Origin of the sequence: Leucobacter sp. cx-328 (assembly GCF_014530035.1) — a bacterium.
Taxonomy (GTDB): Bacteria; Actinomycetota; Actinomycetes; order Actinomycetales; family Microbacteriaceae; genus Leucobacter.
Map to the genome: position 1 here is coordinate 172,523 of NZ_JACVMX010000002.1, position 57,671 is coordinate 230,193.

The 57,671-nt window shown below is 61.8% G+C and carries 48 protein-coding genes and 2 tRNA genes (2 of these 50 running past the window's edge); 35 read left to right on the top strand and 15 right to left on the bottom strand.

Annotated features, from left to right (window positions below; genetic code table 11):
* The 5 genes from ICL81_RS03425 to ICL81_RS03445 all read right to left on the bottom strand — a co-directional run.
* Window positions 1-1,125 carry the 5' portion of a hypothetical protein gene (locus ICL81_RS03425; protein WP_188033576.1) on the bottom strand. Its footprint begins 1,017 nt before the window's first position, so 1,125 of the gene's 2,142 nt are visible here — the first part of the coding sequence; its start codon is at window positions 1,123-1,125; the stop codon falls past the left edge of the window.
* Between the two features lie 271 nt (window positions 1,126-1,396).
* Window positions 1,397-2,914, bottom strand: a complete 1,518-nt coding sequence (locus tag ICL81_RS03430) for a peptide MFS transporter (protein ID WP_188023592.1) — start codon at window positions 2,912-2,914, stop codon at window positions 1,397-1,399.
* A 252-nt stretch (window positions 2,915-3,166) separates the two neighbouring features.
* Window positions 3,167-3,970: an amino acid ABC transporter ATP-binding protein gene (locus ICL81_RS03435; protein WP_223160559.1), complete on the bottom strand. Its 804-nt coding sequence runs from the start codon at window positions 3,968-3,970 to the stop codon at window positions 3,167-3,169.
* On the bottom strand, window positions 3,967-4,776 hold the full coding sequence (locus tag ICL81_RS03440) for an amino acid ABC transporter permease (RefSeq protein ID WP_188033577.1): 810 nt from the start codon (window positions 4,774-4,776) through the stop codon (window positions 3,967-3,969). The genes ICL81_RS03435 and ICL81_RS03440 overlap by 4 nt, the downstream gene beginning before the upstream one ends.
* A 63-nt stretch (window positions 4,777-4,839) precedes the next feature.
* Window positions 4,840-5,709 (bottom strand): ABC transporter substrate-binding protein, encoded by an 870-nt coding sequence (locus tag ICL81_RS03445; protein WP_188033578.1) that lies wholly within the window; start codon window positions 5,707-5,709, stop codon window positions 4,840-4,842.
* A 200-nt stretch (window positions 5,710-5,909) separates the two neighbouring features.
* On the opposite strand from ICL81_RS03445, the gene ICL81_RS03450 reads away from it, so the two are divergent.
* From ICL81_RS03450 to ICL81_RS03485, 8 genes are all read left to right on the top strand, one after another.
* On the top strand, window positions 5,910-6,620 hold the full coding sequence (locus ICL81_RS03450; RefSeq protein WP_188033579.1) for a FadR/GntR family transcriptional regulator: 711 nt from the start codon (window positions 5,910-5,912) through the stop codon (window positions 6,618-6,620).
* Between the two features lie 16 nt (window positions 6,621-6,636).
* A complete protein-coding gene (locus tag ICL81_RS03455) occupies window positions 6,637-8,178 on the top strand; it encodes a gamma-glutamyltransferase family protein (RefSeq protein WP_188033580.1) in 1,542 nt (513 codons plus the stop codon).
* A gap of 25 nt (window positions 8,179-8,203) precedes the next feature.
* Entirely contained in the window at window positions 8,204-8,998 is a 795-nt protein-coding gene (locus ICL81_RS03460; protein WP_188033581.1) for a sulfite exporter TauE/SafE family protein, read from the top strand.
* Between the two features lie 233 nt (window positions 8,999-9,231).
* Window positions 9,232-11,862, top strand: coding sequence for a LuxR C-terminal-related transcriptional regulator (locus ICL81_RS03465; protein ID WP_188033582.1), 2,631 nt, complete (start codon window positions 9,232-9,234; stop codon window positions 11,860-11,862).
* A 186-nt stretch (window positions 11,863-12,048) separates the two neighbouring features.
* A complete protein-coding gene (locus tag ICL81_RS03470) occupies window positions 12,049-14,397 on the top strand; it encodes a hypothetical protein (RefSeq protein WP_188033583.1) in 2,349 nt (782 codons plus the stop codon).
* Window positions 14,398-14,730: 333 nt separating this feature from the next.
* On the top strand, window positions 14,731-17,364 hold the full coding sequence (locus tag ICL81_RS03475) for a helix-turn-helix transcriptional regulator (protein ID WP_188033584.1): 2,634 nt from the start codon (window positions 14,731-14,733) through the stop codon (window positions 17,362-17,364).
* A gap of 150 nt (window positions 17,365-17,514) precedes the next feature.
* Window positions 17,515-19,758, top strand: a complete 2,244-nt coding sequence (locus tag ICL81_RS03480; protein ID WP_188033585.1) for an LPXTG cell wall anchor domain-containing protein — start codon at window positions 17,515-17,517, stop codon at window positions 19,756-19,758.
* 114 nt (window positions 19,759-19,872) lie between these two features.
* A complete protein-coding gene (locus tag ICL81_RS03485) occupies window positions 19,873-20,493 on the top strand; it encodes a hypothetical protein (RefSeq protein ID WP_188033586.1) in 621 nt (206 codons plus the stop codon).
* Here ICL81_RS03485 and ICL81_RS03490 read toward each other — a convergent pair.
* Complete coding sequence (locus ICL81_RS03490; protein WP_188033587.1) at window positions 20,482-21,270, bottom strand: HAD-IIA family hydrolase; 789 nt, start codon at window positions 21,268-21,270, stop codon at window positions 20,482-20,484. The genes ICL81_RS03485 and ICL81_RS03490 overlap by 12 nt on opposite strands.
* Before the next feature lie 119 nt (window positions 21,271-21,389).
* On the opposite strand from ICL81_RS03490, the gene pgm reads away from it, so the two are divergent.
* Both pgm and pheA read left to right on the top strand, forming a co-directional pair.
* Window positions 21,390-23,024, top strand: a complete 1,635-nt coding sequence (pgm, locus tag ICL81_RS03495; RefSeq protein ID WP_188033588.1) for a phosphoglucomutase (alpha-D-glucose-1,6-bisphosphate-dependent) — start codon at window positions 21,390-21,392, stop codon at window positions 23,022-23,024.
* 10 nt (window positions 23,025-23,034) lie between these two features.
* Entirely contained in the window at window positions 23,035-23,988 is a 954-nt protein-coding gene (gene pheA / locus ICL81_RS03500; protein WP_188033589.1) for a prephenate dehydratase, read from the top strand.
* 24 nt (window positions 23,989-24,012) lie between these two features.
* Here the strand turns inward: pheA and ICL81_RS03505 are convergent, their stop codons facing one another.
* Complete coding sequence (locus tag ICL81_RS03505) at window positions 24,013-25,011, bottom strand: diacylglycerol kinase family protein (RefSeq protein WP_188033590.1); 999 nt, start codon at window positions 25,009-25,011, stop codon at window positions 24,013-24,015.
* A gap of 67 nt (window positions 25,012-25,078) precedes the next feature.
* On the opposite strand from ICL81_RS03505, the gene serS reads away from it, so the two are divergent.
* The 3 genes from serS to ICL81_RS03520 all read left to right on the top strand — a co-directional run bounded on the left by serS (window position 25,079) and on the right by ICL81_RS03520 (window position 27,361).
* On the top strand, window positions 25,079-26,371 hold the full coding sequence (gene serS / locus ICL81_RS03510; protein ID WP_188033591.1) for a serine--tRNA ligase: 1,293 nt from the start codon (window positions 25,079-25,081) through the stop codon (window positions 26,369-26,371).
* Between the two features lie 9 nt (window positions 26,372-26,380).
* A complete protein-coding gene (locus ICL81_RS03515; RefSeq protein WP_188033592.1) occupies window positions 26,381-27,247 on the top strand; it encodes an HAD family hydrolase in 867 nt (288 codons plus the stop codon).
* Between the two features lie 23 nt (window positions 27,248-27,270).
* Window positions 27,271-27,361: transfer RNA gene (locus ICL81_RS03520), tRNA-Ser, on the top strand.
* Window positions 27,362-27,688: 327 nt separating this feature from the next.
* Here the strand turns inward: ICL81_RS03520 and ICL81_RS03525 are convergent.
* The gene (locus tag ICL81_RS03525) at window positions 27,689-27,937 is read right to left on the bottom strand and encodes a hypothetical protein (RefSeq protein ID WP_251381771.1); all 249 of its coding nucleotides are present in this window, start codon (window positions 27,935-27,937) and stop codon (window positions 27,689-27,691) included.
* Here ICL81_RS03525 and ICL81_RS03530 point away from each other — a divergent pair.
* The 12 genes from ICL81_RS03530 (at window position 27,928) to ICL81_RS03585 (ending at window position 43,277) form a co-directional block, all read left to right on the top strand.
* Window positions 27,928-28,341: a hypothetical protein gene (locus ICL81_RS03530; protein ID WP_188033594.1), complete on the top strand. Its 414-nt coding sequence runs from the start codon at window positions 27,928-27,930 to the stop codon at window positions 28,339-28,341. The genes ICL81_RS03525 and ICL81_RS03530 overlap by 10 nt on opposite strands.
* Window positions 28,342-28,560: 219 nt before the next feature.
* Complete coding sequence (locus ICL81_RS03535) at window positions 28,561-29,841, top strand: LCP family protein (RefSeq protein WP_188033595.1); 1,281 nt, start codon at window positions 28,561-28,563, stop codon at window positions 29,839-29,841.
* Window positions 29,842-29,900: 59 nt separating this feature from the next.
* Window positions 29,901-29,992: transfer RNA gene (locus ICL81_RS03540), tRNA-Ser, on the top strand.
* A gap of 156 nt (window positions 29,993-30,148) precedes the next feature.
* A complete protein-coding gene (gene arsB, locus ICL81_RS03545; RefSeq protein WP_188033596.1) occupies window positions 30,149-31,282 on the top strand; it encodes an ACR3 family arsenite efflux transporter in 1,134 nt (377 codons plus the stop codon).
* Between the two features lie 50 nt (window positions 31,283-31,332).
* Entirely contained in the window at window positions 31,333-31,668 is a 336-nt protein-coding gene (locus ICL81_RS03550) for a helix-turn-helix transcriptional regulator (protein ID WP_188033597.1), read from the top strand.
* Between the two features lie 3 nt (window positions 31,669-31,671).
* A complete protein-coding gene (locus ICL81_RS03555) occupies window positions 31,672-32,085 on the top strand; it encodes an arsenate reductase ArsC (protein WP_188033598.1) in 414 nt (137 codons plus the stop codon).
* A gap of 121 nt (window positions 32,086-32,206) precedes the next feature.
* Window positions 32,207-33,346, top strand: coding sequence for an ABC transporter permease (locus tag ICL81_RS03560; RefSeq protein WP_188033599.1), 1,140 nt, complete (start codon window positions 32,207-32,209; stop codon window positions 33,344-33,346).
* Window positions 33,343-34,044: an ABC transporter ATP-binding protein gene (locus tag ICL81_RS03565; protein ID WP_188033600.1), complete on the top strand. Its 702-nt coding sequence runs from the start codon at window positions 33,343-33,345 to the stop codon at window positions 34,042-34,044. The genes ICL81_RS03560 and ICL81_RS03565 overlap by 4 nt, the downstream gene beginning before the upstream one ends.
* 76 nt (window positions 34,045-34,120) lie before the next feature.
* Window positions 34,121-34,744 carry a TetR/AcrR family transcriptional regulator gene (locus ICL81_RS03570; RefSeq protein ID WP_188033601.1) on the top strand — a complete coding sequence of 208 codons (624 nt, stop codon included), beginning with the start codon at window positions 34,121-34,123 and terminating at the stop codon, window positions 34,742-34,744.
* A gap of 5 nt (window positions 34,745-34,749) precedes the next feature.
* Window positions 34,750-34,944, top strand: coding sequence for a hypothetical protein (locus ICL81_RS03575; RefSeq protein ID WP_188033602.1), 195 nt, complete (start codon window positions 34,750-34,752; stop codon window positions 34,942-34,944).
* 307 nt (window positions 34,945-35,251) lie between these two features.
* Window positions 35,252-42,721, top strand: coding sequence for a DUF5979 domain-containing protein (locus tag ICL81_RS03580; protein WP_215394739.1), 7,470 nt, complete (start codon window positions 35,252-35,254; stop codon window positions 42,719-42,721).
* Between the two features lie 181 nt (window positions 42,722-42,902).
* Window positions 42,903-43,277 carry a TIGR02611 family protein gene (locus ICL81_RS03585; RefSeq protein WP_188033604.1) on the top strand — a complete coding sequence of 125 codons (375 nt, stop codon included), beginning with the start codon at window positions 42,903-42,905 and terminating at the stop codon, window positions 43,275-43,277.
* Between the two features lie 36 nt (window positions 43,278-43,313).
* Here ICL81_RS03585 and ICL81_RS03590 read toward each other — a convergent pair whose 3' ends face one another.
* Window positions 43,314-44,015 carry a winged helix-turn-helix domain-containing protein gene (locus ICL81_RS03590; RefSeq protein ID WP_188033605.1) on the bottom strand — a complete coding sequence of 234 codons (702 nt, stop codon included), beginning with the start codon at window positions 44,013-44,015 and terminating at the stop codon, window positions 43,314-43,316.
* Window positions 44,016-44,363: 348 nt separating this feature from the next.
* The gene (upp, locus tag ICL81_RS03595; RefSeq protein ID WP_188023518.1) at window positions 44,364-44,996 is read right to left on the bottom strand and encodes a uracil phosphoribosyltransferase; all 633 of its coding nucleotides are present in this window, start codon (window positions 44,994-44,996) and stop codon (window positions 44,364-44,366) included.
* Between the two features lie 71 nt (window positions 44,997-45,067).
* Here upp and ICL81_RS03600 point away from each other — a divergent pair, with 71 nt between their 5' ends.
* A complete protein-coding gene (locus ICL81_RS03600; protein ID WP_188033816.1) occupies window positions 45,068-45,502 on the top strand; it encodes a nucleoside deaminase in 435 nt (144 codons plus the stop codon).
* A 30-nt stretch (window positions 45,503-45,532) separates the two neighbouring features.
* Here the strand turns inward: ICL81_RS03600 and ICL81_RS03605 are convergent, their stop codons facing one another.
* Window positions 45,533-45,742 (bottom strand): hypothetical protein, encoded by a 210-nt coding sequence (locus tag ICL81_RS03605; protein ID WP_188033606.1) that lies wholly within the window; start codon window positions 45,740-45,742, stop codon window positions 45,533-45,535.
* Window positions 45,743-45,983: 241 nt separating this feature from the next.
* Entirely contained in the window at window positions 45,984-46,946 is a 963-nt protein-coding gene (locus ICL81_RS03610) for a cation diffusion facilitator family transporter (RefSeq protein ID WP_188033607.1), read from the bottom strand.
* A gap of 270 nt (window positions 46,947-47,216) precedes the next feature.
* Here ICL81_RS03610 and ICL81_RS03615 point away from each other — a divergent pair, with 270 nt between their 5' ends.
* The 4 genes from ICL81_RS03615 (at window position 47,217) to proC (ending at window position 50,194) form a co-directional block, all read left to right on the top strand.
* Complete coding sequence (locus ICL81_RS03615) at window positions 47,217-47,501, top strand: hypothetical protein (RefSeq protein ID WP_188033608.1); 285 nt, start codon at window positions 47,217-47,219, stop codon at window positions 47,499-47,501.
* Between the two features lie 131 nt (window positions 47,502-47,632).
* The gene (locus ICL81_RS03620) at window positions 47,633-48,073 is read left to right on the top strand and encodes a hypothetical protein (protein ID WP_188033609.1); all 441 of its coding nucleotides are present in this window, start codon (window positions 47,633-47,635) and stop codon (window positions 48,071-48,073) included.
* A 45-nt stretch (window positions 48,074-48,118) separates the two neighbouring features.
* Window positions 48,119-49,303, top strand: a complete 1,185-nt coding sequence (locus ICL81_RS03625; protein WP_188033610.1) for a winged helix-turn-helix domain-containing protein — start codon at window positions 48,119-48,121, stop codon at window positions 49,301-49,303.
* Between the two features lie 39 nt (window positions 49,304-49,342).
* Entirely contained in the window at window positions 49,343-50,194 is an 852-nt protein-coding gene (gene proC / locus ICL81_RS03630; protein ID WP_251381736.1) for a pyrroline-5-carboxylate reductase, read from the top strand.
* A 106-nt stretch (window positions 50,195-50,300) separates the two neighbouring features.
* Here proC and ICL81_RS03635 read toward each other — a convergent pair whose 3' ends face one another.
* Together ICL81_RS03635 and ICL81_RS03640 are read right to left on the bottom strand one after the other, a co-directional pair.
* On the bottom strand, window positions 50,301-50,966 hold the full coding sequence (locus ICL81_RS03635; protein WP_188033611.1) for a TrkA family potassium uptake protein: 666 nt from the start codon (window positions 50,964-50,966) through the stop codon (window positions 50,301-50,303).
* A complete protein-coding gene (locus ICL81_RS03640) occupies window positions 50,959-52,332 on the bottom strand; it encodes a potassium transporter TrkG (RefSeq protein WP_188033818.1) in 1,374 nt (457 codons plus the stop codon). Before ICL81_RS03640 ends, ICL81_RS03635 begins: the two co-directional genes overlap by 8 nt.
* Window positions 52,333-52,492: 160 nt before the next feature.
* On the opposite strand from ICL81_RS03640, the gene ICL81_RS03645 reads away from it, so the two are divergent.
* The 4 genes from ICL81_RS03645 to ICL81_RS03660 all read left to right on the top strand — a co-directional run bounded on the left by ICL81_RS03645 (window position 52,493) and on the right by ICL81_RS03660 (window position 55,469).
* A complete protein-coding gene (locus tag ICL81_RS03645) occupies window positions 52,493-52,951 on the top strand; it encodes a helix-turn-helix transcriptional regulator (RefSeq protein ID WP_188033612.1) in 459 nt (152 codons plus the stop codon).
* Window positions 52,952-53,050: 99 nt separating this feature from the next.
* The gene (locus ICL81_RS03650; protein ID WP_005504750.1) at window positions 53,051-53,149 is read left to right on the top strand and encodes a 30S ribosomal protein bS22; all 99 of its coding nucleotides are present in this window, start codon (window positions 53,051-53,053) and stop codon (window positions 53,147-53,149) included.
* Between the two features lie 320 nt (window positions 53,150-53,469).
* Window positions 53,470-54,213 carry an SOS response-associated peptidase family protein gene (locus tag ICL81_RS03655; RefSeq protein ID WP_188033613.1) on the top strand — a complete coding sequence of 248 codons (744 nt, stop codon included), beginning with the start codon at window positions 53,470-53,472 and terminating at the stop codon, window positions 54,211-54,213.
* Between the two features lie 44 nt (window positions 54,214-54,257).
* Window positions 54,258-55,469 (top strand): amidase, encoded by a 1,212-nt coding sequence (locus ICL81_RS03660; protein WP_188033614.1) that lies wholly within the window; start codon window positions 54,258-54,260, stop codon window positions 55,467-55,469.
* A gap of 27 nt (window positions 55,470-55,496) precedes the next feature.
* Here the strand turns inward: ICL81_RS03660 and ICL81_RS03665 are convergent, their stop codons facing one another.
* Window positions 55,497-56,408, bottom strand: a complete 912-nt coding sequence (locus ICL81_RS03665; protein WP_188033615.1) for a LysR family transcriptional regulator — start codon at window positions 56,406-56,408, stop codon at window positions 55,497-55,499.
* 149 nt (window positions 56,409-56,557) lie between these two features.
* On the opposite strand from ICL81_RS03665, the gene ICL81_RS03670 reads away from it, so the two are divergent.
* Window positions 56,558-57,671 carry the 5' portion of an amidohydrolase gene (locus ICL81_RS03670; protein WP_188033616.1) on the top strand. It continues 473 nt past the right edge of the window, so the window shows 1,114 of its 1,587 coding nt (coding positions 1-1,114); it begins with the start codon at window positions 56,558-56,560; the stop codon falls past the right edge of the window.

The window sequence follows — 57,671 nt, forward strand, 5'->3', positions numbered from 1 at the left end:
TTCCGGAGTGAGTGTGTAGTGTGCCGTGGTTGAGCCGGAACCTCCTGGAAGAAGGTCATAGAACTGCGTGATGGCGGGACCTGTAAATGCTCCGTCACCTGAGAAAGCATCGGGGCCTCCGGTGAGGTCGAGACCCTGATAGGTCGTGTTGCCGGTGTGCGTGACAGTGAACCTGAAGGTAATGTCGGCGCCGACTCGGAACATATCTGGAGTGATCGGATCTGTCGTGAGGGTGACGGTTGCAGCCCGGAATTTGAGCACAGGCAGCGCGCTTTGCTTGCCACTCGGCGTAGGGATAGCTCCTGCGCTGGTGTTTGCCCGCAGCGTCAGAACGCAGTCATTCGGTGTGAAATCAATCTGATCCTGGGTGATGGTGTGGGCGAGGTTGAATGTCTTTGTTGCTCCCGGAGGGATGGGGAGGTTCTCGGTCGCGAACGGACCGACCGCATCTGGGAACGTGCACCTTCCGGTGCTGAACTGGTAGTCCAAGCCGGTGATTGTGAGGTTGCCGGTGTTCGTGACCGTAAACACGTGATTTGCCTTGTCGCCCGGGAACGGCATGGTCGACTCGGTATACGTACGGTCAAAGGCGACGCTGTAGTCGAACTTGGCGTCGGCCACGGTTTTGAGCGTCACTGGAGTTGATCTCGCGGAGATGGGTCGGCTTGTGCCGCTTTGCGTGGAGTACCCCGTAGCGATAGTAGAGAGTTCGACGCTGAGCGCGTCGATTGCCGGCTGGGTGACGTGATACGTCGCAATGATCGATACCGATTCGCCCGGCTCGAGTTCATTCCTCTCGGGCGGGTAATACGAAAAGGTGCCAAAGGTGGTCGAATCGAATAACGACATTTCCACGTTTGTGACCTTTGTGTCGGTGGCATTCTTCACGGTCGAGACGTAAGTGATAGCCCGGCCGGCGGCGGTCATGTTGAGCGTGCTCGTCGAGGTGGTGATCTCGAGTCCTGGAGCAGCGGCTGCTGCGCCGGGAGCGCTTGCCGGAGCTGCAACACCAACGAGCGAGAGCATGAGACCAAGCGCAAGTGCGAGAAGACCTGGGCGCCTGCGCATCGTGCGCTGTGGCGAGACTTCGGTATCGCGCGCCGAGCGCTGTGAATGACCCGTCATTGGTGTTCTTCCGTTCTATCTCGCGACTGCGACGTCGTGAAACATGCCTGAGTGATGCGACATATAGTCGCGGGAGAGGCAAAGAGCTCTCCGTGAGAAAACTAAGTCTAATGAGTGCCTAACAAAAGCCGAAGGCAGGCAAACGCAAACTGCTCCCCGAGTGTTGGGATGCGAGCAGCACATCCAACGCTCGGGGAGCAGCGGTGCGGGTGTTCACGTGCCAGGGCGGCGTGCCTAGGCGGCGCACCCGGTCAGTGAACCGGTGAAGTCGTTAGCGCTTTGCCACCGACTTGCTGATCGCACGGTACGCGACCGCGAGCGCCACAACAGCGATGATCGAGATGATCGCGACAGTGCCGAAGTACTGCGCCTCAGCGCCCTCGCGGTACGCCTGCGAGATCCAACCCGAGAGGGTCGATCCGCCAGCCATCGTGAGGAAGTAGAGCGCGGTCATCTGTGAGCTTGCTGCCTTGGGTGCCAACTCTGCGGTGAATGACAGGGCCGAGGGCGCGAAAAGCGCTTCGCCGAATGCGAAGAAGACCATCACGAGGAGTGCCATGACGAGCGGCATCGACTGACCGGCGCCGAAGCTGAAGGGCACGATTGCTGCAGCGCCAGCTGCCATTGCAATGATGCCGACAACGAGCTTGGTGATGGGCTCCATGCGGGTCGAGCGTGCGCGGGTCCACATGAATGCGAGGAGCGCGGTGACCGCCGCAACTGCGAGACTCTCGAGCGTCACAATGAGGCTCGGGGGCATCGTGTATGAGCCAATGGTGAGGTTGATCTTCGTGTCGGCGAAGACCGCGAATGCGGTGAAGAGCTGGAAGAGCAAGGTCCAGAATACGAGGCTCATGAGGAATACCGGCACGTACTTCACGATTGCGCCGCGCTCGCTGCGGGTGACCTGCTTGTTCGTGAGGAGCATCGAGAAGAGACCAATCGCTGCCACGAGCACGATGAGTGCAACGACACTGCTGATGTTGTCGGGGCGGATCAGACCGGTCATGACCGCAATCGCGATGAGGCCGATGGCAACGACGGTGATGATGATCCACTTTGCGCGCTGTGCTGCGGGGAGCGGGTTCGGAACGACCGCGGTGCTCGCGGGGAGGCGGCGCATCCCGAAGATGTACTGGCCGAGGCCGAACGCCATGCCGACTGCCGCAGCGCCGAACGCCAGGTGGAAGCCCCACGACTGGTGCAGTGCGCCGGTGATGAGCGGGCCGGCGAACGCGCCGATGGTGATGCCCATGTAGTAGATCGCGTAGCCCGCGTCGCGGCGTGCGCCGCCGTCGGGGTAGAGCGCACCGACCATCATGGTGGTGTTTACCTTCAGGCCACCGGTGCCGATGACAATGAGGGCGAGGCCGATGATGAGGCCGATGAGACCGGGAACGACCGCGAGCATGATGTGGCCCGCGAGAATCGCGGTGCCGCCAACGAGCACGACGTATTTCGGAGCGAGCACGCGGTCAGCAACCCATGCGCCGATGATCTGCGAGATGTAGACGAGGCCACCGTAGGAGCCCGCGATGCCGAGCGCGACGGGCTGGGGGAGGCCGAGGCCGCCATCGCTGAGCGAGTAGTAGAGGTAGTACGCGAGCAGTACCTGCAGGCCGTAGAAGCTGAAGCGCTCCCACATTTCCACGCCCGAGAGCGTGAGCAGGCCGCTCGGCTTGGCGTCGCGGGAGACGACATTGAGGGCACGGGTGACGCCAACGGTGGCGGTGTCGGGTGCCTTCGTGTGGGGCGCGGTCTTTGCGCCGCCTGACTGGGGGTTCGTCATTGATACTCCGAGATGAACTTGGCGGATCGGTTGGTTGCGGTCCGCTGTCTGGCCGATCGCAATGGAAGTTGCGACCGGTGTGAGCAAGTTGATTAGTTGGTCTGACCAACTGCTTAATCAATAAGTGAACTTACAGGGTTGAATGGCAGAGGTCAATTTGGGCGCCAAAGACGCGCGAGCGGATCCGCCCCACACGCAAAAAAGTGCGGGGGCGAGGTCGAAATGACCCCGCCCCCGCACCGTGAGAGTTGGTTACAGCACCTTCGAGAGGAACTGCTTCGTGCGCTCGTGCTTCGGGTTTGTGAAAACGAGATCGGGCTCGCCCTGCTCGATGATGCGACCCGCATCCATGACGATCACGCGGTCTGCGACCTCGCGTGTGAAGCCCATCTCGTGGCTCACGATGATCATGGTCATGCCGGCAGCTGCGAGATCCTTCATGACTTGCAGCACTTCGCCAACCATCTCGGGATCGAGCGCTGAAGTCGGCTCATCGAAGAGCATGAGCGAGGGGCGCATCGCGAGCGCACGCGCGATGGCCACGCGCTGCTGCTGGCCACCCGAGAGCGATCGGGGGCGCACATCGGCCTTGTCTGCGAGGCCAACGCGGTCGAGGAGCTCCCTGGCGTACGCAATCGCCTGCGCCTTGTTCTCGCCCTTCACGCGCACGGGGGAGTGCCAGATGTTCTCCAGCACGGTCATGTGCGGGAAGAGGTTGAAGTGCTGGAAGACGAAGCCGATATCCGAGCGCTGGCGAGCGAGCGCCTTCGCTGAGATCTCGACGGTCTTGCCTGAGTTGGCGATCCGCTCACCGATGAGTTCGCCATCTACGTAGATGTGGCCGTCTTCAATGGGCTCGAGGCGGTTGAGGGTGCGCAGGAAGGTGGTCTTGCCTGCGCCTGACGGGCCGACGAGTACGACGACCTCGCCGCGTGCAATTTCCACCGAAACGTCAGTGAGAATCTGGCGGTCGCCAAACCACTTGTTTACGCCAACGGTGCGCACGATTGGCCCATCAGACACTGAGACTGGAGTGGTGTATTCGGAGAGTGTCATGCTGCTGCTCCTTCCTGGACAGAGAGCGGAGACTTGGGGGCGGTGCTGTCGCGCTTCACGCGGAAGTCGAACAGACGCTTCCAAACTGACGGCGCTTTCGGGAGGCCAGCTCGTGCGTTGAGGCTGTTCTCGATCCAGGTCTGGATGAACGTCCAAATCGTTGTGAGGAGCAAGTAGTACAGCGCAACGACGATGTAGATTTCGAACGCCTTGAAAGTCGAGGAGGCCATCGTGCCACCGACCTGGAACATCTCGGCGACGCCGATGATTGAGAGCACCGACGTGCTCTTCATGAGGCCGTTGAAGGAGTTGCCGAGCGGCGGAACCATGACGCGGATCGCCTGCGGCACAATGATCCACCGCATGGCGCCCATCGGGGTCATGCCGAGCGACAGTGCCGCCTCGGTCTGACCCTTCTCGATCGACTCGAGGCCGCCGCGGACGATCTCCGAAATGTACGCGCTCTCGTTGAGCATGAGGCCGATGATCGCGGCCTGGACGGCACCCTTGATGAGGAATCCGACTGATACATCTTCAAACCTAAAGATGTTCGCTGCAGCGAGGCCGGTGTAGAGGATCACGAGCTGTACGAGGAGCGGGGTGCCGCGAATGATCCAGACATACAGGCTGGAGATGAGGCGCAGCACGACAAACCGGCTGCGGCCCATGAGAGCGATAACGAGGCCCAAGATGAGCGCGAGCGCCATCGCGACGACCGAGATGAGAATGGTGAGTGAGAGGCCGTTGAGGAAGCTCTGGCTTGGCGAGAACAAGCTCTGCCAGAAGTATGCCCAGTCAAATTTCATGGTGTTCCGTCTTCTTCGTTGAAGGTGGTGCGGGTGGGTGAAGCCCCACCCGCACCGAATTACTTATTCGCCGAGCGTGATGTCGTTGGCCTCGACGCCCCAGGTGGCGAGGATTTCCTTGTACTTTCCGCTGTCAACCATTGCGGTGAACGCGGTGTCAAGCGCCTCGTTGAGCTCGGTGTTGCTCTTGAGTGTTGCTGCACCGATGCGGATCTTGCCGAAGGGTTCGCCGATCATGACGAAGTCACCTTCTGACTGGGTCTCGTAGAAGCTCATGATCTCCGAGGTGTCAACGAACGCGTCTACCTGGTTGGCAAGCACCTGCTGCACGGCAGCGGCTGCATCGTCGACGAGCGTGAGGTCAATTGCGGGCTTGCCGTTTGCGATGCACTCTTCCGAGAGCTTCGTTGCTGAGTCGCCACCGGTCGCGCCGCTGATGCCAATGACGCGAATGCCACAGAGTGATTGGTCGAAGCCGGTGACCTTCTTGGGGTTTTCCTTGGTGACGCCGGCACCGGTGCCCGAGAAGAGGTACGGTACGAAGTTCGCGATTTCCTCGCGCTCAGGCTTGATGTACAGCGAGCCCATGATGACGTCACACTGCTTTGCCTGCAGCGCGGGGATGAGGCCTGAGAAGTTGTACTCCTCAAGCTTGGTCTTCACGCCGAGCTCAGTAGCGAGGCCGTTGGCAATGTCGATCTCGACACCCTGTAGCTCATTGTTCTCGTCGTAGAAGATGTTCGGTGGGGTGTCACCGGTGCACACGGTCAGTGCGTCAGCGGTGAGGATCGCGGGCGGTTGGACGACTGCGTTGCCAGTCGACTCTTCCGCTGCCGGTGCTCCGCCACACGCCGTGAGGGTGAGGGTAAGTGCCGAGGCGATGGTGAGGGCGCCGATTGCAGCGCCACGCTTAAGGATTGAGGGGAAAGCCACTTTGATTTCTCCGATTCAGTTGTGTTGTAGCTTGCGGAGCACGAGCTACGAACCTAGGATCATTGACAGTTGGTCTGACCAACTAATCAATTAATATGTGAAGATACCCGCTCACTCTTACGTAAGTCAATGCCGCATCTGCCAGAGTTACGGTGCAGCGGTTTCGCAGCACATTCCACACACGAACAGAAGGAGGGGCGATGGACTGGACAAGCATTTCGCGAGCAACGACGCTCTCACTGCCAGATCGCCTTTCGGTTGATCTTGAACGGCTCATCCTCGACGGCGAACTTGCCCCGGGAGATCGGCTGCCGCCTGAGCGCGAACTCGCAGAGCATCTGGGAGTCTCGCGTGTCTCGATTCGCGAAGCGCTTCGCGAACTCGAGAACCGCGGGCTGATCGACCGAAAGCCCGGTCGCGGCACGATTGTGTTGAGTCCTGGTGAGCAGTCACCCATGGCAGAAAGCATCGGCGCGGCAGTAGCCGCAGCTGATCCCGAGATCCGCGACATCATGGAATTGCGTGCAATTCTCGAGCCGCCGATCGCGCGCCTGACCGCCGGTCGCGCGAAGCCGCGTGACATCGCGCAGTTGCGTGAACTTGTGGAGGCCATGGAAAAGGAAACTTCGAACGAGCGTTACGCAGAGCTCGACCGGGCGTTCCACCAGACCATTGCGCAGTACGCGCATAACCCGCTGCTTGCCCTCATTAATGAGCAGCTAGCGCAGCAGATCGCGCCGAGCCGTGCAAAGCGGTACCAAACGAGCGATCGACGCAGCGCCTCAAGCCGTGCGCACCGCCTCATCTTTGAGGCAATCGAAGCTGGAAACGGCGACGCTGCTGAACAGGCGGCACGCGACCACGTACTCGATATTGCGCACCAGATCGCCCTCGCCGGGCGCGACGAATAGATAGGAATCACGGACCATGACGATGCCTAAGGGAGCCATCTCAACGTCACACCACCTCGCAACCGAGGCCGGCGCCGCCGTACTCGAGGCGGGCGGCAACGCAATCGATGCGGCAATTGCCGCGGCGGCTACGCTCTGCGTGGTCTACCCGAACAACGTTGCCCTCGGTGGTGACCTGGTCGCGATCGTGCGCAGCCCAGACGGTCAGGTCCGATTCCTTAACGCGACGGGCACCGCGCCGAGCGGCCAGACGCTCGAAGCGCTGCGCGAGAAGCACGGCGAGACGCTCCCGCTGCGCGGTGTCGACACCATCACGGTGCCAGGTGGCATTCGTGGCTGGCAGGCGCTGCATGATCTCGGCGCGACTCGTGAGTGGGCGGATCATCTCGCTCCCGCGATCCGCCATGCTGAGCAGGGGTTCCCCAACTCGCGTTCGGTCGCACGTGCGCTGAGCGATGCGCAGGGCACGCTTGATCAGGATCCCGGCGCGCGCGCAATTTTCTACCCGAACGGCGACCCGCTCACCGAGGGTGAAACGCTCACGCAGCCCGCACTCGCGGCATCGCTCACGCAGCTCGCCGCGAATGGCGCGGACGAGTTTTACGAAGGTGAACTCGCGCAGCGCTGGATCGCAGGCCTCGCAGCGCGCGGCTCGAAGATTACCGCCGAGGATGCCGCGGGATACCGTCCTTTCTGGGGCGAGCCGATTGAGACTGAGTTCAGCGGTCTCCGCGTGCTCACCGGCCCGCCGAACACTTCGGGCTTCATGCTCCTGCGTGCGCTGAACGAGATCACCGCTGGTATCGCGGATCCCCTTGGCGCAGGTGCAGGCGAGCTGTCGCGTGCGTTCTACGAAGCGAATCTCGTGCGCACCGCTTCGCTCTCGGACCCGACCTTCGGTGGCGCAACCGGCGCCGAGCTCGTTGCTGCTGAGGCTCCTACAGGTCCGCTCCGCGGCGAGGCCAAGGCGAGCGGCGATACGGTCGGCTTCTCGGCGATCAGCGCCGACGGCTGGGCAGTCTCGTTCATCAACTCCGTGTTCTGGGACTTCGGCTCATACATCTTGGAGCCCGACACCGGCATCATCTTCCAGAACCGCGGCACCTCGTTCTCCCTCGACCCCGCATCGCCCAACGCGTTCGAACCGGGCAAGCGCCCGCGCCACACGCTCATGCCGGTGCTCGTGCTCGACGGTGACGAGATCGCCTATGTTCCCGCCACCATGGGTGGCGCGGCACAGCCGCAGATTCATACCCAGTTGCTGCAGCGCATGTTTGAGGGCGCGGATCCCAGCACCGCAACCCATGCGCCGCGTTGGATGGTAGATGAGGTAGTTGGCGATGCGCCCGTGCGCGTCACCATTGAAGAAGACGTCCCGCTGGTTGCCCGTGAGGCGATCGAAGCCGCTGGCTTCGCGCTCAACGTGGTGCGACCCTACGACGAGGACCTTGGGCACTCGAACGTGATCCGCGTTGATCGCAGTGCGGGCATCGCAACCGGCTATACGGCCGCGAGCGATCCGCGCTCTGATGGATCCGCAATCGTCGTTCCTGCCTAACCGATAGAGAAGAAGATCGAAATCAATGACTAACTTTGACGTCGCTCATAAGCGTCAGCCCGTATTTATCCTGCTCCTTCTTGGTGCACTGACCGGCATGCTCTCGGGGCTGTTCGGTATTGGTGGCGGCATCGTGCTCGTGCCGTTGCTCGTGCTTGTGCTCGGGTATCAGCAGAAGCTCGCGGCGGGTACGTCGGTTGCTACGATCCTGCCGGCGGCAATCGTTGGCGGCATTACCTATGCGGTGCAGGGTCACGTTGACTGGATCGCGGCGCTGCTGCTTGCGATCGGCATCATCGGTGGCGCGCAGCTCGGCAGTTACCTGCTGCAGCGGATCCCGACCGGTGTGCTGCGCTGGATCTTCATGGGGTTCCTCGTGCTCGTTGTGGTGAGCCTGTGGTTCATTGTTCCGTCGCGTGACTCTGAGGTCACCATCACGCTCATCAGCGGCGCTGCGCTCATCGTGGTGGGCTTCGTCACCGGCATTCTGTCGGGTTTGCTCGGTGTTGGCGGCGGCGTGGTCGTTGTTCCCGTACTGATGTTCTTCTTCGGCGCGAATGACCTGGTTGCCAAGGGCACCTCGCTCATCATGCTGATCCCCGGTTCGATCTCGGGCACGATTGGCAACTTCCGTCGCAAGAATGTTGACCTGCGCGCTGCGGTTCCGCTCGGTATCGCCGCGAGTGTGTGCTCACCGCTTGGCTCGATCGTTGCCACGTACATCACTCCGATGTGGTCCAACATTGCGTTCTCTGCACTGCTCGTCATCGTCATCATTCAGATGGCAACGAAGGCGCTGAAGGGGCGGAAGCAGAAGTAATCGGTTGAGCCGAACTTGCGGGCAGCCAAGCTGCCAAGAACGAGGGCGGACAAGGCGTTGCGTGTCGTGCAGCGGCTTGTCCGCCCTGTTGTTTTCTGTCGATTTCACGCAACTTATTCGAACATTCTGCGGCTTTCCCGTCCTGTATCTACAGGTGTTGAACTACAGCTGTGTGTTTAGGGTGCTCTATGACACTCTTGTGAACCACCAAGCGCGCTTCGGAGGGGGACCAAATGCGTGATCAGCACTTCCAAGCTGGCGGTGCGGCAGAGAGCCGCTTCCCGCCAATGATTTCCGCGGCGATCATCGCGCCTGACCGTGTGCAGCGATTGCACGATGAGATTGCGCGGCCCAACGCGAGCGTGCTCCTGCTGGGGTCACAGGGGAGCGGTCGACTCCGCCTTGCCCAGGACGTTGCACAGATGTTTGCCACGCAGGTTGAACACCCGTGGCGAGTGGTCGAGCTCCCGCCGCCCGCTCGTGCGGGTTACGTGTCGGTGTTCAGCATCGCGTTTCCCGAGGTTGATCTCGGCGATGACGACCCAGAGGTGCGAGCAGCTCGCATCGATGAAGCGCTGCAGCAACTGGGCTCTGTCGCGGGGGATGAACCACTTCTGATCGTTGCCCCGAACATCGACTTCGCGCTGCCGATCGATATTGCGACGCTTATGTTGCTGCAACGGTTGCCGTACGTACGACTCATCGCCACTGCCTCGCGAATGACCGGCCCGCTGAATCGATGGACCGCGGGGACGAACCTCGTGCGACTTCCGGTTCCGCCGCTCACGGTTGAGGAAACAGACCGGATGCTGGCGCAGCTCCTCGCCGTGCCTCACATTGTGCCGTCGACGTTGCGCCGCTGGCACGCGGTGTCGCGCGGCAATGCCTATCTGCTTTCGATGCTCGCGATCGAAGCGGAGTATCAGGGACGCATTCACTACTCCCGTGACGGCGCATGGGTGAACGAGAACACTCAGGCGCCGTTGCGTGGCCTGGGAGAGTCCATTGCCGGGGTGTGCGATCCCGACGAATGGGCGCTGCTTGAGCAGATTTCACTGCTCGAACCGCTCTCCGAGACGGTGCTATTGCGGCGGATGCCTGCAGCGCCACTCAAGGCGCTCATTGAGTATGGGTTTGTTGCTTCCAGCTCGCACCACCAGGCGGGCAACGCGATTGAGATCGCGCACCCGATGCTCGCTGATTCGATCCGCGCAATGATCTTGCCCCAGCGTAGGTACGAGGTCTTCGACGAGACGCTCGACATCCTGGAGCAGGAATACGGCAAGTACGACCTGCTGCAATCGCCAATGCGCATGCTGCGATTGGTGATGTTGGCACTCGCGGTGGAGCGGGAAGCGCCGATCGCGTGGCTGTGGTCAGCGTTCCAATCGACGAAGTACAGTGGCGAACTCATGCTGAAGATGCGGATCGCGCAAGAAGTCATGGCGTGCTCGCAGTCAACGGCAGAACAGCGCATTGAATGTGCGTTCGTGGTGATTAGCGTCGCACGGCTTGCGGGAGACCTGGAAGCCTATGCCTCTGCGGTGCGCATAGCCGAAGCGTCGCTGGCGGGAAGTGGCGATACCTCTGCGCTTTCCCTCACCGTCGCGACCCATGTCGGCACGGAGCTTGCGCTCTGGCACCACATGCACGACGCAGAGCCAAATCAGGCCTTCGAAGTGCTCGCTGAAGTCGCAGACCGATCCAGGCAGGGCGGCGGCGAAGGGGCGAAATACGTGCGCGGTATGCGGGCGCTCATGCTTGCGTGCACTGGCCGGCTTCGAGAGGCGTTTGCGGCAACCGAACCATCAGACGGAGTACTCGGGGCAGACACTGATGGCGCCGGAGCGCTCGGAAGCACGATCCGCGCCCTTATTCTGACTCAACGCGGCGAGTCAGCGGCCGCGGTCGAGGAGGTCACGGCGATCCGTGTGCTGCACGGCGTCGGGCTGACCAGCCACACCGAACTTACGCAGTTGGTGTCCTTTGCGTGGGTGCTCGCCTTAGTCGCGAACAGCGATATCGAGCTTGCCCACGAGGACCTCGCAGACATGGAAGAACGAGCACTTCGCTCGGGTGAATTTCTCGTGTTGCTCGGAGGCTGCGCGGCGGTCATCGCGCTCGAGGAAGGACGGTGGAATGTCGCTCTCGGTGAGGCCGAACGCCTGATTGATGGAATCAACGAGCGTGATGTGTACGGGGTTCTTCCCGTCGTGTACGCGATGCGCGCGTTTGCTGCCGCTGCGCTTGGCGATCACACCCTTGCCGAGCGCTCGATCATCCTTGCCGAGAAGCCATCGAACGGCCTTGGCCGAGCTGTCGAGGGCATCTCGCGGATCCTCCTGCTCCGCGCTCGCCAGTGGGTGCGGGACCCGCTCGTTGCGGTGCGAGCAAGCCAAGCGGCAGAGTGGGCGCGCGAGCAGCAGCTCCCCGACACCGAGCTGCAGGCCTTGCACGTTGCGGTGTGTGAGCGTCGTACGGCGACCAGCGAAGAACTTGAACGTGCCGGCTTGCTCGCTGAAGTCGTTGGAACAGCCAAGGGCGATGCGATGCTTGCGCACATGCGTTGCTTTGCGCAGAACGATCATGAACCTGTGCGTGTTGATGCGGCAGAGGAGCGGCGCCTTGCAAGTCTCGGCGTGCACCTGCCTCCGCCGCCCACCTCAGAGCTCACCGCGCGTGAACGCGAGATCATGATGCTCGCATCATTGGGCTATTCCAATAGGTTCATCGCGGATCGCCTCTACATTGCCCTTCGAACCGTCGAGACGCATCTTGCTCGAGTGTTCCAAAAGCTGGGTGTTACTAGCCGCGACGAGCTGGGCGCTTGGGCATCGCGCGAACGGTGGCGGCGCGACAGCTGAGTAAAATACGTGGTTTCCCACGATGCCTACGAACCGTCCTGAAACGTAATCTCCTTCCACGGATGACCGAAATCATGCGCAAGTTCCCGACCAGACTGAGACCTTGTGCTCGGTCCTGTGGAGGGAAAGATCATGAGTGCTCGACGTCACGCACGGGACGCACGAAGAAGGGTTACTTGGCGAACGGTGCGACGCAGCATCATCGCCTTGATCGGCGCGAGCGCGCTGGCTTTGGGGCCAGGCGCGCTCGCCGCATACGCGGTTGATGAGGGGGCGGATCAGGCGGTTGCGGCGCAGGCCACAGCACCTGACGCTGGAGCTGTCGCACCAGACGCTGCCGCGCCCGCTACCGATGTACCTGTGGCTGCTGCGCCCGAGTCAGCACCCGCACCAGAGCCAGCTCCTGAGCCCGAAGTAACTGAGCCGGCAGCGCCTGCCGCAGAGGCCCCGACTGAGGAGGACGCTGCCCCAGTTGTCGAGCCTGCATCACAGCCGACGGATGACACCGACGCCGATGCCGCTGATGCGCCACCGGCGGGCTCTAGTGCGGATCGAGCCGCTGAACCTGCGGAAGTTCAGGCAGAGGTGCCCTCCGCGGCAAAAACTGGCGGTGGCGGCAATGACGCCAACATCACCTTCTGCCACTGGCGGGGACAGTCGAAGGGCTGGGCGAAGCCGCAGACCTCGAATGCGAATAGCATCATTTCCCAAGGACACACCGGACACCAGGGCAACCGAGACATCATTCCGCCGTTCACCGTGAAGCAGGGGCACCAGACCCTGACCTATCCAGGTCTGAACTGGGACGCTGCGGGCCAAGCGATTCTGGCAAATGGCTGCAAAGAGGTTCCCCCGGAGGTAGAGCCGCCAACGATGGTGCTGTCGGCAACCCCTGAGTGCATCGACGCTGATGTGACGACGCAGGAGATTCTTGCAGTGCTTGTGAGCAAGGTGCAGGGTCGTGCCGGCGTCAGCATTGAGGTGAAAGGCCCCAACGGCTTCACGAAGACAGTGAACAACGTCTCCGATGGCACAACGTCAATCTCGCTTGGTTCGCCAGGGGAATACACGCTGAAATTGATGCTCAAAGGGGCGATCGTCAGCACGTTGAACCTCTCGATCGAATCATGTGAAGTGCCCCCGCCGGTGTATGTCGGGGAGGCCCAGGTGTGTCACTTCATCTCTGATGAAGCTGGCTGGGAGAAGCGCACCGTAACCGGCGAAGCGTTCGCGAATGGCTACGCGGCAGAGAACCCACAGTCAATCTTCAACGACTTCACGTTCACTGTTGATGGTCAGGAAGCGACGGTTGTCGGGCAGCATTGGGATGCTGAGGGACAAGCGTTCTTCGAGAACAACTGTCAGGAAGTCCCGCCGGTAGTCGAACCGCCAGCGATGGCGCTGTCGGCAACACCGGAGTGCATCGATGCCGAAGTGTCCACCCAGGAAGTGCTTGCAGTGCTTGTCAGCAAGGTGAATAGCCGGGCTGGTGTGAGTATTGAAGTGACCGGCCCGAACGGTTTTACCAAGAGCCTGACAGGCTTGGGTGATGGCACGACCACATTCTCGCTGGGTGAATCTGGCGAGTACCACCTGACGCTCATGCTCGGCGATGAAGTCGTGAGCTCGCTCGACGTCACGATCGAGCTCTGTGACGAAGAGCCGCCGGTTACTGCAGACCCGACCACCGTCACACTGCAGTGCGTGGTGGGAACGGTACGAAGCGGATCGTCCGGCGCCTTCCAACTCACCGGGCTCGCCGAAGGCGAGAACTACATCGCCCTCGTGCGGGACTCGAACGGTACGCCGATCCCAGCAGTGGTGGGCCCGGTCGTAGGTGGCCAGGCAACGGCAACGCTAGCAATTCTTGGGAACGCGACGGGTGACTTCACGCTCGAACTCATTGCCGAGGGCGACGAAGTAGCGACGATGTCGACGGCCTTCACGTTCACCGGCTGCGAGATTAAGGAAGTCGACCCCGAAGAGGAAGAATACGTAGACCCCACAATCAGTATCGGCACCGTGTGCTTCTCAGAAGATGCGGCATCGGTCCTCGAGGTCTCCCTCGCCAAGCTCATCAACGCGAATGGGTACAACCTCACAGTGACTCGTGCGGGAGGCGAACCAGTGTTGACGACGTTTGTGGCAGAAGGCAAGACCGCGACGAGAAACGTGCCGCTTACTGCGGCAGGATCTTACACGGTCGTGCTGCAGAATCAGGAGCTCCCTGACATTGTGATCAGCGCAGATGCAACGGTCGCGGCCTGTGACACGGAGCCGCCGGTTGATCCTCCCGTCGATCCGCCTGTGACCCCGCCAACGAAGCCAGGACCGGTGACACCCGTGGTCAAGGTGAACCATCCCGCACCGAAGACGCAGGTAACCGCAACGCCAGCCACCCTCGCGGTGACTGGTGGTGAAGCTGGGACCATGTGGGCCGCGGTTGCTGGAGCAGTCGTTCTGGTCGGTGGTATCACCATCCTCGCCGGGTACCGGTCGAAGGGCAATGACTACCGGCCGCACGGTCGGCGGTAGGTGAGGCTGACTCGAACTAGGTAGACACAGGTGAACCCGAGCGGGCGCTCGGGTTCACCTGTGTCTGTGTCTGGCGCGAGACCGAGGCTGACGCACGGAGCCTTCAGTTAGGCGACATACGTAGTTTTTACGCAGATGCCATCGAGTGGGCAACGTGCTTCCAATAGGTGGCGCACGTTAACACTTTTTGTTGACTGTTTGAAAGCTATGGCGACTACTCGCCAAATGCCAAGTTATAGGTGGTTTAGCAACAAATGTGAATTATCTTCTTTTCGGGGAAGAATATGCGTGTAACGCTTATTCTCAGAAAGTATTGCGTTTGGAGGGTGCGGAATGCGCTCGGATTATCCTTACGGCACACACGAGGCCGTACTGGGTTCAAGCCGTCTGGTGGGTGCGGCAGAGGTAGCGCCGGAGCGTCTGAATCGGCTGCTTGATGAGCTGAGAGACCCCAATACCTTTGTGGTGCTGGTGGGAGAGGCCGGAAGTGGCAGGACCGTACTCGCGGAAGAGGCGGCCGACACTGTGGCGTCCCGAAATGTCGACCCAACGCTCGTCGTTAAGCTGCCGACTCCGCCTCGCGGGGGACTTATGTCAGTGTTTGGTACGGCATTCCCTGACCATGCGATCGAAGGCGAAGACCCGTCATATCGCGCCGAAACGGTCGGGGCCGCACTCAAACAACAGGCTGCAGCGGAGCACCGTGACCGAATTCTATTCATCGCTCCCAACGTTGATATGTACCGTCCGCGCGACCTTGCGACGCTCATGTTCCTGCATAGCATTCCGAACGTCTCAGTCGTCGGTACTGCAGCTCGCGTGACTGGCGCGTTGAGTCAGTGGACAACGAACACCAAGCTCGTGCGGATCGCGATCAAACCACTGACACTTACGGAGGCTGATCGACTTCTTTCGGGCCTTCTTGGCGTGCGCAATATTGTGCCTTCTACCTTGCGTCAGTGGCACACAGCGGCTCGGGGTAATACCTACCTACTATCGATGCTCGCCCTTGAGGCCGAAGAGAAGGGGCGCATTCGTCGCTCGCGGGACGGCGCTTGGACAACATCGTTTGGCGGATCCGCGCCCCGTGAACTCGCCGAGGCAATTGAAGGAATCTGCGACGCTGCGGAATGGGAAGTGCTCCAAGAGATTGCATTGCTGGAGCCGGTATCGGAGCCGGCGATTCTGCGTGCGCTCGATGCAAACGCACTTCGCACGCTCATGGAACGAGACTTCATCATCTCGCGCCGGCAGTCGCGTATCGATACCGAGCTACTCATCGCGCACCCGATGATGGGGGAGTCGATTCGGCACGCGATTCTGCCGAATCACCGGCATGAGATCTTTGACCGAGCATTCGCTGCGGTGCGAAATGATCTGGCTCACCTTGATCCGTTGTATCAACCGGATCGGCTGTTACGTTTGGTCCTGCTCGGGATTTCAGCCGGCAAAGAACTCCCGTTTGAATGGGTCTGGGCAGCGTTCGAATACCTCAAACGCAGCGACGATACGCACATGCGATTCAGGCTCGCGCAGCACGTCATAGCAAGCCCAGAGGCAACGCCTGCCCAGGTTGTCACGAGCGCCGATGTTGCCGTGAGTATTGCGCGATACGAGGGCGATGAGGTCGGCCTCGAACGCGCCGTTTCTGGCGCAGCCGGGGTCCTGGCGAGGGCAGAGAACCTCGACGATATCCCGGTCGCCTTACTCGCGCATATTCGCGTGGAACTCTTGCTCTGGCACGTGACTGAGGGGCGCCCGGCGGAGGAAATCCTCACCGAGCTCGATGCACTTGAAGCAAGCCACGGCGGCCACAGTCCGGAGCTTGACGGCTACCTGCGGAGCGTGCGCACACTGGTGCTGGCTTGGCTCGGACGGCTGAGTGAGGCGGTCGACATTGTCTTACCAACTGACTACTTTGCGAGCCATGATGGCATGTGGTCTGGCGCGCTCGGAAGCGCGATCCGCGCGATGATTCTCACGCAGATGGGAAAACCTGGCCAAGCCCTTGCCGAGATCTCCGTCGTGCGAAACTTGCACTCTTTCGGCCCCGCAAGCGAGCCAGAGACGTCCCTACTGATTTCGTGTGCCTGGATGCTCGGCCTGATCTACAGCGGTGACCTCGTCGCGGCGAATGGAGCCATCGTGGAGTTCGACAGTCGAGCGCCTGGCGAAACACCAGTCGTGCTTGAAGTGGGCAATGCGCTGATCGCCATCGAAGAGGGAAACTGGAATGTCGCAACCGGCGCGGCAGAACGGCTACTCAACGGCCTCAGCAGCTACGACAGCTACGGTCTGCTGCCGCTGGCGTATGCAATTCGTGCCCTCGCGGCAGCTGCACTTGGTGACCGTGCGCTCGCACTGCAGTCGCTCCAGGGCGCCTCGGTGCAGTCGCGCGGAATCAGCCGCGCGCTGGACGGCTTTGTGCAGCTGTTAACGCTGCGCGCCAAGCAGTGGCTGCACGTACCAGACCTTGAACAACAGGCGAGGGAAACGCTCGAGTGGGCGCGCGGTGAAAACCTGCACGAGATCGAGCTGCACTCACTGCACGTTGCGGTGTGTGCGCGCGGCCAGGTGAGCATCGCGGATCTCGACCGCGCAACCTGGCTTGCCGTGCACATTCAATCGCCAAAAGCACACGCAGTCATTGCGCATATGAAGAGCTTTGCTGATCCGCACCCAAATGCTCGGGGGCAAATGGGCGAAACCGAGGAACGGATGCTCGCCGGCCTCGGCGTGCACCTCCCGCCACCTGCACCTGCAACCGTCGAACTCACCGTGCGTGAGCGCGAAGTGATGTCGCTTGCAGCACTCGGTTACTCCAGCAAATTCATCGCGGATCGCCTGCACATCTCCGCGCGCACCGTCGAAACGCACCTTGCGCGAGTGTTCACGAAGCTCGGTGTCACGAATCGCGATGAGCTCGGGGCGTGGGCCGCGCGCGAACGGCGCGGATTCGCAGACTAAACAGGCGTTTTGCTGAAAGATACGTAAATTTTCCCGATGTGAAGGCCTGCGTGCCCGACCTAATCTCAATCCTACGATTGGCCAATTTCACGTGCTGATGCCCGAAATTGACCGCGGCATCTGGCGTGGCCGTGTTCAAGGGGAAAGTGTATGGGTAAGGCCGTATCCGAGGGGGATAACAGCCAGAAGGGCGCACTGCGGTCACTCCGCAAGGGCGCCATAGCGATCGTCGCAGCAGCGGCGCTCATCGTCGGTCCGGGGGCCGTGAGCGCATACGCGCTCGACGACCTTGCAGCGCCGGCAGCAGAGCAGGTAGTTGAGACTGCGCCAGCCGAGACGCCTGCGGCCGAGGATACTGTTGCTGCAGCTCCCGCGGCTGAGGAGCCCGCGGTGGAGGCTTCCGCAGGGGAGCCAGCGGCGGCACCTGTTGCGGCGGCACCTGCACCTGCGACTGCGTCGTCGCCGGCAGCAGCTGCGCTCGCGGCGCCAGTTGATGCGCCAGTGGCACCGGTTGCTGGTGCTGCAACTAAATCGGTCGCGGCGCCTGCCTCGTCGCCAGTGACGTTCGGCGGTAACCACAGCGGGAACGACATCAAGAAGGTCGAGCTGTGCCACGCCACATCGAGTGCCAAGAATCCCTACGTATTCAACGAGGTGAGTATTAACTCCTTCCTGGATACCAAGGACGGTTCCATTGCGAAGAACGGTCACGGGTTCCACGGGAACGACATCATTCCGCCGTTCTCCGGCACCTACAAGAAGAAGCCGGTGAGCTTTGCAGGACTGAACTGGGACGCAAAGGGACAGGCAGTATTCGGTGCAAAGTGCGACGGCAAGGCAGAGCCGCCTGTCGTGCTCGCGCCGAAGGCCACCTACGCGGCCGACGCAGACTGCGCCGCACCCAGCACGAGCCGTCAGGCAACGATCCGCGCAACGCTCAGCGAGATCACCGGCGGGCCCGTTGCAACGCTCACTGTGACCGGGCCGAACGCGTTCAGCAAGACCATGACCGGTCTGCGAGACGGTGAGATCATCGTCGAGGTTCCTGGCGCTGGCACTTACTCAGTCACGCTCACTGCCGGTAACTTCACCGCGTCCAGCTCTGTCGAGATAGCGCAGTGCGCGACCCCGCTGAAGCCCGTTCCGACCGTGTCGGTTGTGGCCAATGCAGATTGCTTGACGGCCGTTGCTGATCGTCAGGCCTCACTGCTCGTGACTGTCGGCAACATTGCTGCGGGTGCAGCTGGCGCCGTTGTTGTGAGCGACGCTGCTGGCGAAGTCGACACTGTTGTGGTGACTGAGAACGGTGATATCACGGTTCCAGTCGCTGGCGCTGGTTCGTACACGGTACGGGTCACCGTTGATGGGGCGTCAAACTCCGCCTCGATCACGGTCCCTACGTGTGCAACCCCGATTCAGCCCGCGCTCACCTCGATCGTGCTCAACCAGGAGTGCGTCGCACTGAAGCTTCCTGACGGCACAACCATCGAAACTGCGCTCGTTGCTGGCAGCACCGCGTCGTTGACCGCCAACGGCCTCGTACGCGGTGAGACCTACGCGTTGACCGCCGCCAACGCAGAGGGTGGTGCCGTGAGCATCGCAGCGGACGGCGCAATCATCGGTGGAGGCAACGCGGTTGGATTCACCTTGCACTCGAGTGAACCCGGCGATTTCACGCTGACGCTCACACCCGCCAACCCTGCCAACGAGGTACTCACCGCGCAGGTCACCTTCAACGGGTGCGTAGGCACCGAGATTGATGAGGAATTCGAGGAGTACAACCCGCCCGTCCTCACCGCAGAGCCCGGTGCGTGCACCGATGGAAGCCTGCCTGGCCGGATCATGATGAACTTCTCGAACTTGCAGATAGGCCACGAGTACCGGTACACCGTCTCGCACGATGGCACTGAACAGAAGAACGGTACCTTTGTTGCCTCAGCCGTTGAGGAGGGCATTGCCTACTCATCCACTGTCGTCGGTGACTACGTTGTCACGCTGTCTACTACGAAGATCGAACGCGAGGCAGTGCGACTGACGACCTTCATCGAGAAGTGCCGCTCTGATATCAATCCCGGTGGCGAAAACCCCGATGTAGAGGTGCCGGAGGAACCCGGGCTGCCTTCGACTCCGATCGATCCGACCGACCCCGACACCGAGGTGCCTGGCGATATTGATGAACCCTGCACGCCGATTGACGGCAAGGAGGACTTCCAGAGCACGCCAGTCGCGATCGTGAACAAGCGACCCGCAACGGTCGTGGCGGCCACTGATGAGCCCGCACTCGCGAACACCGGCGGGGCTGAGAGCAATTGGCTCATCGCACTCGCAGCAACCATGCTGCTCGGCGGCGCTAGCGTGTTGACCATGCGTCGCGCAGGTCGCTTCAGCAAGTAAGTAGCGCTCGCCGCGCCTGACGCAGCACCCGTCTGAACACGGGGCCCGTGCATCCCGCACGAGCCCCGTGTTTTGCGTCTGGCTATGCGTCATCCTCCCGCATAGGGTGAACGCATGGGATTCTTCGACGTCTTTAAGAAGCGCAAGCCTGAAATGACACAGGTGCCGCATGCAACGGGGGAGTCGCGTGCTGCGGCTGCTGCACCCATCGACTATTCGCCGCTCATCGAAATGGCGGCGATCATCTCAAACGGTGACTCCAAGGTCGCCACAGACATCACACTGCTCGCGACCGACTCCGCAGCCTTCAGCGCGCAACATCGCGAGTGGCTGGCAGACTTCGGTTACGAAACAGACGAAGCGCTCGGGCCTGAGGAAATCCGTGACATCTTTGCGTACTGGCTCGTGGGGTACGAGACCCCGTTCGAGTACGGCGCATATATCGACTGGAAAGAAGCGCCAGAGGAGATCACTGCGCAGCTTGATGCTGCGCTCGAGAAGCTCGGCTACCCCCTCACCACCGCAGAGATTGCCATCGAAGAGACTGGTACCTCTGACGACACGATGGCTGCGCTGAGCGCGATCTCGAACCTCTGCGAGATGTCAGGATTCGCGCTCGCCATCCTCGATACCGAGAGCGACAGCTACCACCTCTTTATCGTCCCGGCCGAGAGCTACGGCCGGCTGGTCGCACTCGCTGACTCCCTCGACTACCGGGTGTATTCAGCGGACTAGGAGATCCGCCACCGAGTTCAGCACCTCATCGGGGCGGAACGGGAACTTCTCGATCTCAGCAGGATCCGAGATGCCGGTCATCACCAGCACAGTGTGGAGTCCGGCCTCCATGCCAGCGACGATATCGGTGTCCATCCGGTCGCCGATCATTGCGGTGTTGTGTGAGTGCGCGCCAATCTTATTGAGCGCGGATCGGAACATCATCGGATTCGGCTTGCCCACGATGTAGGGCTCCTTGCCGGTTGCCTTGGTGATGAGGGCAGTGATTGCGCCCGTCGCGGGCAGCGGGCCCTCGGGGCTCGGCCCGGTCGCATCTGGGTTGGTTGCGATGAACCGTGCGCCGCTATTAATGAGGCGGATCGCCTTCGTGATCGCATCAAACGAGTAGTTGCGGGTCTCGCCGACCACCACGAAGTCCGGATCAGTTTCCGTCATGATGTAGCCCGCGTCGTGCAGCGCAGTCAAGATGCCTGCCTCGCCGATGACGAAGGCGGATCCGCCTGGCTTCTGCTGCTTGAGGAATGCTGCGGTCGCGAGTGCGCTCGTCCAGATGCGGTCTTCCGGGACATCGATGCCAGAAGCTGCGAGGCGAGCCGAGAGGTCGCGCGCAGTGAAGATTGAGTTGTTGGTGAGCACCAGGTAGGGCTGCTCGGTGTCGCGCCAGTGCTGAAGAAGCTCTGCGGCGCCGGGAATTGCGGCCTGTTCATGGACGAGCACGCCATCCATGTCAGTGAGCCAGCATTCGATGTTCTCGCGGTGTGATGCCTGCGTGGTCATAGTGTTTACACTACGCCGGAATGGTGAACGGTTGGCAAACGCGGCAGGTGTTGCGGCCTGTGTTCGCCTCGCCGCGCTGTCTGAACAGAGATGTCAGTGGCGGCTGGCAGACTTAAGCCATGCATGCACGAGCTGGCGAAACGCCCATCGCAGAAGACCTCATCGACGTTGAGGCGCTGCGGGCTGCGTACTTTGATGTGGTGCCCGACCCCGCTGTGGCGACGCAGCGCGTCGCGTTTGGCACCTCTGGTCACCGAGGTTCGGCGCTGAAGGCGTCGTTCAATGAGGCGCACATCGCGGCGATCAGCCTCGCGATTGCCGAGTATCGGGCTGAGCAGGGCATCGCCGGTCCGCTCTACATCGGAGCTGACACGCACGCCCTCTCGGCGGTCGCCGAGACGACCGCGCGCGAGGTGCTCGTCGCGGCTGGTGTGCGCGTGATGGTTCCCGCTGGCGAGGGGGACGCGACGTTCGTCCCGACCCCGGCACTCAGCCACGCGATCCTCACCCACAACCGCGACCTCGCGGCCGACGATCCCGAGCGCGCTGACGGCATCGTCGTGACGCCAAGCCACAACCCGCCAGCTGACGGTGGCTTCAAATACAACCCGCCCCACGGTGGCCCGGCAGACACCGACGCCACCGGGTGGATCGCGGCGCGAGCGAACGAACTCCTTACGGCCCGTGCCGAGATTGCGCGCGGCGACGCTGACGCGGTATCGACCTACGACTACCTCGGTACCTACGTCGAGAGCCTTGGCGAGGCGATTAACATGACGGCGATCCACGATGCGGGCATTGCGATTGCCGCGCACCCGCTCGGCGGCGCGAGCCAGGCATACTGGGGCGCGATTGCTGAGCGCTACGACCTGAACCTGACCGTGCTTGGCCCCGGCGTTGACCCGCAGTGGGGCTTCCTGCACCTCGATTGGGACGGCAAGATTCGTATGGATCCGTCGTCGGCGCACGTCATGTCGACGGTGGAGGCGTTCCGCAACGACTACGCAATCGTGACTGGCAACGATGCTGATGCCGACCGCCACGGCATTGTGACGCGTGACGCCGGCCTCATGAACCCGAACCACTTCCTTGCAGTCTCGATTGACTACCTGCTCGGGCACCGCCCCGAGTGGTCAACCGCTGCCGGCATCGGTAAGACCCTGGTGTCATCTGCGATGATCGACCGCGTGGTCGCGGCGCACGAGCGTCAGCTGCTTGAGGTGCCCGTTGGGTTCAAGTGGTTCGTGCCAGGCCTGTCAGACGGCACGGTCGTCTTCGGTGGCGAGGAGAGCGCTGGCGCCTCATTCCTGCGTTTCGACGGCACTCCCTGGAGCACTGACAAGGACGGCATCCTGCTCGCGCTGCTCGCAGCCGAGATCCTTGCGGTGACGGGCAAGTCGCCGTCAGAACACTATGCAGCGCTCGAGGCGCGATTCGGCGCTCCCGCCTACGCTCGCATCGACGCTGCGGCGACGCCTGCGCAGAAGACGAAGCTCGCTGCCCTGAGTGCTGATGACGTCACCGCGACCGAGCTCGCGGGCGACCCCATCGTCGCTGTGCTCACCGAAGCGCCGGGCAATGGCGCGAGTATTGGCGGCCTGAAGGTACAGACCGAGCACGCGTGGTTCGCTGCCCGGCCGTCGGGTACCGAAGACGTCATGAAGGTGTACGCAGAGTCGTTCCGCGGTGCGGAGCACCTCGCAGAGGTGCAGCGGGCGGCGCAGGCACTCGTGGGTCGCGTGCTGGGGGAATAAGCTGGTGAGCATGTCCGTAAACAACGCTGTGCCCCTCCGTCGTTACTCGTACCTCGGTCCGGCCGGCACGTTTACCGAGGCTGCCCTTAAGCAGGTGCCAGAAGCGGTCGGCCAGAACTGGAACCCGGTCGCCAACCTCGGCGAAGCACTGCAAGACGTGGTGAGCGGCGAGAGCGATGCGGCGATGATCGCGATCGAGAACTCGATCGACGGTGGTGTCACCGTTGCGCAGGACGCGCTCGCGACCATTCCTGGCCTGCGCATCATCGGCGAGTACCTCGTCTCGGTGAACTTCGTGCTCGTCGTGCGACCCGGCACGAAGCTCGAAGACGTGCGCGTCGTGAGTGGCCACCCCGTCGCCTACGGCCAGTGCCGCGCATGGCTCGATAAGCACGTGCCAGCACACCAGCACATCCCTGCGCCCTCGAACGTGCAGGCAGTTGTCGACCTCTTTGAATCGAACGCCGACATTGACGCGGCGATCGCACCGCCCGGCATCGAAGACCATTACGACGTTGAGGTGCTCGCGTCTGGTCTCGCTGAGAACCCCGACGCGCAGACCCGCTTTGTGCTCGTCAGCAGCGTGCTGCCTGTCGCAGAGCCGACCGGCACCGACAAGACCTCGCTCATCGTCGAGCTGCCAGAAGACAAGTCGGGTGCTCTGCTGCTACTGCTCGAGCAGTTCGCGACCCGCGGCATCAACCTCACCCTGCTCGCGTCACGCCCCATCGGCGACCGCATGGGCCGCTACCGCTTCGTCATCGACGCAGAGGGCCACGTGAAGGACGAGCGCGTCGCAGACGCGATCCTCGGCGTGAAGCGTTTCAGCCCCCGCGTCGTGTTCCTCGGCTCGTACCCGCGCGCAGACCGCCTGTCGGCGTCATACGCCGCAGGGCACAGCGATGACTCGTTCCGCGAGGCTCGCGAGTGGCTGAGCGACGTCGTTGACGGGTCGCGCGCGTAGTCGCGCGGTCACGTGCCTGAGGGGTTAGCCCTCGGGCACCCACTCGGGGTCAACACGCAGCACGAGTGAGCGCGGGTCAACCGATCCGCTCACCTGCACAGCCAGACCGAAATCATCACCGTCAAGCTGCACCGGCTCGGGGTGCGGAACCGACAGCGCATACTTCCGCGCCAACGAATACGTCACCGCACGACGGCCACGGCCAAGGTCGATGAATCGGCGACCGAAGCGGCTCTTCGAGAGCACGCCGTTTTCGAGGCCGATCTTGCGCCAAATACTCAACCAGCTGAACGGTCCGAGTGGCTTCAACACGATGACGTCAAGCAGCCCGTCGTCGAGCTTTGCAGCGGGAATGAGGTGCACGCCGCCGGGCAGCAGCCCGCAGTTGCCGATCATCACCGTGAACACGCGAAGCGACTTCACCGCACCCTGATCAAGCGAGTAGTGCACCTCGAGGGGTTTCTCCTTGACCATCGTGCGCACGCCGGCCGACACATACGCGAGCCAGCCAAACTTCTTCTTCAGGTCAGGGTTCGTGACCGAGATTGTGCGGGCATCGAGTCCCATACCCGCAAGCACGAGGAAGACGTGTTCCTCTTCAGACTCGTCCGGCCGCACGATGTTGAGTAGACCGAGGTCGATGGGGCGATCCGCGCCCTGGAACGCCGCGCGCACGACATTCTGCATGTCGTCAAGGGGCGCACCCAGGTTGCGCGCGAGGAGATTACCGGTGCCCTGCGGCACGATCGTGAGCGGGACTCCGGTCCCACGCATTCCTTCAGCAAGGGCGCGGATCGTGCCGTCGCCGCCCGCACCAAGCACAACAGCGGCGCCCTCGTCGATGGCGCGCTGGGCCGCGCTCGTGCCCGCATCTTCCTTCGCGGTCTCGTGCCACTGCGTCGGACCCCAGCCTGCGTCGGTCTCGGCGATCGACACGGCGACCCGCAACGCGTCGACGTCGGTTTTGAACGGCTGATACACCACTGCTGCGTGAGGGATGGGCTCGTTCTGCTCGCTCGACATGGCTATAAGAGTAGTAGGTTGTGCATCTTTCAAGCAGATGCCCGGCTGCAGGCTCTAAGCTTGGGGTGTGATCGATCCCGTACTTCTCCGCAACGATCCCGAGACCGTTAAGCGCTCCCAGCGAGCGCGTGGCAACGACGAGTCGGTGGTTGATCGTGCCATCGAGGCAGATATTGCCCGTCGCGCCGCACTGGCAGAGTTTGAGAGCCTCCGCGCTGCTCAGAAAGATGTCAGTGCCAAGGTCAAGACCGCAGCAAAGGAAGACAAGCCTGCCGCTGCTGCCGAGGCGAAGGAATTCGCTGGCAAGGTCAAGGCTGCTGATGCTCGCTCGAAGGAGGCCGCTGAGGTCTTCGAGAAGGCGGCACTGGCAATTGAGAATCTGGTGATTGACGGTGTCCCGGAGGGTGGCGAAGAGAACTTCGTAACGCTCCGCACCGTCGGCGAGGTTCCCGCCTTCGACTTCGAGCCCCGTGACCACCTTGAGCTCGGTGAGATGCTCGGCGCGATCGACATGCAGCGCGGCGCGAAGGTGTCTGGCGCTCGCTTCTACTTCCTGCGCGGTGTGGGTGCTCGTCTCGAGATCGCCCTCATGAACCTCGCGCTCGACCGCGCACTCTCGCACGGCTTCACGCCGCTCATCACCCCGACGCTGGTGAAGCCCGAGATTATGCAGGGCACCGGCTTCCTCGGTGAGCATGCTGACGAGGTCTACCATCTGCCGAACCAGGATCTGTACCTGACCGGCACGAGCGAGGTCGCTCTCGCTGGCTACCACTCGGACGAGATCATTGATCTTGAGGGCGGCCCCCTCCGCTACGCTGGCTGGTCGACCTGCTACCGCAGCGAGGCTGGCTCGCACGGCAAGGACACCCGCGGCATCCTGCGCGTGCACCAGTTCAACAAGCTGGAGATGTTCGTCTACATCGATCCGAAGGACGCAGAGACGGAGCACGACCGTCTCGTCGCGCTGCAGGAAGAGATGCTGCAGTCGCTCGGCCTCACCTACCGCGTCATCGATGTTGCTGCTGGCGACCTCGGTTCGAGCGCGGCTCGGAAGTTCGACATTGAGGCATGGGTTCCGACCCAGGGCACCTTCCGCGAGCTCACCTCGACGAGCAACTGCACCAGCTACCAGGCCCGCCGCCTCTCGACGCGCTACCGTACCGAGACCGGTAAGACCGCGCACGTCGCGACCCTGAACGGAACGCTCGCGACCACTCGCTGGATCGTAGCGATTCTTGAAACTCACCAGCGCGCTGACGGCAGCGTGACGGTACCTGAGGTGCTTCGCCCGTACCTCGGTGGCCTCGAAGTGCTCGAGCCCACCGCAGGCGCAGCAACCTCGGGAGACACTAAGTAGGAGGAATCTTTGGCGGCATCGCTTCGCTCAGACGAACGACACCTCATTGCGCTCGACCTAGACGGCACCGTCCTCGGGCACGAGATGCCTGGCGCAGATGATGACCCATCAGAGGGTCACATCTCGGAAGATCTGATTGGGGCGATCCGCACCCTCCATAACGCCGGGCACCTGGTCGTCGTCGCGACCGGGCGCTCGGTGGACGCCACCCTGCCGATTGTCGAGCGTCTCGGCATCGCGGCAGAGTGGGTCATCGCGGCAAACGGTGCGGTGACGCTCAAGCGCGATCCGCTCGCGACGCGTGCGTACCGCCGTGAGATTGTCGAGGCGTTTGATCCGACTGATGCGCTGTTGCGGATCCGCCCCCACTTGTTCAACGCCCGCTACGCGGTCGAACTCGCCGATGGCGGGTTTCTCTACACCGAGCAGATCCCCGCAGGGACACTGCCCTCGGAACAGAAGCAGGTCGCCTTTGAAGACCTGCTGCACGTCAACGCCTCGCGCGTAGTTGTCGTGTCGCCGAACGCGAACGTGGAAAAGTTCTTTGAGACCGTCGAATCGCTCGGTCTCACCCACGTCTCCTACGTCGTTGGCACGACGTCATGGCTCGACATTGCGCCCGCAGGCGTGACCAAGGCGAGCGCGCTTGAGGTCGTGCGTGCGCGCATGGATGTCAGTCAGGGCAACGTTTTTGCGGCGGGTGACGGGCGCAACGACATCGAGATGTTGCGCTGGGCTTCACGCCTCGGGGACGGTGTCGCGATGGGACAGGCGTGCGAAGAAGTGCGTAACGCTGCGAGTCGAACGACCGCCTCGGTCTTCGATGACGGCCTACTTCTTGCACTTCGTGAGCGTTTCCCGGTTCTGCTCGGCTAGAAAGTTTTGCTAAGCTCGTTCGCGGAGGGTTGTCCGAGCGGCCGAAGGAACTTGTCTTGAAAACAAGCAGGCGGTGATCCCGTCTCAGGAGTTCAAATCTCCTACCCTCCGCCAGTAAAGACCCCCGACTCGTAGTCTGACTACTTGAGTCGGGGGCTTTTCTTTGTCTGGGGCGGGTTGGGCTTGGGCGGCTGGCTGGTCCTGGCGCTCGCCCGCGCTTATTGCGCCAACCCCGCAAAACAGGCACTTTCTGACAAAAATGCCCCTTTCATGCGCATGAAACCCCTCTTTTCGAGAGAACGGCCCCTTTTTACGAGGTTCACACGGTCGAACCGGCCGCACCCAAGCTCACAACAAGCGCGCTCACACTGCATCGCCAGCAGACACGAGGCCTCACGTGGTCCACCCGGGAGTCTTTGGCCGGCGCCCGCCTTCGCGTTGTTACGGCAGATACACCTCAACGATTGGCACGAGCTGTGCGAGGAGCTCCTCGCGTGACAGGTCGGCAAGCGGTGAGATCTGCATGATGTAGCGGCTGATGCCGATTCCCAGCAGGTGCGCGCCGAGCAGCTGGGTGCGCACGGAAACGAGTGCGGGATCTTGTGCGAGCTGGGCGAGCGCGGCTGGCCCACGCTGCTCTGCCACGACTTGAAGCCCCGATTTAAGGGTCTCAGAGATGAGTGCCTGCAGCCGTGCTCGGCCCGTGGTTTGATCTGCTCCCCGGGAACTACTGGTTGAACGCTCTTGCGCTCGGGGGAGCCGCGCTCGCTATCTCTGGCACAATTGCCGGACTCGGCTCACTGTTGGGCAAGGCTGGGGCTGGGCTTGGAGTTGTCCTGTTGATGCTGGTTGGCACGCCTTGGGGCGGTGTGATGGTTCCCGCCGAGTTCCTTCCGAGCGCGATGGCGACCATCGGGGCGCATATGCCAACCGGTACGTTGGTGAGCCTCATTACATCGATCAATTACTTCCCGGAGGCGGCGACGGTCGGTCAGTGGCTGACCTTGGCGATCTGGGCAATTGCTGGCATGCTGCTCATTCTGATTGGTGCGCTGATCCGCGCCCGTCGCAACCGCAGCGAGATTGGTCAGTAGCTGGGTTACGCCGGCGGCATACTGAGCCGCACGCTCGGTCACCCCGCTCAGCAGCAGAAATGCTTGCTGAACGGGGTGACTTGGTTCTCGGGGAGAGCAGTAGTTCCCTGATAATCTCCTTGAGAGTCGAGCATCGCAGGAGTCCTCCAGCGTTTCGCGGTAGATTTGAAGCTTGAATGTCGTCCGGCAACCGGCCGGCGCGTGGGAGGGAACTGCCATATGGCACGCAGCAACGAACGAGATGCCGCACAGGGTGCGGGCGTCCGGCACGGCTCGTTGCGCCGTTCACGTACCTGGGTCAACGTGCTCCGCACGGTCACTGCGCTCGTCGTGGTGGTTGCGGTCAGCGGTGTCGCGACGGTGTCGTATGCGCTGTTGAATGTTGCTTCCGGCCTGCAGACGGTTGAGCTGAAGTCGAAGGGTGCAGTTGGCGCTGCCGACCAATCAATCGATGGCGCAATCACGATGCTGCTTGTCGGTTCTGACACTCGAGCGGGTCAGTCGTATGACGACGGCGAGACCGGCGAGCTGAACGACGTGAACCTGCTGTTGCACGTTTCGGCGGATCACAAAAATGCCACCGTGGTCAGCTTCCCGCGTGACCTAATGTTGCCGATCCCCAGCTGCCCCGGGCCCGACGGCGAACCTGAGTACTACTCGGCAATGAGTGAACAGCAGCTGAACACCACCCTCGGTTACGGCGGTCTGCCGTGTGCTGTGCTCACGATTGAAGAGCTCACTGGCATGGATATCCCGTACGCCGGTGTTGTGACCTTCGACGGCGTGATCGCGATCTCGAACGCGATTGGTGGCGTCGATGTCTGCCTCACCGCACCACTTGAGGACGTTGAGAACACCGGCCTTGATCTTCCTGCTGGCATGAACACACTGCAGGGTGAGCAGGCGCTGCAGTTCCTCCGTACCCGTCACGGTGTTGGCGATGGTGGAGACCTCGGCCGCATCAATAACCAGCAGGTCTTCATGTCTGCGATGATGCGCAAGCTGAAGAGCGCCGATACGCTGTCTGACCCACTGAAGGTCTACGGCCTCGCGAAGGCCGGAGTCGAGAACCTGACGCTGTCGAGCAACATGGCGTCGGTGAACTTCATCCAGGCGATGGCAGGCACGGTCAAGGACATTGACCTCGAACGTATGAACTTTGTGCAGTACCCGTCGCTCGACCACCCATATGAGTCGGGTCGCCTGACCCCGAACTATGAACTCGCTGACATGCTCTTTGAGACCATCAAGAGTGGCCAGCCCTTCGATGTGACCGGCCAGGGCCTTGTTGCTCAGGTTGAGGGCGCCACGGATGCACCCGCTGAGGAAGTCCCGGCAGAAGAAACGCCCGCAACTGATGCGACGCCGGAAGACTCTGGAGAAAATTCCAGCGGTACTGGGACGACGGCAACCACGCCTTCCGCCCCTGTTCAGCTGCCAGATTCGATCACTGGTGTGAAGCCAGACAAGCAGGTTTGTTCTGGTGGCAGCGGTTATTAGCGCGTCCGATTTCTCTATCCAGGGATTCACCCATTAGGATTAGAGAGCTGTCCACGCATGGAGACGTGCCGGAGCGGCCGAACGGACTTCACTGCTAATGAAGGGTTCTTGTTAAAGGGAACCGGGGGTTCAAATCCCCCCGTCTCCGCCATAGCTGGACAGCCGAAAGCCCCTGAGAAATCAGGGGCTTTCGTCATTTCTGCGCACGGAATTGGTTGTGTACGAGGTGGGATGTGAGCTGTGTCATTTGGGCGCGCTCCTGATCCGCCAATTTGCGGCTTGTATTGATAAACGTCAATATAGAGAAATGACCGCACGTGACCGATCCGCGCCCCGCATGACCACGCTCGATCGGGGGCTCCCGATCTGGATCGCGCTCGCGATGGTCGTCGGTCTGCTGCTCGGCCGATTCGTGCCTGGCTTGTCGAGTGTGCTTGCCGCGCTCGAGGTCGGGGGCGTCTCGCTGCCCATTGCCATCGGCTTGCTTGTCATGATGTATCCGGTGCTCGCGAAGGTGCGGTATGACCGGGTGGCCGCAGTCACGGGCGATCGCAAGCTTCTGATCTCGTCGCTGCTGTTGAATTGGCTTGTTGGTCCCGCGCTCATGTTTGCGCTCGCGTGGCTGTTCTTGCCAGATCTCCCGGAGTATCGCACCGGACTTATCATCGTGGGCCTCGCGCGCTGCATTGCGATGGTCGTGGTGTGGAGCGATCTTGCGTGTGCTGATCGTGAGGCAACCGCGGTGCTCATTGCACTGAACTCGGTGTTCCAGATTCTCATGTTCTCTGTCCTGGGATGGTTCTATCTCTCCGTGCTGCCGGGTTGGCTTGGACTTGACTCACAAGGGCTAGCTGTCTCGATGGGCCAGATCACTGTGAACGTGCTGGTGTTCCTCGGCATTCCAGTGATTGCAGGTTTCCTGTCTCGCAGGGTCGGTGAGGCTCGCAGGGGGCGCGAATGGTATGAGTCGCGGTTCCTGCCGCGCATTGGGCCGTGGGCGCTGTACGGCTTGCTGTTCACGATCGCGCTGCTATTTGCGCTGCAAGGCGAGGCGGTGACCACGCGCCCGCTCGATGTGGTGCGGATCGCGCTCCCGCTACTCCTGTACTTCCTCCTGATGTGGGGTATCGGAATGGGTGTGGGCAGGATGCTCGGGCTGGGCTATGCGCGATCGGCGACGCTTGCCTTCACAGCGGCCGGTAACAACTTTGAACTGGCGATTGCCGTGGCAGTTGGAACGTTTGGGGTCGCCTCCGGGCAGGCTCTCGCCGGGGTGGTTGGCCCGCTCATTGAGGTGCCGGTGCTGGTCGGGCTGGTGCATGTCTCGCTGTGGGCGGCGCGGGTTTGGTTCGGGGAGTCGACTGGGGAACCAGCACCCGGGTCAGAAGCCGCGATGCCAGGAAGCAACGTGCTTCCCGGCGATGCTGAGGTGGCCAGATGAGTGCCGCGCGCGGTGAATCCTGTACGCCTGAGCCTGGGTTCGCTTCCCGTATGGGGGCGCAGAGCGCGGCGCAGGCAGCCGCAGTGTTGAAAGCGGTCGGCGATCCGCTTCGGCTGCGAATGCTCTCGGCGATTGCCACTGACTCCCGGGGGGAGTCTTGCGTCTGTGACCTCCAAGGTCTCACTGATGCTGCGCAGCCCACGGTGTCCCACCACTTGCGGTTGCTTAAGGAGGCAGGCCTCGTGGTGTCCGAGCGGCGCGGAACCTGGGTCTACTACCGCGTTGCCCCGTCCCGTGCGGACGTGGTGGCAGTGCTGCTTGACCTTGCCGACTCGGTGGCAAGCGCGTTGGGCGATCCGCGCGCGAATTCTGAAACGAAGGAGTGACACATGTCTCAACTCGCTCTGCCCGCAGTCATGTTTGTGTGCGTTCACAATGCCGGTCGCTCGCAGATGGCGGCCGGTTGGCTACGCAGCATCGCGGGTGACCGCGTTGTCGTGCGTTCTGCGGGTTCTGCTCCCGCTGAATCGCTGAATCCCGCAGCCGTGGCCGTGATGGCTGAGGTGGGTATCGATATTGCGGCGGCGGTGCCACAGGTGCTGACCACCGAAGACGTTCGTGAGTCTGACGTCGTCATTACCATGGGCTGCGGTGACGCGTGCCCGATCTTCCCGGGCAAACGGTACGAGGATTGGCAGCTCGATGACCCGGCTGGTCAGGGTGTTGCATCAGTGCGCGTCATTCGCGACGAGATTCGGGCGCGGATCGAGGTGCTTGTCTCGGAGTTGCTTTCGGGGGAGTAGCGCGGTCAACTTTCTCTCAGGAAACGCGCACGCGGAAGTGTATTCTGACACCTTGTCAGCATCTTACTGACGCAGTGTCGGCAAGGTGCTGACGGTGCTTTTCAGATTTGAGAAGGAACTTATGTTTCTCGCACTCCGCGAATTGCAATTCGCCAGAGGGCGCTTTGGCCTGATGGGATTGGTGATCTCGCTGATCGCCGTGCTCATGGTCATGCTCTCTGGCTTCTCGGCAGGACTCGTCAATGACGGTGTGTCTGGGCTCCGAGCAATGCCAGTTACCGGCTTCGCGTTCCAAGACGGTACGAAGACCGATAACGCGTTCTCACGTTCAAGCGTCGATCAGGAACAGATTGATGGCTGGGCCGATGTCCCCGGCGTGAAGGATCACGCGCCCGTTGGCTTCAGTATGGTGAATGCCACCACCGATGACGACACCCAGATCGACCTGTCGATGTTTGGTGTTGAACCGGGCTCGTTCCTGGCGCCCGAGGTGTCATCGGGCAAGAGCCTCGGTGCGCTACCAGGCATTGTGGTGTCACAGACCGCGCAGGATGAGGGGCTCAAGCTCGGCTCGATCGTCACACTCGATCGCATCGGCATGGAGCTCGAGGTGGTTGGGTTTACCAAGGGACAGGCGACCTTCGGCCACGTTGACACCGCATACCTCCCGCTCGATACCTGGCGACTTATCGCTTCCGGGCGTGCGGCAGAGGGCGTCCCGACGCAGGCGCAGGTTGATGACCTCGACTTCCCGTACGCGAGCGTCGTCGCCCTGAACTTTGACACAGACGTGATCGACCTTGCGGCAGCTGACGCAGACCTTGGCACGCAGACTGTTGCCCTCAAGGAGTCCTTCAACTCATCGCCAGGCTATGAGGCCGAAATGATGACGCTCAACATGATTCAGGTCTTCCTGTACGTCATCTCTGCGCTTGTGGTTGGCGCGTTCTTTACCGTGTGGACGATCCAGCGCCAGGGTGAGCTCGCTGTACTACGCGCGATGGGTGCCCCCGGCGGCGCGCTCCTGCGTGACTCGCTCACGCAGGCAGCACTCCTGCTCTTCGGGTTCACCGCGGTTGGTGTCTTGGTGGGCGTGGGCCTCGGCGCCATGATGCCTGCGAAGGTGCCCTTTGCGCTCGAGGCCGCACCGATCGCAACGGCCGCGGTTGCCACGATCGTCATGGGCCTCATCGGCGCAGCGGTTGCCGTGATCCGCGTCGTAAAGATTGATCCAATTAAGGCGCTGGGAGGAAGTCGATGAGTAACGCAGCTGTCGAAAACGGTGGGATTCATCTCACCGACGTCACCCTCGAACTCGGCGATGGCGAGCAGAAGGTCCTCGCTCTCGATCACGTGAGTCTGTCGGTGCCTGCCGGTCAGTTCGCCGCGATCGTTGGCCCCTCGGGCGCCGGTAAATCCTCCCTCCTTGCGGTTGCTGGGGCGCTCGCGGTACCCACGTCGGGAACCGTGGTCGTTAACGGCGCGGATCTCACCAAGCTCGGCACCGGACGCGGCGCGCAGGGTCGCCTTGCGCGCTTCCGTCTGGAGAATCTCGGCTTCGTATTCCAGTCAGGGAATCTGATTCCCGCACTCACCTCCGCTGATCAGTTGCGCCTTGCGCGTCGGATGGTCGCGGGTGGGTCGCGCTTCGATCCGCGCCCCGGCTTGGAAGCCGTCGGTATGGGACATCGTGCAAAGAACCGCCCCTCCCAGCTGTCGGGTGGCGAGCGGCAGCGCGTGGGTATTGCGCGCGCGCTCGTGAACGACCCGGCGGTGATGCTCGTGGACGAGCCGACCGCCGCGCTTGACCGAGCGCGTAGCCATGAGGTCGTGAAACTCCTCGCGGAGCGGGCGCACCACGACCACGTCGCCACCATCATGGTGACGCATGATCACGAGGTGATTGAACACTGTGATGTGGTGTATGAAATGATCGATGGCAGGTTGACTGCGCTGTAGGTCTCGCTTCGGGGCTCGTTCGGGCGCAGTCTGTGCGGGCCCCGTATGGTGGCTGAGGAATAGATTGGAGCGGTAGATGCCTAAGATCAATGCGGCTACCGTTGCCGAGCATCGCGAGCAGCAAGTGCGCAAGATTCTCGATGCAGCACACGATCTATTGCAGGAGTCGCCGACACCGCCCACCATCGGAGCGATCGCGGCGCGCGCTGGGCTCTCTCGGCCGGCTTTGTACGTGTACTTCGAGTCGCGCGAGGAGCTGTTTTTTGCGCTCGTCGAAGATATCTTCCCGCGGTGGACCGAGCACGTCACTCGGTCGATGGCGGACGTGGATCATCCGGCGGATCGTGTGCGAGCCTTCGCCGTCGCCAATCTTGAACTCGTGGACGAGGGTGCGCACGCGGTGAGCGGCGCACTCCGTACCCTCACGCCATCGGAGCAGCTGAGCGCGCACGCGCGTGAGATGCACGCGCAGATCCAGGCGCCGCTCGTTGACGCCGTGCGTGAGCTCGGTGTCGAGCCCCCTGAGCCCGTTGCTGAACTCATCAATACGCTCGTGCACGGTGCAACCCAGATGCTTGAGCGTGGCCAACGCTACGAGGCCGTACTTGCGGGGCTCGACGAGCTCCTCCTGCCGTTTGTGGATGCGCATCGCGCGCCCGCATCAGCACCAGTTTCAGTATCAGCCTCAGAAAAGGATTGAACCGAATGGCGAAGTCACACAACGGCGGATCAGCGCCGCGCGAAGATTTCTCGCGTCAGGAACGCCCGACCCCGACCGGCGGCGGTAAGCAGGCCAGTACCCGGGGGCGAGTGATCGCGACCGTTGCGATCATCGCCGGAGCCTTGCTGGTTGGTGTGCTTGGCGTGGTATTGCTTGCTGCAATGCCGACGCCTGGGTAAAAGCCTTGCGGGCGACTCGGCCCGACTCTTGAGGAGCGCTTTCCCTTCGGGGGAGGTGCTCCTTTGTGTATTCCAGCGTTCGGCGGATCCCTGAAACGCCGTCGCGATCTGCGGTCTTCTGTGCGTTACACGTTAAATTGTGCGCCCCGAAACCTGATCGTTATGCATAAACTCCACACACCCTTTCCATATTCGGCTACAGGTGTTAGCTTGGCTGCAACTCTGAATATAAGAGATTCAGTCCGTATTCATAGCTTTCGTGCGGGCTGCGAACAGTTGGGTTGTGTGTTTTATGGGAAAAACAAAGGTGAGGAATTTCAGGGCGCGCATAGCGGGTCTTCTCACAGTCTTGCTCACTATTGGGCTCGGGGCGGGCAGCATCGTGCCCGCGTACGCGGCCGATGACGAATTCTTTGGATACTCAATCACGGCGTTGGACACCTCGAGTGGCCAGTCGCTCAGCCAGGTCGAAACCGGCAAGCAATTCCACTACGTCATCAGTACGAACTGTATTGAGAACGCAGGCTGTGGTGCCGTTGAGATGAAGTTCGCAGTTCCCGCTGAAGGCAAGTTCTTGCAGGATGCCTTCACTGTGCCTGTAGGAGCAGTCCAAAAGTCCTTCACCCCGGGTGCAGGTGGCAAGGGCGGCGAACTCGTCATTGCCTGGCCGAACCTCACTGAGCGTCCCGCGGTATACATTCCCGTGATGTTCGATGCGAGCCTTGACGCATCGCTCAACGGCTCGAAGCAGCTTGCCGAGGTACAGGTACAGCGCGAGGGTGAAGAAGTAACCCAGAAGTCCATTTCACTTGACCTCAATGTCTGGAGCAAGCCCGGGATTAACGCGGGGGCAACGCTGATCTGGCAGAATACGGCTAGCGGTGAAAAGATCAACTCTGTCACTGAGGTTGCGGGAAACGCGGCAACTCTCGTCATGAGCGCAATTGCTGAAGCGAACTCGGAGAGTAAATTCACCTTCCAGTACCCCTCTGCAACAAGCGGTAGCAAGGCTGCAGTAACGGTTGCAGAGGCGTTTGACCTGAAAAAGCTGAAGCTCTCGAGCAACCCATCGGGCGCAACAGTAACGTACAAGCTGCAGGGCGGGTCAACTACTGAGCGGACACTGGCAGCCGGCGTACTCGAGTCTGATGCGCCTGCTGACGTCGTCGGATACACGGTAGTAGTTGGAAACTTCCCTTCGCTCTCCACCTCTTCGGCTGCTGAGCGGACAGCCTCGATTTCTGCAGACTACGTCTTGCGTTCAGAAACCCGCACGACGGGCGCTCGTATTGTTGAAGAGGGCAAAGCGAATGTCTCACTCGCGGAGACAGCTGACGTCATCAACAGCGTCGACCACTTCAACCCTGCCTCTGGCGGCACCGCAAAGATCGAGCGTGCGGCGACCATCAGCGTCAACGCCCTACAGCCAGAGGTGGCCGTTGGAGCGACCTGGGTGACCCATGACGGCGATAACAACACCAGCGTTTACGGTTCGGGCGAAACCTCGACCGCAACGGTGTTGGTGGCAAACACCGGTGAACAGCAGCTGCTTGACCTGACGGTTAAGATTCCGATGGCCGGAGCAGGGTACTTTGACTACACCGACCTGACCGCGCTTCCTCGAGTCACCTTCCCAGCCGGGTCGACCAAGGCGACCATTCAGTACCAGTACGGTGACGGTACCACCGGTGCGGCTCATCCATTCACCAAGGGTGGCGCGGTTCCCGGCCCGGGCGAGGACACCAACGCCAGCAGTGGCAACCCACGTGGCCTCGGTGAGGTCAAGGGAATCGTTGTGGTGTTCGCGCCAGCTACGGTTTCGATCCCAGGCAACTGCGTCGGCATCGACGAGACGAGCTGTGCGGGCAAGATCGAGCTCGACGGCAAGCTCCGCGAGGTGAACCGCTCGACGGGCAAGCCCATCGAGCCGCCTGCAGAGGGCGAAACCCGAATTAAGTTTGGTGCAGACATCGCAGCTCAGGCGACCACCAAGGTCGTGCGAAACCTGAAGACCCCCGACAACGTCGACGTCGTGCTCGTCAACCCGAAGTTCAAGGTTGAGCTTGGAAAGCGCCTGGGCGATGGCGCCGATGACGTGGTGTATCCGTTGACGGGTCAGACCAAGTCGGGCGACCTGTACGACCGCGATGCTGGCCCCGGTAATCAGAACTATCGACCGCACCAGATGAAGTTCGTCGTGAAGACCGAGCCAGGCCTCAGCAACCCTGAGAGGGTCGGCGCGCAGGAGTTTGTCATCATGGACCCTGTGAAGGCGCCCACGGTGGCGACGTTGAAGGATACTCCCTTCAACCTAATGGAGTTCACCAAGATTGATGCTGCCGAAATGGTGTGTACAACGCCAGATGGCAGCGGTGGTCAGGCTCCCTACAACTCGTCGACCACACAGACCGTGTGGCTTGCAGAGTTTGACAGCCCCACCAGCCGCATCGTTACCGCGATCAATGAGGTGCCGCTGGCTGACATTGATTCTCCAGGTGAACTTGAACGCGTAGTTGGGCTAAAGATTGTCGTAAGCCCCGCTGCGGGAGACAAACGATTCCCGGTAGACGTTAAGTGCGTCTCTGGCGATGACACGTCTGTGAAGTTCCGCCAGTACGCTCTGGAACAGAAGAAGAACACCTCGCCCACTGGCGAGGTGACCTACGAGCAGATTCCGATCAGCCCGGACACTGTGGGTAATCCCAGCACCCCCGGTCTTTTCAGCCCTGCAAACACGGCAGAGGTGACGACAGGAACAAACGCCCCGCAAACGACAGGCACCGATTCACTCTTCCTTGTCGATATCTCCCTCGCGGTGATGTACAAGCACTTCGCACGAGACGCGAAGAGATATGGCGTGCAGGAGCAAGACACACAGACTAGCTTCGTGCTGTCATCGATTCCGCAGGGTGAAGACGTCGTTTCTGTCAGAATGACCGATGGCTCCGTGAGTAAGAGTGGCCTCGATGTCTTCGACGTGACCGCGATTCATACCGTGCACGTCGGCCCTGACCAGGAGATGAAGGTTTCCCTCTTTGCGGCAGACGGCAGCCAGCTTGCCCCCGTCGGCACGGTCGAGAGCTCTATTGAACTGGATGGGGAAGAACTCGACCCCGCCGACATTGAGAACTCTCAAAGCGCAAAGTACCGTGAATTCTGGGACAAGGTGCGTGAACCCGAGTGGTCTGTACCGCTCGATGACACCGTTCTCGGCCAGATCGCCAAGATCCAGGTTGATGTGACGCGCGGCACAGCTGACGCGTTCATGCAAAAGAACGGTGCTGCCTCGATCACTGCAGACATGCAGCTGCGTGACACATTCCGGTCTCTCCCGGCAGAAACTGTCGTGGGCAGCATGGTCGGCGTTGACTACTACAACACCGGCGTGACGGAGAGCTTCCCGAAGCAGGGGGCTACGCAGACAAAGACATCGGAGGTGAAATTCCGTGTTTACGCTGGTACTGATGTCTATGGCTTCTCCGAAGCAGGTTGGTTCGACGCCAAGGGCTCACAGACGCCGCTCGTTGCGAAGAACTTCACGCCGTCAAAGATTGTTCTCGACGTTTCTAACCGCACGGCGGTTGGCACTGACGCTCCGCCCAAAGACCAGTGGAAAACTCCTGGACACATCCCCATTGGCGTCGATCAGGTATCGGTCAGCGTGAACGGTGATGCTGCTTCTGGCAAGAATCCCTTCGCAGTTGTTGACTTCAACGGCGTCAGCCAGATGTGGTGGCCTGTGAAGGACGGGGCTACGGTGCTTTCGCAAATGCAGGAAGACCGCGTCAATGCGAAGATCCTCTACTCGTATGCTGATGGTACCTCTGAGACAATCGTCGCACCGTATGTCAAAGACGAAGTAGACCAGCTGAACCCGCCCAAGAACCGTTGGCCGGACGTGGTAGGTATCACCGTGACCTGGTCGGAAGCAGGGAAGTACGTTGGTATCGAGCGCGAAGGCGAAAACCGAAACCGTGCGCGTCTCGCATTCAACACTGTTCTTCGCGACAATGTCCGAGGCGACCTGAACACCGTTACGGGCGCCTGCACCAACGGTTACACCTACAACTTCGTGGATGCCGCTGACGCGAGCATCGCGGACACGTTGACGGGGTGCAAGCCCATCGACAACCCGGCCCCGCTTGAGCCCAACGTCGCGGTCGACAACCACGCGGTAGTCGAGACGCCTGGCCTGGGCAAGGCTGAGCTTGATGCACGCAGCAACCTGCTTGCGCTTGTCGGTCAGGACGAGAGCATGAACGTGACGCTCAAGGCGTCCACTCCGCAGCGGTTGTACCGAGATCTGCCAAAGCAGCAGGTTGCGGTGACCTACACCGGCGTGAACACGAGTAACACTCCTGTCTCGAGCATGTGGCTGACGACAGACTGCCGTTTGCTCGCTGAGAGCGGCGACTGCCAGTCCGAGAACCCGAATAGGGATCTCTGGCCGCGCAACACGCCTGCAGGTTACGGGGTAGTCCCGGGGCTTTCCTGGGACGCGTTCAACGTGCTGTCTGCAAGTGTCAGCTTGCCGGTTGGTGCTGTAAAGGCGACGGTATGGGCGCTCGACGAGAGTGGCGAGTGGACCGAGGGAATCGAGATCCTTTCAGGTACCCCCGCGATCAATGGCAGTATTCCGATCGTGCTCCCGACCAGCGGTCCTGGTCCGAACAAGTGGGATGAGATCATTGCATTCCGTGTGCAGTTCGACGGTGACGAGGCGACGCGTAAGCGCATCGCGGTCACCGCGGGCGATACCGGCGGCAAGCTCAACATGCTCGCTGAGCTGCGTCAGACGCTGCGTAGTGACCCAGATACTCGTGCGCCTGCGGACGAGATCACCGATGACGGTGTCACCTGGCTGCTCGGATCTGATGCGGCGGGTACCCTCCACATCGGTGATAAGCCGACGGCAACTGAGAAGCCTTTCGCTGATGCGGCAAGCAACTTGCTTGTATACGCAGGTAACCCGGTCGGCTCCACGAAGAAGTTCACTTCATTGCCATCCACAGGCAGCGAATCATCTTCGAAGAAGGTCGAACCTGGTGAAAAGGTGGACTTCCACATTCGGGTGACTAACGATTCGAAGGCGACGAGTAACATGTACGACCTCGCAGTCGCTGACCAGTTCCCTGAAGAGCTGGTGTACATCGAGGGCGTACCTGAGTACAGGCCACAGATCATTTCGGTTCCAGACCGTGCTGCTGGAGAGCCTCCGTTCGAGACTCCGACCTTCACAGTGCAGGCTGGTAATAAGCCGGGACTGCAGCAGGCGCGTGCGACTTGGACACACGGTGAGTACCTCAAGCCAGGAGAGTCGATCTTGCTGAAGGTTCCGCTCATGGTGAAGGACGGCTTTAAGCCGAATGACATCGCGACGAACCAGGCGTGGATTGAGGGTAACGGCGTGACAGGTGCCGGAAACCAGGGTCGTTGCTTCGTCGGTGCGAAGCCCGAACCGGAACTGCTGTGCAGCTCGAATGCGACTGTTACGGGCGTTCGTATCGATAAGACCCGTGTCGAGTCGTACATTGATGCGTCTGCGGCAGGGGCGATCAACGACCAGGGCGAAGCGTGTGTCGTTTCACCCGCACCGGGCAGCGGCGCGGTCGCTTGTGACAACACGTGGCTGACCTACCCGTGGCAGGTGAACACCACCGTGGGTAATACGGACACCTATCGTGTAAAGCTTGTGAACTCAGGCAACATCCCGCTGGCTGAGATGCGTTTTGTGAACGGTCTACCGTTCATCGGCGACCAGGGCGTATTGAACCCCAAGCAGCGCAACTCTGACTGGGCTCCGTCATTCATTCCTGGGTCGATCAAGCTGATCGGAGCGGAAACGCTGAACAGCGACGAAGAATCTCGTAATGATGCTTCGTTTAAGGCAGACTCGTTGCGATACACCGGGAGCAACAAGCCCTGCACCTTCGGTGCAGATGGACTTGCCGGCCAGGCGACGCTTGACTGCGCACAGGGTACCTGGGTGACTGATCCAAGTGATGTTTCGGGCGCTATGAAGGCGTTCGGCGCTATCCTTGAATTCCCCGCAGGGAAGCCCATTGCAGGCGGCGAGTACGTCATCGTGGAGTATCAGGTTCGCGTACCTGAGACAAGCCAGAACAACAAGGTCGCGTTCAGCACCGCCTCGGTCACTGGCCGTCAGGATGCGCGAGGCGATTGGATCTCTCCGAACGAGTCGTACCCCTCGGCCCTCCGTACCATCGATACCGCGATGACGCTGACGAAGAAGCTCACTCAGAATGAAATTGCCAACTGGCATCTGAACTCTGATGGCTACACTGTCGACCTCGCATGTACTACCCCGGATGGGACGAAGATGGATCCGATCGCTGTTCAACTGCCTGCAGTGACATCGATCGACGGCGAAGTCTCCACTGTCGTGACAGGACTCCCCGTAGACGGAACGTGTGCGGTGGTTGACGAGACATACGTCCCGACAGCAGACACCGCTGCTGGTCAGTACGGTAAGAAATCTGTCGGCGCGTCTGGCTTCAACTTCTCGACTGATCCGGAGGATCCGATCACCCTGCTGCCCTACGAGGCGGACGGCAAGATTGAAGACGTGCCTGCTGAGAACAAGATTGCGGTTGAGAACACCTACGTCGAGTCCTCGCTCACGGTGGGAGTCAAGATTGCTGGAAATGCGACTGACGTCATCCGCCCGGATGACAAGTTCCTCGTCGACGTAACCTGTGACTTCGGTACCGTCACGAAGACCTTCGATACGTTGGAGCTCAAGGCTGGCGACACAGCAAAGATTCCGGGAATCGCGGTCGGTGCAAACTGTGCCGTAACGGAAACTGATGCTCGTGGCGCGAACCCAGTCACTGGCCAGTACGAGGACGGCACGCCTGTCGAGCTCGACTCGAAGCGCACGGTCTCCGTCGCAACGATTGAGCCGGGCGACCACAAGGTCGAGTTCGTGAACTACTTCAACGCCGGCGGCGACCTCGTCGTCACGAAGAAGATCGAACTGCCGAAGTCTGGTACCGCGTTTGGTGATGTGGAACTTGCCACGAGCTGCACGTTGGCTGGTCACGAGCTCAACATCGGCGACAAGGCAACGCAGAACCTCACCTTCGGTGCTGGTGAGACGGAGAAGTCCTTCACCGTCTCGGGCGTTCCAGCAGGAGCAGAGTGCACCGTGAGCGAGACAGCGGCAGGCGGCGCGAACGTGCCGGCGCCGGATCGCACGGTCACGATCCTCTCGGACAAGACCGTCTACGTTGAGATGACCAACATCTTCACGCCGGCGACGCTCTCGCTCACCAAGGAACTCGCAGGTGCGGGTGCCAAGGAAAGTCGAGTGCCGAGCAAGTTCGATGTCCAGGCAACCTGTACTCGCGACCTCACCATCGGTGGCAAGGACGTAACTGTCACTGACCACGACGCGAAGATTGCGCTCACCCCAGGTGCGCCGATCAACGTGGCGAAGCTGCCCGCAGGTTCGCAGTGTGAGATCACCGAGCCCTACAGGTACCAGGCTGAATCGACGAAGTTTGAATCACTCACCGCGGGTGTGGAAAACCTCTCCAAGGATGACACCAACAGCGCAGTCGTTATGCTCGCCGAGGCAAACGCCAACGGTGACGCAGTGACGACCGCTGTACGGGTCACGAACAGCTACAAGAAGACCGAGGGGCTGGTGATCACCGGTGGTGCAGTTGCACCGTTCGGCGCCGCAGCTCTCCTGCTCCTCGCAGGTCTCGGTATCGTGCTCTTCCGCAAGCGTCGCACCGGCGAAGCAAGCTAAGGGCAGGGTGTAGCGCCTCGCGCTGACGCCCACCATGCACCACGGCCCAGGCGGCTCCTCCCAACGAGGAAGCCCCTGGGCCGTGGTGTTTTTGTAGCTTCGCTGATCCGCGCCAACCAAATAGCTGAGAATGGCTAGCAGAAGGTGCCGGAACACAGCAAACTTTCGTAAGCTGGCGAGTATGACAGAGAGTACGGACGCCGGGGCGCACGACAAGCACCCGATCCTGCGACGCCTCACGGCGCTGCGCGGCAAGATCCACGCTCGTCCGGTCCTCGGCTTCTTCTACCGCGTGCTGATCGCGCTCGTGGGCGGCGTGCTGATTCTCGCCGGTCTCATCATGCTCATTACGCCCGGTCCGGGGTGGGTGACGATCTTCCTGGGCCTCGCAGTGCTCGGCTCAGAGTTCTCGTGGTCGCGTCGGTTGCTCGCCTGGCTGCGTCAAAAGGTGACGCGTGCGTGGGAGCGCGGCAAGATTCTCAAGCGTGCTCGCAGCGCGAAGAGAGCAGAACGCCGCGCGCAGCGAATGCTTGCGCGCGGCCGTACTGCGTTCTAGTAGGGGGCGGATCATCGCCCCGGGTGCAGGCTTCGTTTAGAAGCGGTCGGGGCTGGGGCCCGCTGCGTGGAGGATCGAGACGTCTGCGTGACGGTCGAAGCGGTAGCCAATGCCACGCACGGTACGGACGATGTCCTGGTATTGTGCGAGCTTCACGCGGAGGCGGCGAACGTGCACGTCGATCGTGCGCTCGCTCGGGATCTCCTCAGCGGGCGCATCTGCCCAGAGGCCTTCAATGATTTCGTCGCGGCTGACAGTGCGGCCCTCGCGCAGTACGAGGAACTGCAGGAGCTCGAACTCGCGGAAGGTGAGGGTTGCGGGGGTGTTGTCGAGCAGCACGCGGCCACGCGAGAAGTCGAGGATGACGCCACTCTTGGCGCGGTCCTGCTCAGCTGCCGCGGCCTGCTGGCGGCGAGCCTTTGCCGAGGGATCGCCGAGTGCAAAGCGGACGACGTCAACGTCGCGGCCGCCGGTGCCTTCGGGAGCCAGTGCCACTGCTGCGTAGGTGTCTGCAGCAGGAGCGAGACGGTTCACGAGGTGCTTGATCTGGTTCACGATGTCGCTAATCTGCGGATCGTTCGAGTTCAGCTTGTCTTCCGAAAGACCGACGTAGAGCGCGAAGCCGCGGACCTCGGTGCCCTCGGGGAGCGAGCGAGTCGGCTGCGGTGCGATGTTCGCTGCGAGGTCGGGACGTGCGGTGCGGAGGTCGGCGGGAGCTGCGTTGCTGATGGTAGCCATGATGATGGGTCCTTAAGGGGATGCCTGAAAGGCAAGAGATGTCGAGAATGAAGAGAGCGACCCCGGAATGTACATCGGGTTCGCAGAGAGCACGCTAAAAGTTAAAGAAAGTCTTAGCTGCACATTCGACAACGCATGACGCCAGCCATCATCATGCCGCGCCGCCCGAGGATTACCTCGCAAGCGGATACGGAACTGGTGATGTCATGCATAAGCGAAAGTATATGCAGACTTCACCCGCTGACACAAGTAGTAACCTTCTTGATTTTCCCAAGTTGGTACATAGACAACGGCGGCCTGGTACAAAAAGATGTACCAAGCCGCCGTTGTTCAGTGAAACGCTTGTGCTTATGCGGTGCCGTACAAGCGGTCACCTGCGTCGCCAAGGCCCGGAACGATGAATGCGTTCTCGTCGAGGCCCTCGTCGAGCGAAGCAAGCACGAGGGTGACGTTGCGGTCGCCAGCGACCTCCTTGATCTTCTCAACGCCCTCGGGGGTGCCGAGTACGCAGATCGCGGTGACGTCGTCTGCGCCGCGTTCGAAGAGGAATTCAATTGCCGCAGCCAGTGAACCACCGGTCGCAAGCATGGGATCGAGTACGAAGCACTGGCGGCCCTCAAGCGAATCAGGGAGGCGCTCAGCGTAGGTCACAGGCTCAAGCGTCTCTTCGTCGCGAGCCATGCCGAGGAAGCCGACCTCTGCGGTCGGAACCAGCTTGACCATGCCCTCGAGCATGCCAAGGCCGGCGCGCAAGATCGGCACGATGAGGGGGAGCGGCTCGCTCAGGCGAACACCGGTGGTCTTCGCGACGGGAGTCTGAATCTCCATGGGGTCGACACGAACCTCACGGGTCGCTTCGTAAGCGAGGAGCGTCATGAGCTCTTCGATGAGCAGACGGAAGGTCGGCTGAGGCGTTTGCTCCTGTCGCAGAACAGTAAGTTTGTGCGAGACGAGCGGGTGATCTGCAACGATAATGCGCATATGCCTATTCTAAACGTGTGACCCCGACTCAGACCTCACAGATTCCTGCATCCGCAGCAGAGAACGCAGCAATGCAGCTTGCGCTCGACGCGGCACGCGCTGCCGACGCTGCGGGCGAGATCCCCATCGGGGCCGTCGTGCTCGGACCAGACGGTGCGGTGCGTGGCACGGGCCGCAATGACCGTGAGGCCAGCCTTGATCCGACTGGGCACGCAGAGGTGTTGGCGATCCGCGCCGCTGCGCAGCAGCTCGGTGATCGCATGCTTGGCGACTGCACGCTCGTTGTGACGCTTGAACCGTGCGTCATGTGCGCGGGCGTGATTCTGGCGGCGCGGATCCCACGAGTCGTCTTCGGAGCGTGGGACGAAAAGGCGGGCGCTGTCGGCAGCGTGTACGACCTGCTGCGGGATGGGCGCTTGCCGCATCCGGTGCCGGAAGTCGTCGCGGGGGTGCGCGCAGACGAGTGCGCCGCGCTGCTCGAAGCATTCTTCGCCGCGCGGCGGTAGCCGTCGGCGACGAGAGGCGAGTTTGGCCTCTCAGTTGGATTTCTTGAGCGCGAGCAGAACGCGAATGCAAGTGACCATCGCAAGGGCGCCGTTTGCGCCCGCCAGCCACAACGTGGTTGGCGGGACAGGCGAAATCAAAGCTTGCGTCACGCAGGTTCCGCACATGTAAGAGGAAACAATTGCCAGCACAAGCCAAGAAATCGCTTCAGTAGCGGTTGTTTTATCTGATTGACGGTTCATCGTTCACTTCCTAAAGGTATGAACCTGCTGAGCCGATTTCGAGAGCTGTGCTTAAGGTTCCTCCACGGTTTGTTTGACACCTTTTACCGCCCGGAATTGATAGAAAAAGAAAGACCGGCCCTGACCTCTGAGAGGCGGGCCGGTACTGGTTGGATTCAGTTTATCGGGTGTAAATCCTGGATCGAAGGACGTGCGGCAAAGTGATTCGGACTGGTTTTCAGTTCACGTCACCGCGGCAAAATTAGTCGCTCGAAAGCATCACGATCGAGCTTGTCGTTGGTGCAGTCGCGTTGGGGTCGATCCAGACGTCGGGCTCGATGTAGATCGAGGCGGCAGCGGGGACAGCTTCGCGGATCCGCCGCTCTGCAAGGTTCACAATGACCGAGATCTCGCGCGCCGTGATGTCGGGGGCAACGCTGATTTTTGCTGCCACGAGGAAACGGTCGGGGTCGACGTAGAGGGTCTTCATGTGAATGATGCGCTCGACATCCTTCGACGCAAGCATTGCCTCTTCGATCTTCTTGACGTCTTCTGCGCTGGCACCCTCGCCGACGAGGAGCCCCTTGATTTCAACACCGAGCACGACAGCGACCGCAACGAGTAGCACGCCAATGAAGATCGTTGAGATGCCGTCGTAGATGCCGTTGCCGGTGATGACGGTCAAGCCAACGCCGAGGAGCGCGATGATGAGGCCGATCAAGGCCGCGAAGTCCTCGAGGAGGACCACGGGAAGCTCGGGTGCCTTTGACTTGCGAATGAAGCTGACCCAGCTCTGCTTGCCCTTGAGCGGACGGCTCTCGCGCACTGCGGTGCGCATCGAGAAGGACTCAAGAATGATCGCGATCACCAAGACAACGAGCGGCAGCCACCACATCTCGAGCGCGTGAGGCTCGCGGATCTTCGAGACACCCTCAACAATCGAGAAGACGCCACCGATCGAGAACAGGATGATGGCGACAACAAAGGCGTAGACGTAACGCACACGGCCGTAGCCGAACGGGTGCTCGTCGTCGGCAGGCTTCGCAGCGCGCTTGCCGCCGATCAGCAGCAGAATCTGATTACCAGCGTCCGCGAGCGAGTGCACGCCCTCTGCGAGCATGGCCGAGGAGCCGGAGAACAGCCATGCGACAATCTTCGTTACCGCGATGCCGAAGTTTGCAAGAAACGCCGCAACGATTGCCTTGTTACCGCCAGATGCACTCACCAGATTCCTCCTTGTGCCTGTGACACGTGTGCCGCTTAGTCTACGCGCGAGGGATGCCGATTCGGGAGTATGGCGCGAACTGGATCGCGCTGTGTAGCTTAGCGGTGGCACGCCTCTGGTCGTTCAAACCGAGGAACGAACCTCGTCAAATGGTGCTCTCGCGTTGACCGCACCAAATGGCGAAGAAATACTCTTCGAGGTGAGCGCATCAGGGGCCAACGCTGAGCGATCGTTATCCAGCCGTCGACCAAGGATCAGTCGTGAAGAGTCATGAATACTAAGAAGTTTGTCTATGTGGTGCGCCTAGTAACGGGTCTCGCCGCCGTGTTCCTGGCTGAGGGGGTGGGCGCAAACCTGATGAACTTCTTCTCCGTCACAGAGACGACCGGGCGCAATCCGTTGTCGCCATCCGCCGCGGACGCTTGGATGTATGGCGCATTGTTCGTCCTGCTTTTGGGGCTCTTCACGTTGTTCGTCTGGTGGGTAATCTCGAAACCGTCGCAGCGAAAAGCAGTCGGCTCGGGTGTTCTGAGCGACACAGATCGTGATTCCTAATTGGACCGATTTCAGGCGGGACGGCGTAGCCTGTGGTGCAAGCGCTGTCGATGAAGCGCCGCTGCCGGCTGGAGGGAACCCCGATGAAGTGAAACACAACGCCCGCGATTCTGCTCGCCTGTGCGGCCGCCGTGATCGCGCTCAGCGGTTGTGGTTCGGCCCCGACAGCTGAACCCGCGCAAGAAGTCGGCGGATCAGTTACGGACGATGCTCAGCAGGCTGAAGAAGCATCAGGGGCAGACGTGACAGACGGAAGAGTCGCAATTACTCCGGCGTTTGAGTGCGCTCAGGTTGGCGTGCTGCAGAACTATGACTGGCGCCTCATGCAGGGGTTTTCTAATCCTGGCGGCACAGCGGAGGGCACCGCAGCGCAGCAGGAGATGTTGTACGACCTGTGGTCCACGACGCTATCAGGTGACACCTCGATTTTGCCATTCCTGCGCAAGGCGGAGAAAGCTGCACTTGAGCGAGACATCGACAAACTTGAGGTAGCGATTGGGCTGGTGCAAGACACCTGCACGTCAGCTGGATTCTCGACGCAGATTCGCGCTTTGGCTGGCGAGGGCGGATAGTAGCGGCATCTCTTGGAATGTCGTGGTCAGTCCTAGAGTTGGGGCATGACCGCTACCTCTGTTGAGACTCTGAGCGCAGCACAAGCCCGACGCATCGCGCTCGCGGCGCAGGGCTTCAGCGGTGCGCCAAAACTCAAGAAGCGGCGCCCGTTCGATGATGCACTCGGCAGCCTGGGCGTGCTGCAGATTGACTCGGTCAACGTGTTCTCGCGCAGCCACTACATGCCGGTGTTTTCGCGGCACGGTGGGTACGACCGCGCAGCCTTCGACGACCACCTGTGGCGCAGCGGCGAGTACACCGAGTACTGGGCGCACGAGGCCGCACTCATCCCGGTAGGTGACCGACCACTCTTTCAATGGCGCATGCGCGACTTCGAGGCGAAGCATGCCGAGCGAGCAGAACCGCTTGCGCGCACCATCGCGCTCGTGCGCGACCAACTTGCGGCCGAGGGGCCGCAGCTCGTGCGCGAACTCGAGTCAGGTCCACGCGAGAAGCGCGGGCCATGGTGGGACTGGAGCGACACCAAGCAGGCAGTCGAGATCCTCTTCGCCTCCGGCGAGGTCGTGGCGGCGAACCGTGAGGGGTTCCAGCGACGTTACGCGCTCGCCGAGCACGTGCTGCCCGCCCACGCGCTCGAAGACCGCTCCCGTGAGGAGGCTCAGCGCGCGCTGATCAGTCAGGCTGGCCGCGCCCTTGGCGTCGGCACGCTTGCTGATCTCGGTGACTACTACCGCCTGCGCCCTAAGGAAGCCGCGGTGGCCGTGCGCGATCTGGAGGAAGCGGGAGAGCTGCTGCCAGTGCGCGTCGAGGGGTGGAATGACAAGTCTGGCGATCCGCTCGCCGCCTGGTTGCACCGTGATGCTCGGGTGCCTGCCCGCCTCGCACCGCACGCGCTCCTGACGCCGTTCGACCCGGTGGTGTGGTTCCGGCCGCGTGCTGAGCGCATGTTCGATTTTCACTACCGCATCGAGATTTACACCCCGAAAGAAAAGCGGAAGTACGGCTATTACTGCCTCCCACTCATGGTCTCGGGGCAGCTCGCGGGACGCATCGATCTGAAGGCGGATCGCGCAGCCAACACCCTCCTCGTCCAGGCAGCCTGGCGCGAGCCAGGGGCGCCCGCCCACACCGCCGAGGTCGCGGCCGAGCTGTTGCAACGCGCTGCCGCCTGGCAGGGACTCGAGCGGATCGTGTCGACCGGCGTTGGAAACCTCGCCCTGCCCGCTTGAAGCGGCAGCGGTGTCGGTGGTCAGTCCTAAACTGATGGCATGAGTGCAGCCACCGAAGTTTCAACGTCAGCAGTCCGCGTCGCAATGCTCGGGTCGGGCTCCATGGGTGGTGCGATCCTCGCGGGTCTGCAAAACCCCGAGTCAGGCGTCGCGAGCCCCATCGAGGTCACGACCCGCAGCGCCGCAAGCGCCGCAGCACTGACCAACCCGCGCGTGCACGCGGTCGCTCTCGAAGATAACGCAGACGCAAACCGCCTCGCAGTCGCTGACGCTGACATCGTCGTGCTCGGCGTGAAGCCGTGGCTCATCGTTGAGCTTGCAGGCGAGATCGCAGACGCAGTGAAGCCGGGCACGATCGTCGTGAGCCTCGCAGCTGGCGTGACCGCAGAGCGCATCGAGGCGCAGCTTCCCGACACCGTTTCGGTCGTACGCGTGATGCCGAACACCCCGTCGACCATCGGCCTCGGCGTCGCCGGCGTTGCAGCTGGCAGCCGCGCGACCGAAGCAGACGTTGCAGCGGTTGCTCGCCTGTTTGAGACCGTCGGCTCGGTCGTCATCGTCGATGAAACGAAGATCAACGACGTCGCAGCGGTCTCGGGTTCTGGCCCCGCATACCTGTTCTACTTCACCGAAATGCTTGAAGCAGCAGCACGTCGCCGCGGCTTCGGCGATGCGGAAGCACGCACCATGGCGTACGAGACCGTCATCGGAGCGGCAGCACTGCTCAAACACAGCGGCGAAGACGCAGCAGAGCTGCGCCGCCGCGTCACCAGCCCGAAGGGTACGACCGAACGCGCTATCGAGGTCTTCCAGGGCGCCGGCTGGGACGACGTCTTCGACCGCGCGCTCGCCGCAAACGCGGCACGCTCGGTCGAACTCGAACAGGGCTAACACAGCAAGGCGGTCGGTCACGAGAGTGACCGACCGCGATCCGCGCCCCTGTGAGTGACAAGTGGCGCGCGAGTTACTGTGCGCGCGAGGCGCTACGCGCGAGGCGCTAGGCGATGGCGGCGAAGCGCTCGACGTCGCTCGCCGAACCCGACACGATGATGAGATCGCGCGGGGAAACAACAGACTCCTGCGTCGCATGCGTGAACGGCTGGCCCGGCGTCTTCACGCCGACCACGGTCACGCGATAGCGGGTGCGAACGCCGCTGGCTTCGAGGGACATTCCGCGGATCGAGCGCGGCGGGTACATCTTCGCGATGACATAGTTGTCATCGATCTGAATGAAGTCGAGCATCTTGCCGCTGAGCAAGTGCGCGACGCGCTCGCCGGCCTCACGCTCGGGGTAGATGACATGGTTCACGCCGATGCGCTCAAGAATCTTGCCGTGCGAAGCCGAGATCGCCTTCGCCCAGATCTGGGGGATCCCGAGGTCGACGAGGTTCGCCGCGATCAGCACGCTCGACTCGATCGAAGCGCCGGTAGCGACGACGGCGATCTGGAACTCATCCGCGCCGAGCTGGCGCAGCGCCTCCATCGAACGCGCATCGGCCTGCACCGCGTGCGTCACGCGATCCGACCACTTCTGTACGAGCGTCGGATCAGTGTCGACCACGAGTACCTCGCGGTCCTGACGGTCGAGCTGACCCGCGGTAGCGGCGCCAAAACGGCCGAGCCCGATCACTAGAACGGGGGCGTCATTGCGAATATCAACCAACGATCGGCCTCTCTTCGGGGTAGCGGAAGAATCGTGGACTGCTCGTCGCAGCAACTGCCGCGGCAAGAGTGACAGTACCAACTCGACCTGCCCACATGGTGGCAGACAGGATGTATTTGCCTGAATCAGGCAAGGTTTCAGACAGACCTGTGCTGAGACCACAGGTGCCGAACGCAGAAATCACCTCGAACATGACCTGGTCTTGCGGCATCTTCGTGATGTGCATGAGCGAGATCGTCGAAATGAGTACGATCGTCGCGCCCCAAATCAAGACCGAGACCGAGACACGAAGTACCTCATTCGGGATGCGACGGCCGAAGGCCTGCATGTCGTTGTATCCGCGGGCTTCGGCGTAGGCCGCGATGAAGAGCACGGCCAGGGTTGTGACTTTGATGCCGCCGGCTGTTGAGGCGGATCCGCCACCCACGAACATCAGCATGTCGATGACGAGCCTGGTTGAGCCCTCCATCTCCATGGGGTCGATGATGCCGAGACCGCCAGAGCGGGTCATGACCGACATATAGAACGTCGTGAATGCGGAATGCCCGAAGCCATCAGAACCGAGGGTGCGCGGGTTTGCTGCCTCGAGGCCACCGATCAGGATCCAGCCGAGGATGATGAACATCAGGGTCGCGGTGAGTGTGAGCTTTGCGTGCAGTCCGAGGCGCTTGTGCGAACGCCAGCCGCGGTCGGTGACGAAGTGGTACAGCGCGAAGATCACGGGGAAACCGATGCTGCCGAGGAACACGCCGATTGCCAACACGCTCAGCAGGTAGTAGTCGTTGAGGAACGGATCGAGGCCGTCAGCGAGCGGGACAAAGCCCGTGTTCGTGAACGACGAAGCCGCGAGGTAGAAACCGTTCCAGAGGCCGTGCCAAAAATCCATGCCAGAGGCGATGAGACGCGGGGTGATGAGGAGTGTCAAAGCCGCCTCGATGAGCAACAGGCTCACCGCAACAGCGCGGAGCAGGCCGCCAATGTCGCCGAGGCTGATCGCCTGGCTTTCAGACGCGCCGCGGCCCGTACGGAGCGGATTCGTGTCGCTCGCAGCGAGCAGGCGCTGACGCAGTCCGAGTCGGCGGGTGACGGTGAGGCCGAGGAGACTCGCGATCGTGAGCACGCCCACGCCGCCAATCTGAATGCCAATCAGAATCATGATCTCGCCGAAGAGTGACCAGTGAGTCGCCATGTCGAGAGTGGACAAACCAGTCACGCAAATCGCCGACACTGCAGTGAAGAGCGCGTCGGCGAGTGGAGTGATTGTGCGGCTCGCGCTTGAGATCGGCAGCGCGAGAATCGCAGTCCAGGTAAGGGTCAGCGCCGCGAACACGAGGATCGCGAATCGCGCGGGGGAGGTGTGCGCCATCGCGCGAATCCACCCCTGGCCGGACTGAGGCTTAGTCTGCTTCAGCCGCACGGTACGTGCGCCCAACGTTCCTTCTTTCATGGAGCTGCCTGGAAAATCGACACTCTATATTGCAAACGATGTTGTCATGGTACACATCAAGCGGGATACCCTAGGGTTTATGCCTGATATTTTTGGAGTCATCGCTGACGCGACACGGCGGGACATCCTGCAGGTGCTGCTTGAGCGGCACCTCCGGGATAGCGAAATCAGCGTGTCGGAAATCGTGGGTCAGCTTGAAATTAGCCAGCCGACGGTTTCTAAGCACCTGAAAGTACTGCGTGACGCAGAACTCGTAACCGTGCGCGAAGAGGGTCAGCACAGATTCTACTCGCTGCAGCCGGAGCCCCTGGAGATGATCGAAGACTTCGTCATCCCCTTCTTGTCTGCCGGTTTCGAGACTGAAGTGACGGTCGAGTACCGCGACGAAGACGGCTCACTTCTTTCCGACCCCGAGGGGCTCGGCGAAGAGGTGCTTCCCGAAGAAGCAGCTGCCGCTGCTGAACGGTTTGGCCGCGCTGCAGCCAAAGCCGAACATCGAGTCAAAGAGCTCGTTGCGCGGTTTAAATTGCGTGGCTGAGAGTTTCCAATTCGCGCAAGCGCATTGCGCGATATAAGATTAGTGTTTTGTGGGCCGCTGTCGGTCCCGCACGATAATTCAATTTTTGTGAGGTAACCGATGGGTTCAGTCATCAAGAAGCGTCGTAAGCGCATGTCGAAGAAGAAGCACCGTAAGCTGCTTCGTAAGACGCGTCACCAGCGTCGCAACAAGAAGTAATCGACGCGCCTTAGGCGCGATCGATGTGAGGTCCCGAGCTTTCGAGCTTGGGGCCTTCTTCTTTTTCTGGTGGCGTCAACCGCGCCGTGTCTTTCGGCGCCAACCGGCCGTGTCTTTTGGCGCCAACCGGCACCCCGTTTCGGCGCCAACCCGCCGAAACGGGGTGTTTCTGCCGAAACTGGGTGTTTCCCCCGGTCGTAAGGGGCATTCTCGGGAGAAAGGGTCGATCTCGAGGGGGTGAGGCCCATCCTGCGCGAGGTAGAAGAGGCCTATCCTGGCGACCCCTCGACGATGTCGGTGGTACGACGTACCCTGAAGGCATGTGCGCATCAACGGGACTTCGACATGGCGGATCGGCGATCGGTATCGATGGCCAGCCGTTCGTTCCGCTCGATGGCCAGGCCGAGAGGCTCGAACTTGCTGGCTGGTGGGAGTCACAGCAGGGCAACGCCAAGATCACGGGCCGGAATGCGCGGAATTTGAACCCGATCATCCGCGCGGCCGGAACTGCTGCGGCAAGCACGGCTGCAGACCCCACCGCCCTCGACCGCGAGCTCCGTTTCGCCTGGTGGTGGATCTGGAAGAACAGCTCCGGCCCCGTGAAGTTCTCGGCGTTTAACTCGCGTAGCGACAGGCTGCTGCAGTCGTGGTCATCGGAGTTTCAGCACCGGGCGATTATTCCCGCGAGCTGGTACGTAGAGAAGGGGGTGCGATTTGAGCATCCGACTGGCGGCACCTTCGGCATCGCCGCGGTCACTTCGACCGTGCAGGAGGCCGACGGCTCAGACCTCGTCACCTACTCGATGGTGACGCGAAGTGCGGTCGGTGAGGCCGCGACCGTGCACGACCGCATGCCGCTCGTGATCCCGCCCGAGATGCACGATGCATGGCTCGACCCCGCCCAGCCAGGTGATCGCGACCTCGCGCTCGCCTCGGTTGCCTGGTCAGAAGACCTTTCGCACGCGATGACCGCGGCCGGCCCGGCCCTGAAGGCCAAGAGCGCCAAGCACACGGTGCGCGGATCGGCCACTCGAACCCCAGAAGCCCCGCACACCCTGTTCTAACTTGGGGCTATGGCAAGGCAGCCGAAACCGATAACGTGTTCCGCATGAGTTCACAGCATGCCAATGGCGGCATCGTCATTACCGCAATCGACCTCGCAGCAGACAGCGCAGAGGGCACGGAGTGCCCAGAAACACCCGAAGCGACCCCCCTCGCGGGCCTCACCCTCGCTGTGAAAGACAACATCGATGTTGCGGGCGTCCCAACGACCGCAGGCTCGCAGCTGCTTGGCCGCGAGGCTGCCCTTCGCACGGCGCCCGTCGTTGCGGCGCTCGAAGCGGCAGGAGCACGTGTCAACGCAAAGGTGAACCTACATGAGTTCGCATACGGCGTGAGCAGTGACAATCCGTGGCACGGCAGAACGCCGAATCCGCGCTTCCCAGACCACGTCCCCGGCGGATCCTCCGGCGGCAGCGCCGCAGCCATCGCCGGCGGAGTGAGCGATATCGCGTTGGGAACGGATACGGCTGGGTCGATCCGCATCCCCGCCGCTTGCACCGCGACGGTGGGCCTGCGCCCGCGCAATGGCTCCCTCGATCTCACCGGCGTCTTCCCGCTGTGCCCATCGTTCGACACGGTCGGGCCGATGGCGGGCACGGTGCAGCTGGTCGACGCGGCATGGCAGGCGATGCGCGCGGGTCGTTCTGCGGGACATGCGGCAGGGCGCGGATCGGTGCGTCACGGCGCAGCGTCATCGGGAGAAGAGCGCGCGCTGCCTGAGAAAGTCGGCTTCTTCGGCGACCCCGACCCCCGAGCCCTCGAGCTTCTGAAAGACCTCGGTGTCGAGCCGGTGGCGCTCGCATTCCCGCTTGAGGAGATTGAGGACGAGTTCTGGGCGCCGTTCCGCGCGGAGATCGCACGGACGCACGCGGCAACCTACCCGCGGCTGGCAGAAGACTACGACCCGAACGTTGCCGCCAAGATGGCGAACACCCAGGGTGTCCAGGCAGCCGAGTACGAGGAGCGCATGGCTGCGCTTGGCGCGATACGCGACCGTGTGCTTGTTGAGTGCAAGATGAAGGGCGTGACCTCAGTGGTGAGCCCCGTGCTGGGCCTGCCCGTTCCACGTGCAACGGATGACGAGGTCGACTACCGCAACCTGCTCGGGCTGTACACGATCCCGGCATCGGCGCTCAATTTCGCCTCGCTCGCGATCGGCAACTTCCTTATCACCGGCCTCACAGAAGACCACGTGCTCGCGCTCGGGCGTGCGCTCGAAGAGGCGGGCCTTGCGCCGGTCCTTCCTGCGTTGGCGTAGGGGCGGATCCGCTACCCGCCTACCCAGCTAGCTCAGCGCGGTGGCCGCGAGCGTTTCGCGGAGGCGCTGCAGCAGGCGCTGGGTCGGCTGCTGCATGCCGCGCTGGGAGCAGAGTGCCCAGACGTGGCGCACGAGCATGAGCTCCGGCACGTGCAGAATGCTCGCGCCCGGCGGCAGATCACGGAGGGCTGCCTCGGGGATGAAGGCGGCGGCGTATCCGCTCGCAACGAGCTTGGCGGTGACGGCGAAGTCATCGCAGCGGGCGACGGTGCGCGGCTTGAGACCCTGCGCCGCGAATAAGCTCTCGATCTCGTCGCTATCGCTGTTGCCACTGTGATGCATGACCCAGGAGCGGCCGACGAGCTGTTCGGGCGTGACGGTGTCTTGTTCGTGGAGGTGCCAGCTGGAGGGGGCGAGAACGCGGTAGCGATCCTCGCCGAGGTACACCGCGCGCACGGAGTCGGGCCAGGAGAGGCCGCTGTCACCCACGCGGTAGACGAGCGAGACGTCGATCTCCTCACCGCTGCGCAGCGCCTGCACGGCCGGTGAGGGGTCGCGCACCGTGAGGCGGATCGCGAGCGACGGCTCATCGGCAAGCTGTTCGGCGAGGAGTGCAGGGAAGATCTGGTGTGCGAGGCTCGCGTAGACGCTCATGCGCAGCTCACTGCTCGTCTCGCGATCGATGCCAGAGGCGGCCTCGATGAGGGAGTCAAGTTCGCTGAGCACCGCGACCGTGTGCTCGGCCATGACCTCGGCTGCTCGCGTCGGACGGGCGCTGCGGGCGCCGCGCTCAAACAGCTTGATACCGGAGTCGCTTTCGAGCGCGGTCATCTGCTGGGAGACCGCCGAGGGGGTGTATCCGAGGCGGTTGGCTGCGGCCGCGAACGAGCCCAGGCGCACAACCTCAAGCAGGGTGCGCAGGTGAACGGGGTTGAGCACGAGGTCTCCGATCGACGTTGAGCGTAAGTAATGCTGATGCTCAGGATAGCGAATTCTCTGACCCCTCAGGTGGAATCATGGGTGCTTCCTGATCTAATCTGAGGCGAACGACGAACTCACCGGTGATTTCGAAAGGGTAAGTGATCCTTATGGTGTCCACGCTTTTCTTGCATCCTGCTATCCACACTCTGGAGAGCGATGCCAGCACGGTGAGCGCCATGCTCGTGACCGATGGGCGGATCGTTGCCCTCGGCGCCGAGGAAAACCTGCGGGCGCAGAGCCCCGAAGACACCGAGACCGTGCAGCTCGAGGGCGGCATCGTGCTCCCCGGCTTCCACGACGCGCACTTCCACATCGGCAACCTCGCGCGCGAGCTCGAAGCACCCGACCTGCGCGAAGCGACCTCGCTTGCAGAGACGCTCGACCTGCTTCGCGTGTGGAAGGTTGAACATCCCGGGAACGAATGGGTACTCGGTGGCCGTTGGAACCAGAACCAGTGGACCGACGGCGAAACCCCGCACCGCGCACACCTCGACACCCTGTTCGGCGACCGCCCCGTTGCGCTCCCGAGCGTTGACGGGCACTCGGTCTGGGCAAACTCGGCAGGGCTCGCCGCGGTCGGGATCGACCGGAACACGGTAGACCCCATCGGCGGTCGAATCGATCGCGACGAGGCGGGGGAGCCGACGGGCTGGCTCTTTGAATCTGCGATGGATGAGATCCGCGACCTGTCAGAGGCCGCGCTCATCAACACGCTGCACGAAAGCCTCGACCTTGCCCAGCGGGAGCTGCTCGCGGTCGGCATCACTCACATCACGAACTTCGACGGCGACGACGTGCGCCAGGGCATGCTGCGGCTGCAGGCTGATGGCCGCTTGCGGATCCGCGCCCATCTCGGCAGTGCGGCCGCGGATCTGGACCGGACGATCGCAGCGGGTCGTCGGACCGGTGACGGCGACGAGTGGATCACCGAGGGCCCGGTGAAGCTGTACTCGGACGGTGCACTCGGCTCGCACACCGCGTTCATGCACGAGGACTTCGTCGATGAGCCGGGCAACCACGGCATCGCAATCGTGCCCTTCGAGGAACTCTGCGCGCAGGTCGAACAGGCGGTGAGCAACGGTATCGCCGTCGCGACCCACGCGATCGGTGATCGCGCCAACACCAACGTCCTCGACGCCTACGAGCGCGTCGCCGCGCTCGCCGCAGAGCAAGGGCTGTTGAACCGCGTTGAGCACGGACAGCACCTCCAGTGGGCAGATG

Excerpts from the sequence above, each read along its gene's own strand:
- ICL81_RS03430 (WP_188023592.1), bottom strand. The coding sequence starts at position 2,914 with ATGACGAACCCCCAGTCAGGCGGCGCAAAGACCGCGCCCCACACGAAG.
- ICL81_RS03435 (WP_223160559.1), bottom strand. The coding sequence starts at position 3,970 with ATGACACTCTCCGAATACACCACTCCAGTCTCAGTGTCTGATGGGCCA.
- ICL81_RS03440 (WP_188033577.1), bottom strand. The coding sequence starts at position 4,776 with ATGAAATTTGACTGGGCATACTTCTGGCAGAGCTTGTTCTCGCCAAGC.
- ICL81_RS03450 (WP_188033579.1), top strand. The coding sequence starts at position 5,910 with ATGGACTGGACAAGCATTTCGCGAGCAACGACGCTCTCACTGCCAGAT.
- ICL81_RS03455 (WP_188033580.1), top strand. The coding sequence starts at position 6,637 with ATGACGATGCCTAAGGGAGCCATCTCAACGTCACACCACCTCGCAACC.
- ICL81_RS03460 (WP_188033581.1), top strand. The coding sequence starts at position 8,204 with ATGACTAACTTTGACGTCGCTCATAAGCGTCAGCCCGTATTTATCCTG.
- ICL81_RS03465 (WP_188033582.1), top strand. The coding sequence starts at position 9,232 with ATGCGTGATCAGCACTTCCAAGCTGGCGGTGCGGCAGAGAGCCGCTTC.
- ICL81_RS03475 (WP_188033584.1), top strand. The coding sequence starts at position 14,731 with ATGCGCTCGGATTATCCTTACGGCACACACGAGGCCGTACTGGGTTCA.
- ICL81_RS03480 (WP_188033585.1), top strand. The coding sequence starts at position 17,515 with ATGGGTAAGGCCGTATCCGAGGGGGATAACAGCCAGAAGGGCGCACTG.
- ICL81_RS03485 (WP_188033586.1), top strand. The coding sequence starts at position 19,873 with ATGGGATTCTTCGACGTCTTTAAGAAGCGCAAGCCTGAAATGACACAG.
- ICL81_RS03490 (WP_188033587.1), bottom strand. The coding sequence starts at position 21,270 with ATGACCACGCAGGCATCACACCGCGAGAACATCGAATGCTGGCTCACT.
- pgm (WP_188033588.1), top strand. The coding sequence starts at position 21,390 with ATGCATGCACGAGCTGGCGAAACGCCCATCGCAGAAGACCTCATCGAC.
- pheA (WP_188033589.1), top strand. The coding sequence starts at position 23,035 with ATGTCCGTAAACAACGCTGTGCCCCTCCGTCGTTACTCGTACCTCGGT.
- ICL81_RS03505 (WP_188033590.1), bottom strand. The coding sequence starts at position 25,011 with ATGTCGAGCGAGCAGAACGAGCCCATCCCTCACGCAGCAGTGGTGTAT.
- ICL81_RS03535 (WP_188033595.1), top strand. The coding sequence starts at position 28,561 with ATGGCACGCAGCAACGAACGAGATGCCGCACAGGGTGCGGGCGTCCGG.
- arsB (WP_188033596.1), top strand. The coding sequence starts at position 30,149 with ATGACCGCACGTGACCGATCCGCGCCCCGCATGACCACGCTCGATCGG.
- ICL81_RS03550 (WP_188033597.1), top strand. The coding sequence starts at position 31,333 with ATGGGGGCGCAGAGCGCGGCGCAGGCAGCCGCAGTGTTGAAAGCGGTC.
- ICL81_RS03555 (WP_188033598.1), top strand. The coding sequence starts at position 31,672 with ATGTCTCAACTCGCTCTGCCCGCAGTCATGTTTGTGTGCGTTCACAAT.
- ICL81_RS03560 (WP_188033599.1), top strand. The coding sequence starts at position 32,207 with ATGTTTCTCGCACTCCGCGAATTGCAATTCGCCAGAGGGCGCTTTGGC.
- ICL81_RS03565 (WP_188033600.1), top strand. The coding sequence starts at position 33,343 with ATGAGTAACGCAGCTGTCGAAAACGGTGGGATTCATCTCACCGACGTC.
- ICL81_RS03570 (WP_188033601.1), top strand. The coding sequence starts at position 34,121 with ATGCCTAAGATCAATGCGGCTACCGTTGCCGAGCATCGCGAGCAGCAA.
- ICL81_RS03575 (WP_188033602.1), top strand. The coding sequence starts at position 34,750 with ATGGCGAAGTCACACAACGGCGGATCAGCGCCGCGCGAAGATTTCTCG.
- ICL81_RS03585 (WP_188033604.1), top strand. The coding sequence starts at position 42,903 with ATGACAGAGAGTACGGACGCCGGGGCGCACGACAAGCACCCGATCCTG.
- ICL81_RS03590 (WP_188033605.1), bottom strand. The coding sequence starts at position 44,015 with ATGGCTACCATCAGCAACGCAGCTCCCGCCGACCTCCGCACCGCACGT.
- upp (WP_188023518.1), bottom strand. The coding sequence starts at position 44,996 with ATGCGCATTATCGTTGCAGATCACCCGCTCGTCTCGCACAAACTTACT.
- ICL81_RS03600 (WP_188033816.1), top strand. The coding sequence starts at position 45,068 with ATGCAGCTTGCGCTCGACGCGGCACGCGCTGCCGACGCTGCGGGCGAG.
- ICL81_RS03605 (WP_188033606.1), bottom strand. The coding sequence starts at position 45,742 with ATGAACCGTCAATCAGATAAAACAACCGCTACTGAAGCGATTTCTTGG.
- ICL81_RS03615 (WP_188033608.1), top strand. The coding sequence starts at position 47,217 with ATGAATACTAAGAAGTTTGTCTATGTGGTGCGCCTAGTAACGGGTCTC.
- ICL81_RS03625 (WP_188033610.1), top strand. The coding sequence starts at position 48,119 with ATGACCGCTACCTCTGTTGAGACTCTGAGCGCAGCACAAGCCCGACGC.
- proC (WP_251381736.1), top strand. The coding sequence starts at position 49,343 with ATGAGTGCAGCCACCGAAGTTTCAACGTCAGCAGTCCGCGTCGCAATG.
- ICL81_RS03640 (WP_188033818.1), bottom strand. The coding sequence starts at position 52,332 with ATGGCGCACACCTCCCCCGCGCGATTCGCGATCCTCGTGTTCGCGGCG.
- ICL81_RS03645 (WP_188033612.1), top strand. The coding sequence starts at position 52,493 with ATGCCTGATATTTTTGGAGTCATCGCTGACGCGACACGGCGGGACATC.
- ICL81_RS03650 (WP_005504750.1), top strand. The coding sequence starts at position 53,051 with ATGGGTTCAGTCATCAAGAAGCGTCGTAAGCGCATGTCGAAGAAGAAG.
- ICL81_RS03655 (WP_188033613.1), top strand. The coding sequence starts at position 53,470 with ATGTGCGCATCAACGGGACTTCGACATGGCGGATCGGCGATCGGTATC.
- ICL81_RS03660 (WP_188033614.1), top strand. The coding sequence starts at position 54,258 with ATGAGTTCACAGCATGCCAATGGCGGCATCGTCATTACCGCAATCGAC.